Raw genomic sequence first — 56,555 nt, forward strand, 5'->3', positions numbered from 1 at the left:
GAGCGCGGCGAGCCCGATCGAGACCGTCCCCGCGAACCCGGCGTGCTCGCCGCTCGCGCCGTACGCGATCGCGGGCGCGACCAAGGCGGTGTCGTCAGCGGCGGCGAGCCGTGCGGCGATCTCGGACGCGATCCGTGTGTCGGTGTCGAGCGGCAGGTGCGGCCCGTGCTGTTCGACGGACCCGACCGGGACGATCACCGTGGCCGGCGTGACCTCGGGCGAGGTGAGTCGTCCGAGACCGCGGGCACCGGGAACGGTGGTCACCGGTCGTCAGTCGGCGACGGAGACGACTCCGGCCCCGGCACCCACCCCGAGGTCGCGGCGGAATCCGGGCGGGACGACGACGTCGTCGGCGGTCAGCGCGTGGACCGAGTTCTTCCCGAGGCCCATGACGGCGGAGTCGACGCCCGAACGCAGCACGTCGAGAACGTTCTCGACTCCGGCCTGACCGTTGGCCGCCAGGCCCCACAGATAGGCGCGGCCGATCATGACGGCGCGGGCGCCTAGCGCGAGTGCCTTGACGACGTCGCCGCCGCGGCGGATCCCGCCGTCGAGCAGGATCTCGACGCGATCGCCCACCGCATCCACGATCGCAGGCAGTGCTCGGATCGACGCGGGAGTCGAATCGAGGTTGTTGCCACCGTGGTTCGACACCGAGATCGCGTCGACCCCGACGGCGGCGGCGCGGCGAGCATCGTCGACGCGCACGACGCCCTTGAGCACCAGGGGCCCGTCCCACTGCGAACGCACCCAGGCGATGTCGTCCCAGGTCGGCAGTGCCGACGACATCCACTGACCGTAGGCACCGAAGAAGGTCGGCGCGGGCCCGTCCGGTGGCATCAGGTTGGGTGTGGTGAGATCGGGCAGCTCGCCGCGCTTCGCGTACTCGAGCAGCCACCGCGGCCGCATGATCCCCTCGGGACCGAACTTGATCATCGCGGCGCGATCCATCTGCTCCGGGATCGCGGGCGAACCCCAGTCGCGCCCCATCGAGAACGACCAGTCGAGCGTGAGGACGAGCCCCTTCGCTCCTGCCTCCTGCGCACGCCGCATGTGGCGGAGCATCTCGTCGCGCGTTCCCATCCAGTACAGCTGGAAGAGTGTCTGCGGGTTGACCGCCACGACCTCCTCGATCGGCTTCGACGCGAACGAACTGAGCCCCATGCCGATTCCCCGTGCCGCAGCGGCACGTGCGACGGCGACCTCGCCGTCGGGATGCACGGCCTGCACCCCGGTCGGCGAGATCAGAACGGGGAACGACAGGGGCATTCCCAGGACGGTCGTGGCGAGGTCGCGGTCGTCCGCGAGGCCGACGACGTGGGGCGCGAACCCGATCTCCGAGAAGGCCGCGACGTTGTCGGACACGGTGACGTCCTTCTCCGAGCCCGCGAGCAGCGCCGAGTACACCGACTTCGGCAGCCGCTTGCGGGCACGCCGCTGCGCCTCCGCGACGGTCTCGAACCACGGATTGCGCGCCCAGGGGTTGTGTGCGAGAGGATTCTTCACGACGACTCCGTTCGAGCCAGGCCGGCGGCGGGGAAAGGCAGATCGGCGAGCGGGTTCTCGTCGCACGCCGTGGTGGGCCGACGAGGTGGTGTGGCGAGCAGTGTCAGCCGGACCGGTGCACCGGTCCTGCGGCGTCCGGTCCGCGAATGATCCACTGCTGCAGCGGGAACCGTGCGATCGGCAGCCAGCGCGACCTCCCCGAAGCCCTGCACGCACTCGGGATCGGGCCCGTCCATCGGCAGGCCGGTGAAGAACTTCGCCGCCATGCAGCCGCCACGGCACGCGTCGAAGTGGCCGCACGACGCGCACGCGCCCGCGGACTGCGGCTCGCGCAGTTCCGTGAACAGTGTCGACTCACGCCAGATCGCGCCGAAGCCACCGTCGGTGAGGACGTTGCCGGCCAGGAAGTTCTCATGGATCGCGAACGGGCACGCGTAGACGTCGCCGACCGGATCGATCAGGCACACGACCCGTCCCGCCCCGCAGAGGTTGAGCCCGGGCAGGGCATCGCCGTAAGCCGAGAGGTGGAAGAAGCTGTCCCCGGTGAGGACGCCCTCGCCGTGCTCGACGAGCCAGTCGTAGAGCTGCCGCTGCTGCTGTGGCGTCGGGTGCAGGTCGTCCCACACGTCGGCTCCGCGACCCGACGGCCGCAGCCGTGTGATGCGCAGCGTCGCGTCGTACCGGTCGGCGAGTGCCGCGAAATCGTCGAGCTGGCTCACGTTCTCGCGGGTGACGACCACCGAGATCTTCGCGTCGCGGAAGCCCGCCGCCGAGAGATTCTCGAGTGCGCGGATCGCGGTCGCGAACGATCCCGGGCCGCGGACGGCGTCGTTGACCTCGGCGGTCGCGCCGTCGAGCGAGATCTGAACGTCCACGTAGTCGCTCGCCGCGAGCCGGGCCGCGGCCTTCTCGTCGATCCGGACACCGTTCGTCGAGAACTTCACGCCGACGTGGTGCTCCGTCGCGTAGTCGACGAGTTCCCAGAAGTCCGAGCGCACCGTCGGCTCCCCGCCGCCGATGTTCACGTAGAACACCTGCATGCGTTCGAGTTCGTCGATGACGGCCTTGCACTGCTCGGTGGTCAGTTCGCGGGGATCGCGTCGCCCCGACGACGAAAGACAGTGCACACACGCGAGATTGCAGGCGTAGGTGAGTTCCCAGGTCAGACAGATCGGGGCGTCGAGACCGCGCTCGAACTGGTCGATCAGCCGGCCGGGCGAAGCGGCTGTCGTCACGAATCCTCCTCGTTCGCTGGAGCACCCCCGCGGCGAACGATCATCGCGGAGTCCGCGAGCGCCCGGAGCGCGGCGAGATAGGGCTGTGCGGCGGCACCCGCGAGGCCGTGTCCCCGAAGCGCGGCCGACGCGCTCTCGTGGTGTTCGAGAGACCGCACGACGTCGACGACGGCGCGACTCTTGAGAAACGACAGCTTGCGGGTCCCGAAGTGATAGAGCAACGCGCCGAACGGTTCCGGACGCACCGCGACCTGCGCATGCAGCGCCCACGACGCGTCCGGGTCGAACGCGGCAGCCTGCTGCGGCATCTCAGTAGACGCCGCACATACCGTCGATCGAGACCTCTTCGACGAGCGTCTCCTCGACGAGAACCTCGCCCTCGTCGCCGTGCGTGACCTCACCGAGGCCGGGATCGTTGTGAAATGACATCGGAGCCCTCTCGTCGTGATGAGTTGCGATCGTGATGAGTTGCAGCAGTCACACCCGGTGATTCGAGTGTTCCATGTCACGATAGTAATGGCACCGAGTGCAGAATTCCAGACCGACAGCGAGAAAGGGCGACCGAAAGCCGTGGCCTCCAACCGATCCAGCACGACCGGCCCCGGCCGGCGACCCGCGACGTCGCGCGATCACATCAGCACGGTCGCCCTCGAGCTCTTCGTCGAGAACGGGTTCGACGACACGAGCGTCGACGACATCGCGGAAGCGTGCGGCATCGCACGCCGCACGCTCTTCCGCTACTTCCCCTCGAAGAACGCGATCCCCTGGGGAGACTTCGACGAGCAGTTGGCCCGGATGAGAGCGCGGCTCGCCGACACCTCACCGGGCTCGGCCATGTCCGCCACGCTCACCGCCGCGCTCCTCGACTTCAACTCGTTCCCCACGGAAGAAGCCGCGAACCACCGGAGACGAATGGAGCTCATCCTTCGTGTCCCTGCACTCCAGGCCCATTCGGCGATCATGTACGCCGGATGGCGGGACGTCATCGCCGACTTCGCCGCCGCCCGCCTGCGAGTCCCCTCGGATTCGCACGTGCCGCGCGCGATCGGGTATCTCCTGCTCGGCGTCGCACTCGCCGCCTACGAGAGCTGGCTCGGTGACACCGATCGCGACCTGGCGGACCTTCTCACCGAAGGAATGGCGATGGTGGCACACGGTATCGACGGCTGAGTCTCGATCGCCGCACGAACCGTCACCCGACGTACGGGTGACCGTCAGAACTCGATGCTCACCGCATCGCTCACGGGCCGCGCCTGGCAGCCGAGGACGTATCCGGCGGCGATGTCGTCGGCGTCCAGCATTCCCTGGTGCGCCATCTCGACCTCCCCGTCCGTGACGGTGCACGCGCACGATCCGCACTCGCCCTCGCGGCACGAGTACGGCGCGTCGAGCCCGTTCGCGAGCATGACGTCGACCAGCGTCGACGAGCGCGGCCACACGAGTTCGTGTGTCTCCCCGTCGAGTTCGACGACGGCGGTCGCGGCGTCCGCGGCGTCGTCACCCTCGGGGACGACGATCTCCTCGAACGGATCGCCCGACAGCGACGTGAAGACCTCCGCGTGCACGTGATCGGCGGGCATGCCCGCTTTGTCGAGCCCGGCGCGCACAGCGTCCATGAACGGCGTCGGCCCGCAGAGGAAGGCCCGGCGCGGCCGGTACGGGCGGGCCAGTGCCGCGAGCGACGCCGGCGTCGGCAGCCCCTGCACCGATTCGAGCTGGTGGATCACGGTCAGCCGATCGGCGTGCGCCGCGGTCAGCTCGCGCAGTTCCTCGGCGAAGATCACCGAGTTCTCGTCCCGGTTCGCGTACACGAGGGTCACCGCGGCACGCCCGCCCCCCAGTGCGCTCTTGAGGATCGACATGACGGGCGTGATCCCGCTGCCCGCGGCGAACAGCAGCAGGTCCTCGTCGAGATCCGGCGGCGTGAACAGGCCCGACGGCGGCAGCACCTCGATGGTGTCGCCGACCGCGACGTGATCGCACACCCAGTTCGAGCCGTACCCGCCGGCCGTGCGCTTGACGGTGACCTTCGGTGCCTCACCCGTGTGCGGGGAACTCGCGAGCGAGTAGCAGCGCGCGACCGATCCGGTGCGGTCGCTCGGAATCCGCAGGGTCAGAAACTGCCCCGGCCGGTAGGCGAAGCGGTCGCGGCACTCGGGCGGTACCTCGAAGACCAGCGAGCGCGCATCCGCGGTCTCCTCCACGACGGCCGCGACCGTCACCACGATCGAGCGAGTACCGGGGCGTGTTTCGACGGAGCTCATGCATCCCGTCCTTCCATGCGTCGAGCGAACCTACGCACGGGACCCAACCATGTTGCGTGCGTCACGACGGCCTGGCGTCCCGATGGTCGGGAATCAGCCCCACCGCGACTGGCCGCCGTCGAGCGGGATCGTCGCGCCGGTGAGGTAACCGGCGTCGGGGCCGCAGAGGAACGCCACGGCGCGGCCGATGTCGGCCTCGGGATCGCCGATCCGTCCGAGCGGAATCCCCGCGACGAACGCGGCCGCTTCCTCGGGGTTCGTTTCGGCCCAGCGTTCGAGGGCGGGGCTGGCCGCATGGGGTGCGACCGCGAGCACCCGGATGCCGTCGCTCCCCCATTCGCAGGCCGCGGCGCGGGTGAGCGAGCGCATCGATTCCTTGATCGACGCGTACACGCCGTAGTTCGACGCGTCCCAGCGCACGGCCGCCGAACTCACGAGGTTGATCACGGTGCCGCCGCCCCGCGCGCTCATGTGCGGGTGCGCCGCGCGCATCGTGCGCAGCGTCGCGAGCGGCCCTGTCGCGAACGATCTCTCGTAGTCCTCGTCCACGACGGAGAGCAGCGGTCCGGGACGGCAGTCGTTCGCGTTGTTGACGAGGATGTCGATGCCGCCGAACGCGGCGACCGTCTCCTCGACGATGCGTGCGGCGTCGTCGCGCTCGCTGACGTCGCCGACGATCGCCGCCGTCCGGACGCCCAGGTCGTCGAGTTCGGCGCACGTGCGCCGGACGCTGGATTCCGTGCGGCCCGCGACGGCGATGTTCGCGCCCTGCTTCGCGAGGGCGAGCGCGATTCCGCGTCCGACTCCCTGTCCTGCCCCGGTGACGAGCGCTGCCCGGTCCGACAGCACACCCGCCGTCGTCACGAGGCTCCCGTGAACGACGCGGACCCGCCTGCGATCGCGGTGGCGCCGTCGGCGGCGACGTCGAACACGTGGCCGTCGCCCTCGTGCCAGGCACGCACCTGCAGGTCCTGGCCTGGGAACACCGGTGCAGCGAACCGTCCTTCGAGCGCCGTCAGGTCGGCGGGATGGGCGCCGACGGCGCGCGCGAGACCGAGGGCGCTCGCCGCGAGACTGCACAGCCCGTGCATGATCGGGCGCGGCTGACCGATGTGGGCGGCGGCCTCGGGATCGATGTGGATGAGGTGGCGGTCGCCCGTGAGCCGGTACAGCGCGGCCTGATCGGGGGAGGTCGCCGTCGTCGCCTCGACGTCGGGCTCGCGCTCGATCGGCTTCGGCTTCGCCGGTCCCCGCTCGCCGCCGAATCCGCCCGCGCCGGGAGCGAAGATCGACCACGTCGCCTCGAAGCACCGGGACTCGACGCGGACGTCGAACACCGCCGCGCCCCCCTTGTCCCAGACGTTCGCGACGCGCGCATGCAGGTCGAGTTCGCCGCGCGGCGGGAGCGGAGCGAGGACGTCGAGCCGCTGCGAGCCGTGCAGTGCCGTCGCGGTGTCGAACGCACCGCGCGAGCCGAGCTGATCGGGCGCCCACTGCGCGAGGGTGAGCGCGAACGTCGGCAGCACCCGCAGCCGGTTCTCGAGGACGAGGTCGAGCTCGGTGGCGCGGGCACCGACCGCGAGCGCATACAGGATCGCGGCGGATTCGTCGTAGGCGACGGTGCGCCGGCCGAGCTCGACGCCCTCCCAGTCGCCCGCGCACCGCACCGGGTTCTCCGTCGTCGCTCTCGTCATCGTGTCTCCTGACTCTCGAGGATCAATCCACTCGTGGGGACGGCCGTTCCCGCCGTGACGACGACGCGCTCGACGCCCCGGGGCGGCTGGTTCACCGACTCGCCGCGCACGAGCCGCACCGCTTCGGCGATGCCGTTGACGCCGTGCAGATAGGCCTCGCCGATCTGTCCGCCGTGCGTGTTGGCGGGAAGTGCTCCGTCGCGTTCGAGGTTCCCGTCGGCGACGAAGTCCTTCGCCTCGCCCACGCCGCAGAACCCGAGCTCCTCGAGTTGCGGGAGCACGAGCGGGGTGAAGTGGTCGTAGAGGATCGCGGCGTCGATGTCACCGGGCCCGAGCCCGCTCTGCGCGTAGAGCTGCCGTCCGACGACGCCCATCTCGGGGATTCCGGTGATCGAGGGCCGGTAGTAGCTCGTCATCATGTGCTGGTCCCTGCCCGAGCCCTGCGCGGCGGCGGCGACGACGGCCGCCGGTTTCGGGAGGTCGCGCGCACGATCGGCGGACACGAGCACGAGTGCCTGTCCCCCGTCCGTCTCCTGGCAGCAGTCGAGTAGATGCAGCGGTTCGGCGATCCAGCGCGACCGCTGATGATCGTCGAGCGTGATGGGCCGCCCGTGGAACCACGCCGCGGGATTCGTGGCGGCGTGGCGCCGCGCGAGTACGGCGATCCGTCCGAAGTCCTCACTCGTCGCACCGTATTCGTGCATGTACCGGCGTGCGAACATCGCGACCCATTGAGCGGGAGTGCTCAGTCCCTGCGGCGTCAGCCAGGCGTAGGCCGCGCGGTCGGCCGTCGTGTCCATCGGCCGATCGTGCTGGCCGAGCCCGAACCGTACGCCGGACCGTTCGTTGAACGCCCGGTAGCAGACGACGACCTCGGCGACGCCCGTCGCGATCGCCATCGCCGCCTGCTGCACCGTCGCGCAGGCGGCACCACCGCCGTAGCCGACGCGCGAGAAGAACGACAGCTCGCCGAGCCCGCAGTTGCGCGCGACGATCACCTCGCCGTTGGTCTCCATCGTGTACGTGCTCAGCCCGTCGACCTCGCCGGGCTCGATGCCGGCGTCCGCGAGCGCCGTCGTGATCGCCTCGCATGCGAGTTGCAGTTCGCTGCGGCCGGAGTTCTTGGAGAATTCCGTCGCGCCGATGCCGACGATCGCCGCGGTCCGCGACAGGGTGCTCATCGGCCGTCTCCCTGCAGGGCCGGCAGGTCCACCTCGACGGTGCCGGTGACGTGATCGCCCAGCGAGTTCGCGCCGCGCACGTCGACGACGACACGGGTGCCGTCCACCGCCGCAACCGCGCCCGTGAGGCGCATCGTGTCGCCGGGGTAGTTGGGGGCGCCGAGCCTGACGCGGATGCGCCGCAGCCGAGCGGACGGTCCCGCCCAGTCGGTGACGAACCGGCCGACGAGCCCGTTGGTGGTGAGGATGTTCATGAAGATGTCCTTCGAGCCGCGCTGGACCGCGAGTGCGGGATCGTGGTGGACGTCCTGGAAGTCGCGGGTCGCGAGTGCCGTCGCCACGATGAGCGTGCGCGTGAGCGGGATGTCGAGCGGCGGGAGTTCGTCGCCGGTCCGCACGGCGGCCTCGCGCGTGAGGTGCGACGTCATACCGCCACCACCCGTCCCTCGGCGACGAGCCTGCCGAGGTGTGCGAGTTCGGCCGAGGCGCCGCCGAGCGTCACGGCGAGTTGCTTGCCCCACAACAGGTATCGGTGCTGCGGGTAACCGATGTCGACACCGATGCCGCCGTGCAGGTGCTGGGTCCGGTGCACGACGCGCTGGCCCGCGTCCGCCGCCCACCACTTCGCGATCGCGATCGCCGACGCCGCGTCGGGCTCGCCGTCAGCGGCACGGCCCACGGCCTGCCACAGCGTCACCCGCATCGCTTCGAGGTCGATGTGGCTGTCGGCGAGCTGATGGGCGACCGCCTGGAACGTCGCGAGCGGACGGCCGAACTGAGTGCGCGCGTTGAGATGCTCGACGGTGCGGCGCACGCTCGCCTCGCCCACGCCGAGCGCGAGCGCGGACACCGCGAGCGCGCACCAGCCGGCGAGGGCCTCGGCGCCGCCGGAACCCGGTGCAGCGAGGGCACGCGCGGGCGTTCCGTCGAACACCAGTGTCGCGCAGCGCTCGTGCGTCGTGGACTCGCCGTCCTGGTGCACTGTGTCGCCGTCCTGGTGCACCGACTCGCCGTCCTGGTGCACCGACTCGGCCGGATCGACGACGACGAGCACGGGCCCGTCGTCGGTGTGCGCCGACACCACGACGGCGGTGGCGAGATGAACGGACGGCACCGCGAGCTTGGTGCCGTGCAGCGACCACCCGTCGCCGGTGCGATCGGCGCGCAGCCGCGGCGCCGTGCGCTCGGCCCCGCCGCCCTCTTCGAGCGCGACCGTGAGGATCGTCGTGCCGTCGGCCGCGCCGGGCAGCAGTTCGCCGCGCAGCGCCTCGTCGCCGAACTCGCCGATCGCCCACGCCGCGAAGACGTGCGGCCACAGCGGCACGAGTGCGGTGTGCTCGCCCTGTTCCTCGAACAGCGGAATCGTCGCGGCCGGGCCGAGCCCGCCGCCGCCGTGGGCTTCCGGGATCGCGAGACCCGTCAGGCCGGTCTCGGCGAGTGCGGTCCACGTCGTGCGGTCGATGCGGTCGGTGCTCGCTTCCGTGGCGGCGAGTCGGTCCGCCGCACCGGCGAACACGGTGCGCGCCAGATCACGCACCGTGCGCTGCTCCTCGTCGTAGGAGAAATCCATCAGAGTCCTTCCTCCACTGCGCGGAACCCGGGCAGCGTCAGTTCCGGGTCGGCGTCGATCCAGTCCAGCGTCACCGGCATTCCGATGCGCACGTCCTCGGGCGCGATACCGATCGTGTCGGCGACGAGCCGCGTTCCCTCGGCGAGTTCGATCACGGCGACCACGAGCGGGTACTCGAACGCGTCAAGGACCGGATGATGATTGACGACGAAGCTGTAGACGGTGCCGTCACCGCTCGCGTCGACGGTGTCCCAGTCCAGCGACCGGCACTCCCCGCACATCGGGCCCGGCGGATGACGCAGCGCCCCGCACGCCGTGCACCGCTGGATCACGAGCCGGTGCTCGCGCGCCGCCTCGAACCAGAAAGCGTTGTCGGCGTTGATCGCCGGCCGCGGCCGCCGGGCACGCGGCGGCTCGGTGGGGGCCGGTGCGAAGCGCAGCGTGCGCCACCGCTGCGTGCCGACGACCTCACCGCCGCTGCGATAGGTCTTCAGCGTCGTGACGAAGTGCCCTCGCCCGAGCGCGGTCCGCTTCTCGGGCGAGATCGACTCGACGACCTCCTCGACGGTGACGACGTCGCCCGGCTCCAGTTCGCGCTCGAACTCCTGATCCGAGTCGGTCGCGACGACCGACGTGAAGCCCGCGCCGTCGAGCAGCGCGATCAGTTCCGTCCAGACCGGTGACGCCGCGCCGGGATTCGCGACATCGGCGTACGTGCGCATCGTCCACACCTGGAGCATCTGCGGCGGCGCGATCACCGACGTCCGGCCGCTCGCGCGTGCTGCGTCGTCGTCGCGGTAGACGGCCGAGGTGTCGCCCATCGCGTCGGTCCAGTGCCGGATCATCGGCGTGTTCACCGGGTCGGGGCCCGCCGTCTCGGGGACGAGGGTGCAGCCCTCGAACGTGCGGAGCCGCTCGTGGAAGTCGCTCACGCACGCCTCGCTCGCGCCGCACCGAGTTCGCCGACCGCGACCATGTCGCGCAGCACCTCGTTGACGCCGCCGCCGAACGTGTTGACCACGCCCTGACGGGACAGCTGTTCGAGCTGCCCGGCGAGGACGGCACCCTCCGATCCCGGGCGCAGTCGTCCTGCGGCACCGACGATTCCGAGCAGCGTGCGGTACACGTCGAGGTGCGTCTCGGTGCCGTAGACCTTCGTGGCTCCTGCCGATCCGCCCGTGAGCCGGTCCTGCGCGACCTCGGTCGCCATCTTCCAGTTGAGCAGCCGCATCGCTTCGAAACGGGCGTGAGTACGGGCGAAATCCTGCTGCACCCAGCCGATGTCGAGCAGCCCTTCACTCCGTGCCCAGTCGAGCACCTGCGCCCAGAGCCCGTAGGTGCGACCGCCGAGTGCCGCGAGGCCGATGCGTTCGTGATTGAGCTGCGCCGTGATCAGCGACCAGCCGCCGTTCTCGTCGCCGACGAGATCGCCGGTGCCTGCGCGCACGCCGTCGTAGTACGTCGCGGTGACGGTGAGTCCGCCCACCGTGTCGATCGGCGCCCACGAGAAGCCCGGATCGCTCGTCGGCACCGTGAAGATGGAGATGCCGCGATGCTTCGGTGCGTCGGCGTCGGTGCGCGCGGCGAGCCACACGTGGTCCGCGGTGTTCGCGCCCGACGTGAAGATCTTGTTGCCGTCGATCGACCAGCCGTCGTCGTCGCGCGTCGCCCGGGTGCGCAGCGAGGCGAGGTCCGTACCGGCCTCGGGCTCGGTGTAGCCGATCGCGAAGACGATCTCGCCCGCGAGAATGCCGGGCAGGAAGCGCTGCTTCTGCTCCTCGGTGCCGTACTTCATGAGCGTCGGCCCGACGGTGTTCACCGTGACGAACGGGAACGGCAGACCCGCGCGCTGCACCTCGTCGAAGAAGACGAACTGCTCGTCGGCCGGGCGGCCCTGCCCGCCGTACTCGGTGGGCCAGCCGATGCCGAGCCAGCCGTCCTTGCCGAGCAGCGAGACGATGTCGCGGAAGTGTTCGCCGCCGACGCCCTGTTCGCCGGCGACGCGGCGGACGTCGGCGGGCACCAGCCCGGTGAAGTACTCGCGCAGCTCGCGGCGCAGTTCCCGATGCGCCGCGCTCTCCCTCAATTCCATGATCCGGACGCTAACGAGACGCGAAGTCGGGTGCCGTCGACGTCCCGGCCATCGGGACCATCACTGCCACCCGCCCGCGTCACCGCCTGCAATGGCATCGTGCCCACACCGGTGTTTCGTCTCGACGACCTCACGACCGAGTACGCGCGTGCCGTCGATCGCCGCGACCGCGACGCGCTCGTCGCGCTGTTCGCGCCCGATGCGCGCCTGATCCGTCCCGCAGCCCTGCGCGGCGACGGCCCCGATCCGGTGGGCGCGCAGCAGATCACGGACACGATCCTGGGTTCACTCGCCCATCTCGTCTCGACGCGGCACGACGTCGGGCAGCAGCGGATCGAGCAGGACGGCCCCGAGACCGCCACCGGTGAGACGTGGTGCGCGGCCCACCACTTCTACGAGCGTCGAGGGACCGTGCACGACGACTGCGTGCACATCCGCTACGCCGATCGGTACATACGTATCGACGGGCGGTGGGTCTTCGCCGAACGCCACCTCGATATAGGCGGCGGAGCCGCTCGTGCGTGACTTTCCGGTCCAGAGACCGGAAAGTCACGCACGAGCGCGAAGCGCCTGCATCGTCGCACGACGTTCGTCGGGGTTGCCACCGAGCGCCGCGAACGGTACGACGAGATCGGTCGCTCCCGCGGCGACGAGGGTGCGGGAGTGCTCGACCGTCGCGTCGAGGTCGATCTCGCCATCTCCGCCCCGCACCACGGACAGCCGGCCGCGGACCTGCAGCGACTCCGGGTCACGTCCGGCGTCGGCGAACGCCTTCCGGAACACTCTCACCTGCTCGGCGAGCGTGTCGTCGTCGATACCCATGATCGGGATCCAGCCGTCGCCGTAGCGCACGGTCCGCGCGATCACCGCCTTCGACGCCGAGCCCGACACCCACACCGGGATCGGACGCCGCGGCGAGCAGTACACGTCGCCGACCTCGCCCGCCGAGGTCCGGATCGTCGCCGGGGCCGACGACCACAGCGCCCGGCACGTGTCGAGCGTGTCGTCGAGCAGCCTGCCGCGCTCCCCGAAATCGAGACCCACCGCCTCGTATTCACGCTTCTGCCAGCCCGTGCCGACCCCGAGTTCGAGACGCCCGCCCGACAGACGATCGACGGTCGCAGCCGTCTTCGCGAGCAACGCACCGCCGCGCAGCGCCGCGATGACGATGCCGGTCGCCAGCCGGATCCGCGACGTGCGTGCCGCCACCGCCGCGAGCACCGAGAGCGGTTCGAGCCACTCGTCGTCCGGAACGGAGGGGAAGGCGGACCACGTGTAATCGTCGGTGTCCGAACCCATCACGACGTGATCGGTCACGAGGACACGATCGAAGCCCGCATCCTCGGCGGCGACGCACGCGTCGAGCAGCGCCGACCAGTCGCCCCCGGCGAGAGTGGATCCGAAATTCGGGACGTTGACGCTCAGCTGAACCACGAGACTCCTGTTCGTTCGTTCGGTGGGGTGTCACGCATGTCGCGGCCGGTTCGTCCAGCCGCCCTCGGCGCGCGCGAACCACCCACCCGCGGCCTTGGAACCGCCGCCGACGTGGATCGTCGTCCCCGTGACGTAGCGCGAGAGCTCCGAGCCGAGGAACAGGGCCGCACCCGCGACGTCCTCGGGTGTTCCGGGACCGCCGAGCGGTGCCCACCGGGGCCACGTCCCGCGGTCCTCCTCGGCGACGATGTCGTCGTACGGCACCTGCACGGAGTCGATGAGGTCGGGCGCGATCGCGTTCACACGAATCCCCCGCGGCCCCTCCTCGACGGCGAGGCTGCGCGTGAACTGGTGCACCGCAGCCTTGTACGCCGAGTAGACGGTGTGCCCGGGTATCGCGCGGTGCGCCTCGACCGTCGTGAGATTGACGATCGACGCACCGGGCGCCAGCACCGGCAGCGCCGCGTGGGTGAGCCGCAGGACGTGCCCCAGGTTGATCTCGGCGAGCTCGTCCCACCAGGCAGGCTCGGTCTCCGCGAACCGGCGCGGCGGGCGCAGGAAGTGGCCGACGTTGTTGACGAGGACGTCGGGTCGCGCCGCGACGACGAGGTCTGCGGTCGTAGCGTCGCGCGCGTCCGCGAGCACCGACTCGATGGTCCCGCCTGCCGCGGGATCGAACACCGGGTCGTCTGCGGCGACGACGTCGAGCGAGGTGACGTGGGCTCCGTGCGTCGCGAAGGCGACGACGATCGCCGCTCCGATCCCGCGCGCGCCGCCCGTCACGACAGCGCGGCGTCCGGCGAGCAGCGGCCCGACCGTCGTCATGGGGTTCATGGAGTTCGCTGGGTTCATGGGGTCCGCCGGGCTCATCGGGTCACCGCGATCCGGTCGACGCATGCGGTGAGGTGATCGGCGGCTTCCTGGACGGAGCCGATGTCCGGTGGCAGCGACAGCACCATGCGGCTCGCACCGCGCGCCCGGGCGCGATCGAGAGAGCGCTCGTCGAGCCGCGTCACGAGACCACCGAGCACGATCTCGACGTCGGCCGGATCGCGGCCGGACTCGCGTGCCGTGGTGCGCACCGTGTCGAGTGCGCCGTCGAGCGCCTCACCGGAGAGCCCCAGCGGCTGGAAGCCGTCGCCGAGCCGGCCGGCCCGCCGCGCCGCTGCGGCGCTGTGTCCGCCGATGTGAATCGGAACCCCCTCGGTGCGAGCAGGTTTCGGGTAGCTGTACGCACGGTGGACGCTGTAGTACTCGCCGTCGACATCGACGCCGCCCTCACCCGACCACAAGGCTCGCATGAGCGTGATCGCCTCGTCGGCGCGCCGGCCACGCGAGGCGAAGTCGCCGCCGCACGCCTCGATCTCCTCGCGCATCCAGCCCATTCCGACGCAGATTCGCACGCGCCCGCGCGACAGCCGGTCGAGCGTCGCGAGCCGCTTCGCGAGCACGACGGGATGATGGTCCGGCAGCACCAGCACGCCCGTCGCGAGCCCCAGCCGCTCGGTCGCACCCGCGACGAACGACAGGAGTTCGAGCGGGTCGGGGATGTCGCAGTCGTCGGGCAGATGCGAACGCCCCGACGACGCGTAGGGGTACCGGCTCTCGGTGCTGCCGACGACGACGGCGTGCTCGACGGCGGAGATCTCGTCGAAGCCGAGCGATTCGGCGGCACGCGCGAACGGCACGATCCAGTCCGGGTCGGCCGTCTCGCCGGTCTCGACGGGCACCACGACGCTGAGCCTCATACGCCTCCTTCGCGTGTCACGACGCCCGACCGGCTGCTACGTCCCGAGCAGCCGCGTCCTGCCGAACCGCGCGAACTCGGCGTCGAGCGCGTCCCTGTCACCCTCGGACATGAGGGCGTACTGCGGGCTGCCACGTCCCACCCATCGGAACACCGCGTCCTCGGTCCGCCAACGCTGCTGCTGCAGAGTGCGTTTGAGGACCTTGTTGGACCCGGTCACGGGCAGCGACGCCGACACCCGTAGCAAGCGCGGCGCGGACTTCGTCCCGAGGTCGGGCTGGACCGCCAGGAAGTCGGCGAACGCGACCGGGTCGAACGCGTCGACGTCCGCGACCTCGATCGCCGCCATCACCTGATCGCCCGAGCGCGGGTCGGGCACGCCGAACACGCCCGTCGCGACGACGCCGGGGTGGCGCCGCAGGATGTGCTCGATGTCGAGTGCGGACGTGTTCTCGCCGTCGACCCGAATCCAGTCGCCCTTGCGTCCCGCGAAGTACAGAAAACCCTGCTGGTCGACGTAGCCGAGATCGCCCGTCCAGTACCAGCCGTGACGGATGCGGTCGGCGACGGCGGACTCGTTCTTGTAGTAGCCCTCGAACCGGGACGCGCCGGCCTTGTCGACCATCTCGCCGATCGCGTCGTCGGGGTTGAGGACGCGGCCGTGCTCGTCGAGCCGTGCCGGAGCCTTGTCGGTGAGAGTCTCCGGATCGACGATGGCGATGTTCTCGTTCGCGGGCCGCCCCAGCGCCCCCGGCGGCGCGGCCGGGTCGCGCACCACCGAGCCGGCACCTTCGCTCGACCCGTATCCCTCGAACAGCTCGGCGCCGAATCGCCTGACGAATTCGGCCTTGTCCTCGGGCGATGCCTCGGTCCCGAAACCGCGCACGAGGGTGGTGTCGCGGTCGCCGGGACGCTCGGGCGTCGCCATGAGATACCCGAGCGCCTTGCCGACGTACGTGAAGAACGTCGCGCCGTAGAAGCGGACGTCGGGCAGGAATCCTGATGCCGTGAACTTCGGCGTCAGACACACCGTCGCGCCGTTCGCGAGCGCGGGCGCCCACAGTGCCATGAGGGCGTTGCCGTGGAAGAGCGGCATGCAGCAGTAGTCGACGTCCTCGCGCACGTGCCCGTACTTCGCACTGTTCGCGTAGGCGAGCCGGGCGAGCCGGCCCTGGCTGCACCGCACCGCCTTCGACGCACCCGTCGTCCCCGACGTGAACAGCAGCAGGAACAGACTCTCGGCCTCGACCTCTGCTGCCACGACCCCCGCATCCTCGAGTCCCGTGTCCGCCGTGTCGGGGCGGCGGTCCGCCACGGCGTTGCGATAGGCGTCGGAGTCGATCGAGAGGATCCGGTGTTCGGGCAGCACGTCGAGAGCGACGAGTTGCTCGCGTCCGGCGTCGTCGGTCACGATCAGCTGCAGATCGACGTGCCGGATCTCGGCTGCGAGGTCGTCGCCGCGCCGCGTCGGGTTGATGCCGACGATCGTCGCGCCGGCGAGCGCCGCTCCCCCGAGCCAGAACACGAAGTCGGGCACGTTCTCGAGGAGGACGCCGATGTGGAACGGCCCGGGCTCGCGGAGGTCGGTGGCGAGTCGCGCACGCGCGGCGCTCTCGCGCACGACCCCGTCCCAGCTCCACGTGTGCTCGCGGGTGCGCAGACCCGGATGCTCGTCGCCCAGGCGATCCAGCAGCATCGCCGCGATCGTGGCGTGCTGCGTCGCGGTGGAGCCCGCCTCGAGATCAGCTCGTGCGGAGCACACAGTGTGTCCCTCCGTAGATCGCGGTCATGCACTTGTTGCAGTGGATGCACAGGCCGGAGCGATGATCGCCCCGGCGGATCTGCTCGACGAGATCGGGCTCGCGCAGCAGTGCCCGCGCGATCGCGACGTACTCGAACCCTTCGTCGACGGCGAGCTGGATTCCGGCACGATCGGTGATGCCGCCGAGGAGCACGAGCGGCAGCGTCACCGCGGCGCGGATCTGGCGCGCGTCCTCGAGCAGGTACGCGTCGCGGTACGGGTACTCGCGCAGGAAGTGCTTGCCGAAGAGCTGGACACCGAGCTTCGTCGGCTGCGGCATGACGGCCGCGAACTCGCGCAGCGGAGCGTCGCCCTTGAACAGATACATCGGATTGAGCAGCGAGCTGCCCGCGGTGAGTTCGAGGGCGTCGACGGTGCCGTCGGCCTCGAGCCACTGCGCGACCTGGATCGCCTCGTCGACCCAGAAGCCGCCGCGGACGCCGTCGTCCATACCGAGTTTGGCGAGGATCGCGATACGGTCACCGACCGAGTCGCGCACCGCGCGGCCGACGCGGCGAGCCAGCCGCGCCCGGTTCTCGAGCGAGCCGCCGTACTCGTCGCGACGGCGGTTCGTGCGCGGGCTCAGGAAGGAGCTCACGAAGTAGTTGTGACCGAAGTGCAGCTCGATCGCGTCGAAGCCCGCCTCGATCGCGCGATTCGCGGCGCGGACGTGCCGCTCGACGATGCGGTCGAGGTCCGCCGACGACGCGCGGCGCGCGAACGACTGTGTCGTGAGCCGGAACTGACGGCTCGGCGCGAGCGCGGGCGCGTGGTTGTACTTCGCGCTCGCGACGGGGCCGGCATGACCGATCTGCGCCGAGATCGCGGCGCCCTCGTCGTGGATCGCGTCGGTGAGCGTCCGCAGGCCGGGCATCGCCTCGTCGTCCCACGTGATCTGTCCCGGGGACGTGCGCCCGTCCTTGTCGACGGCGCAGTAGGCGACGGTCGTCATCCCGACGCCGCCGCGCGCGGGCCTGCGATGGAACTCGATCAGCTCGTCGCTCACCCGGCCCTTGGGGGTGAGCCCTTCGAAGGTTGCGGCCTTGATGACGCGGTTGCGCAAGGTGATCGGCCCCAGCTTCACGGGGCCGAGGAGGTCGTCGGTCGGTGTGCCGGGCACGTCCGGCGGCGCCGCGGCGCGAGGCGAGGTCGTCATGGGTGCTCCTGCTCGAATGGGTGCGACAGGTTCGCAACGCTAACCACGGGCCCACAAGGACATTCGGGTTGTCTCGGTGAGTGGTAACGCCGGCCGGACGGGTGCGCACGCGTGAGAGCTTGGCCCCGACACAGCACGGTCGAGCCACAGACCGCAGGAAAGGAAGCCCCATGAGTGCACCTCCCGATCCACAGGCGTATCTGGACCAGGTGATCACCGAACTGACCGGCCCCGGCGGGGTGTTCGAGGTCGCCGAGGAGGACGTCCTCGGCGCCCGCATGCCCGTCATGCTCGGCCGCCGCGCGTCCGTCGGCGAACTCGTGCGCGACAGCGACGCGTGGGGTGACCGCGACTACCTCGTCACGCGGGACGCACGGGTCTCGTTCGCGCAGCATCGCGCCGAGGTCGCCGCCCTTGCCGCGGCGCTGCGCGAGCGTCACGGCGTCGGGCGCGGCGATCGTGTCGCGATCCTCGCCGCGAACTCGCCCTCGTGGGTGACGGCGTTCTTCGCGACACAGGTGCTCGGCGCGATCGGCGTCGGGATGAACGCGTGGTGGGCTGCGCCCGAGGTCCGTTACGGCCTCGAGCACTCCACGCCCGTCGTCGTGTTCGCCGACGCCAAGCGCGCGGCGGTCCTGGAGAGTCTCGCCGGCGACGGCGTTCTCGACGGCGTCACCGTGCTCACGCTCGAGAACGATCTGCCCGACCTCGTCGCGCAGTACCTGGGCGCTCCGCTCGACCTCGCGACCGTCGACGAGGACGATCCGTCCACCATCCTCTACACGAGTGGCACCAGCGGACGGCCCAAGGGCGCGCTGCACTCGCACCGGAACCTGCTCGCCGTCGTCGACTACCACCGGTACAACGACGGACTGGCCGCCGCGTTCACCGGCCGCCGCTACGAGCCCACCGAACCCAGCGAGCTGCGGTACCTGCTGACGTCACCGCTGCTCCACATCGCGTCGCTGCACAATCTCGTCGTCCCGCGGCTCGCGACCGGCAGCGCCGTCGTCATGCCCGAGGGTGGTTTCGACGTCGACGCCGTCCTCTCGCTCGTCGAGCGGGAGCGCGTCACCAACTGGGGCGCCGTCCCGACGATGGCCGCGAGACTGCTCGCCCACCCCGACGTCGAGAAGTACGATCTGTCGTCGCTGCGGGCATTCGCACTCGCCTCGGCGCCGTCGTCCGTGGCCTTCAAGGAACGGCTCAAGGAGCGGTTCGCATTCGCGCGCGACGCCCTCGTCGACAGCTACGGGCTCACCGAGTGCAGCACCGCGATCGCGGCCGCCACCGGCCCCGAACTCGAGTACTTCCCGGGAACCCTGGGCCGGCCGATCATCACGGTGAGCCTCGAGATTCGCGATCCGCTCGGCGACTGGCTGCCGGACGGCGAGGAAGGCGAGATCTGTGTGCGCAGCCCGTTCGTGATGCTCGGCTACTGGAACGACGAGTCGGCGACACGCGCCGCGATCGACGACGGCCGCTGGCTGCGCACCGGCGATTTCGGTGTCGTGGAGAACGGCCGGCTGCGGTTGACGGGCCGCCGCTCGGACCTGATTCTGCGTGGCGGCGAGAACGTGTATCCGACCGAGATCGAACAGTGCCTCGACGAGCATCCCGACGTCGACGAGGCGGCGGTGGTCGGCGTCGCGCATCCCGAACTCGGCAACGAGGTGGCCGCCGTCGTCGTCGTCCGTGACGGCGCGAGCCCGAACGAGGCCGACCTGCGCTCGTTCGTGGAGTCGCGACTCGCGTACTACAAGGTGCCGACGCGGTGGCGGATCACCTCGGAGCCGTTGCCGCGCAACGCCACCGGAAAGATCGTCCGTACCCGGATCGAAGCCTGATGCGACGCCGTGTCGGGTGAGCCCGTGAGCGGACGGTTCGCGGGCCGCAGGGCGATCGTCACCGGTGCCAGTCGTGGCATCGGTGCGGCGATCGCCCAGCGGCTCGCCGCGGAAGGTGCTGCCGTCGCGATCGTCGCTCGAACCGTGGACGACGCCGGCAGCGGAGCCACCGGCTCGTTGCGCCGTGTCGCCGCCCTGATCGAGGGCGGCGGCGGCACGGCCGCGTCGATCGGTGCGTCGCTGGAGGATCCGGAGTCGCGTGGACGGATCGTCCCGGCCGCCGAAGCCGCGTTGGACGGACCGATCGACATCCTCGTCAACAATGCTGCCGCGGCGATGTTCCAGCCGTTGCGGGACTACCCCGCGAAACGCGCGCACCTGACCTTCGAGGTGAACGTGCATGCGCCGCTCACTCTTTCACAGCAGGTGATTCCGGGGATGCGCGAGCAGGGCGAAGGGTGGATCGTCAACATCGGCAGTGGAACCTCGCGGCTGCGTCCTGTGGAGTTGCCGCGCGACGGCACCACCGACCTCGATGCCCCGATTCACGGGACGGCGCTGTACGGGATGAGCAAGGCGGCACAGGACCGCATGACGGCGGGACTGGCTGCCGAGCTGGCCGGCACCGGCATCCGCGTCAACTCGGTGCGACCCCGGTCCGCCGTCGCGACGGCGGGTGCACTGTCGATCGCGTCGGACATGGTCGGTTCGCAGTGGTTCGTGCCGGAGTCACTCGAGGAGATGACCGAAGCCGTCGTGTTCGTGTGCGACTGCGCCCCCACCTACACCGGACGCATCGAGGCGAGCCTCGACATCCTCGAACGCGAGGGAATCACCGCCCTCGGCCTGGACGGCACCTCGCTCTCGACGTGACGCGGCACCGCCGTCGCCGTCGCCGCGGTGGTCCACCACCCCGCCACCGGCCCCCAGTCGCGCTGGCGCAATGTCACATGGTGCGCTCTCGGTGCACACGATGTGACATTGCGCCACAACGGATCAGGACTCGGCGACGGTCGCGCGTGCCCATCGGTAGTCCGCTTTGCCGCTCGGCGAGCGCACGATCTCCGGCACGACGACGAAGCTGCGCGGCACCTTGTAGCCGGCGAGGCCGCCGCGGCAGTGCTCGGTCAACTCGGCCTCGTCGATCACCGCCGCCGGATCGCGTAGCGCGATCACCGCGCACACGCGTTCGCCGTAGCGGTCGTCGGGCGCACCCGCGACGACGGCGTCGAACACCGCGGGATGGCCCTTGAGGGCGGCCTCGACCTCCTCGACGAACACCTTCTCACCGCCGGTGTCGATGCACACCGACCCGCGCCCGAGCACGACGAAACGATCCTCGCCGTCCCAGTGCGCCATGTCGCCGAGCACCGCCGAACGCCGGCCGTCGATCGTCGGAAAGGTCTCGGCCGACCGCACGGGATCGTTGTGATAGCCGAGCGGGACGTGCCCCGTCCGCGCGAGCAGACCCACCTCCGACGATCCGGGCGGGATCGGCCGGTGCTCCTCGTCGACGAGCAACATCGCTTCGCTCGCCTCGATCCGCGGGCGCCCGTCCTCACCGGTCTCGAGCACGCCGTCGACACCCGACTCCGACGCGCCGAACCCGTCCCGCAGATACAACTGCGGCAGATGCCGCCGCAACCGCGTCCGCACTGCGTCCGACCACAACGCACCGCCCGAGCCGACCATGAACAACGACGACAGGTCGAAGTGGTCGTGATGTTCGTCGATGGCGTCGGCGAGCGGGCCCGCGATGGCGTCGCCGACGACCATCACGCACCCGATCCGCTCTGCCTCGACGAGCCGCAACGCCTCGACCGGCTCGAACGTCGGCATGAGCACTTGCAGTGAGCCACTGAAGAACCCGGCGAACAGCGAGTACAGCGCGGCGCCGTGCATGAGCGGTGCCGTCACGAGATACGACATCGCGAACGTGCTCCCCGCGACGGCATCGGCGAGCGCACCTTCGTCGCGCAACGGCGGGCCCGTGAAGCTGCCCCCGCCGAGCGCCGCGAAGTAGAAGTCCTCGTGCCGCCACACCACTCCCTTCGGCAGGCCCGTGGTGCCACCGGTGTAGACGACGAAGTGATCGTCCTCGGAGCGCTGCCCGAACTCGCGCTCACCGGCGCAGTGCGCCACCTGCGTCTCGAACGGATGCACCGATGCCGCGGCATCGGAACCCTCGGCACCCACCGTCAGGACACTGCGCACCCCGGGCGCCCGGTCGCGCGCCTCCAGCGCGGCGGGCAGGAAGTCCGCACCCACCACGACGACGACGCTCTCGGAGTTGTCGTAGAGATAGGCGAGCTCGTCGCTCGTGTACCGGTAGTTGATGTTGATCGGCACGGCGCGCGCCTTGAGCGCACCCAGCACGCACTGCACGTATTCGATGCCGTTGCGCAGATGGATCGCGACGTGCTCGCCGGGCCGCACACCGGCCTCCACGAGCCAGTGGCCGAATCGGTTCGCCGCCCTGTCGAGTTCGGCGAACGTCACCCGCTCGTCGCCGCACACGATCGCGTCCCGATCGGGAACGACGTCGACGACGGCCTCGAACAGATCCGCGAGATTGAGTGCCATCGGCCGCCCGTCAGCGATTCAGGTTGCCGAAGTCGACGGGCACGGCCGCGCCCGTCGTGTAGCGGGCGTCGTCGGAGCACAGCCAGGCGACGACGGCCGCGACGTCCTCGGGTTGCAGGATCGTGTAGGGCAGCGTGTTCATGTAGATGGGCGAGAGCGTGTGCTGGAACCGGTCGAGCAGCGGCCCCATGTCGCTCATGTCCATCCCGCTCTCGACGCCCGCGGGGTGCACGGTGTTGACGCGAATCCGGTGCTCGCCCAATTCGTTCGCCATCGTCTTGGCGAGGCCCGTCACGGCGTGCTTCGACGCGACGTAGTGGCCGGTGAAGGGCGTCCCCTTGAGTCCGGACAGCGAGGACGTGAACACGATCGACCCGCCGCGGCCGTGCTCGATCATGCGCGGAATCGCCGCCTTCGCGGTGTGGAAGACACCGGTGAGGTTGACGTCGATCGTCTCCTTCCACTGGTCGAGCCCGATCTCCCACGAGAGCGCCGAGCTGCAGATCCCGGCGTTCGCGACGACGAAGTCGGGCCCGCCGAATCGCTCCGCTCCTTCCGCGAGCACCGCGTCGACGGCGTCGAAGTCGCGGACGTCCGCCGTGCCGGCGTGGATGCGGCCACCCACCTTCTCGACGAGCCGGACGGTCTCGGCCAGATCGTCCTCGGTCGCACCGGGGTAGGACGTCGATGCGAAGTCGGTACACGCGTCGAGCACGATGAGGTCGGCGCCCTCCTCGGCGAAACGTACTGCCTCACTGCGTCCCTGGCCGCGGGCCGCGCCCGTCACGAATGCCACTTTGCCGGCGAACCGCCGGCCGGTCGAATCGTCGATCACATGAACTCCTCTGGTGGGGGGTGTGCATCGAGTACGAGCGACCGTGCCCGGTTCACCGCGGCCGCGGGAGCATCGCGGTGACGAACAAGGCATCGACCGTGACGCAGGCGTCTCCGTTCGCGGTCGTGATCTCGCCTGTCGTGCGAATCTTGCGGCCGTCGACCTCTTCGACCCGAGCCCGGACGGTGAGCGATTCGAACAGCGGTGTCGGGCGGCGGTATCGAACCGAGAGCTGCGCCGTCATGCCGCTGTGCCCGGCCCACGCGTTCGCGACACCGAGCACGTGATCGAGCAGCAGCGCCGAGACGCCGCCGTGGACGTGACCCGGCGGCCCCTGATAGGGCAGCCCGAGCGTCACCGTCGCGTCGACGGAGCCGTCGGCGCGGCCGTGGATGACGAGCGGCGGCGCGAGCACGTTCTCGGGACCGGTGACGGGATCATGCCGCGTGACGCCCTCGCCCTGCCACATGTCGATCAGCCGGTCGCTCACATCGGGCGCGTGGGCTTCGAGCTGGTCGGCGATCCGGCCGAGCTCGTCCGCGACGGCGGCGAGATCGCCCCGGGTACGGTCGGTGCGCAGCAGTGCTTCGACGAGTCGCCGCGCCTGGGCCGTCGCACGATCGATCGGGGCGTCGGCGGGTGGCGATGTGAGGACGGTGCCGTCGCGGCTGCCGTTCGCCGTCGGGTGCGCGGTCACGAGAGCTCCATCCGGCAGCGATCGAGCACGATGCGGTCGGGGTCGCCGGCGATGCTCGTGCGCAACGTCAGGCCGTCGCCGTCCCGCCACACCGCGGTGCGCAGCGTCTCCCCCGGGATCACCGGCCCCGCGAAGCGCACCGACCACGAGCGCACGCGCGCCGCCTTGCCCTCCGCGATGTCCTCGACGACGCCGCGGCACACGATGCCGTAGGTCGCGAGTCCGTGCAGGATCGGGCGATCGAAGCCCACCGCAGCGGCGAAGGCGGGGTCGATGTGCAGCGGATTGAGATCGCCGCTGAGCCTGTAGAGCGCGGCTTGCCCTGGCGCCGTGGGTGTCTCGACGACGGCGTCCGGCTCACGCTCGGGGATCTCGTCCGTGGACCCGGGCCCGGCGGGCCCTCCGAAGCCGCCTTCACCCCGCATCCAGATCTGCGACCGCGACGTCCACAACGGACCGTCCTCACCGTGTGCGTGATCCTCGAGGACGACGACGGCGGCCTTCGCCTTGTCCCAGACCTCGGCGACGCGCGACTCGATCCGCGCCGTACCCGACGCCGGGATCGGCGCGTGCACGTCGAGACGCTGACCCGCGTGGAGCAGACTCGCGAGTGGAACGTCGATGCCGGGCAACGCCATCGACGGTGCACCACGTGCACCGGACGACACTCCTTGCCCCGCGACGACGGCGAAGGTCGGCAGCACGGCGAGCTGCTTCTCGTAACACCACGCGAGATCCTGCGGATCGAGTGGATGCGTGCCCGCCCCGACTCCGAGGTGGTACAGGATCACATCACGCTCGGTCCAGGAGATCTCGCGCGTGCGCGGGGTTGCGCCGAGGGCGGCGTCGCGGTCGATGGTCATCGAATCTCCTCCGAATCGCAGTGGAGTGGCGTTGCGGGCCGGCTCATCGCGCCGGCTCCGGATCTCGGGGCAGCCCCAGAAGCCGCTCGCCGATGATGTTGAGCTGCACGTTGGTCGTGCCGCCGGCGATCGACATGCACTGCGAACTCAGCGACATCATCGTGGGGCTGCGGCGCTCGGTCGCGACCATCGCGTCCTCTCCGGTCCACTCCATCGCGACGTCCCACACCTGCTGCATGTGCTCGACGCCCAGCAGCTTGGCGACGGAGGACTCCGCCCCCGGCTGCGACCCCGCGAGAGTGCGCAGCGTCGCCCGCAGCCCGAGCAGTGCGCCCGCCTGCGCGTCGCACAACACCTGCCCGAGCACGGTGCTCCTGTGCGCGTCGAGGTCGACGCCGTCCGCGAGGTGCAGCAGCGCTTCGCCGCCCGATCCCAGCGACGATCCGCTCGACAGCGACACCCGCTCGTTGGCGAGGGTCGTACGGGCGAGGGTCCAGCCCGCGCCGGGCTCCCCGACGAGCCGGCCGTCCGGCACGAAGACCTCGTCGAAGAACACCTCGTTGAAGAGAGATTCGCCGGTGATCTCGCGCAGCGGCCGAATGTCCAGCCCTTCGCTGTTCTTCATGTCGATCAGGAAGTACGACAGGCCCTTGTGTTTCGGCGCGGCGGGATCGGTTCGCGCGAGGCAGATTCCCCAGTCGGCCTCGCGGGCCATGGACGTCCACACCTTCTGCCCGGTGAGCGACCAACCGCCGTCGACCTTCACCGCGCGAGTCGTGAGCGACGCGAGGTCGGAGCCGGCGCCCGGCTCGGAGTACAACTGGCACCACACGATGTCGCCGCGCAGCGACGGCGGAACGAACCGCTGCTGCTGTTCGCCGGTGCCGTGGGCGATCAGCGTCGGGACGACCCAGTTGCCGATGATCATGTCGTGCGGGGTGAGGTCGGCGCGCCGCAGTTCCTCCGCGACGACGAGTTGCTCGACGGCATCGGCGCCCCGGCCCCACGGCGCGGGGAGATGAGGTGCGGTGAAACCGCGTTCGGCGAGCGCGGCCGTGCGGCCGGACTCGTCGAGCTCCACGACGGCGTCGAGATCCGCGCGCACGCGGGCCCGGATCTCGTCGGCGTGGGGCGGCAGGTCGACGCCGAGCTCGCGGCGCACGCCGTCCCGCGTCAGGTCGGCGACGCGCCGATGCCACTGCGCCGTGGACCCGGTCAGCAGCCGAAGGCTCTGCGCCCTGCGGAGATACAGGTGGGCGTCGTGCTCCCAGGTATAGCCGATGCCGCCGAGGACCTGGATGCAGTCGGTCGTGACCCGGGCCGCCGCGTCGAGCGCGGTGGCGCCCGCGACCGCAGCGGCGAATGTGGCCTCGCGGTCCCCGGCCGGGGCCGCGCCGATCGCGCGCGCGGCGTCCCACACCGTCGCGCGCGCCACCTCGACACGGGTGAGCATCCGGGCGACGGTGTGCTTGACACCCTGGAACTGGCCGATGACGCGGCCGAACTGCTCACGGACCGCGGCGTATTCGGCCGCGGTCGCGAGCGCGCGTTCGGCGACCCCCGCGGCCTCGGCACCCGCGAGCACGACGACGACGTCGCGGATCCGCTCGGCGTCCAGGTCGACGAGTTCGGCACGAGCGCCGTCGGCGGTGAGCCGGGCGGCGCGGCGCACGACGTCGTGGCTGTCGAGATCGGTGACCTCGACGCCGTCACGTGGGACCGTCACGAAGACCGTGTCCTCGCCGTCGACGGCGGCGACGAGCAGCACGTCGGCGCACTGCCCACCGACGATCAGGCCGGAGTCACCGGTGATGAGCACATGCCCGTCCTCGCGCGTGACGCGGAGCGTCCCGGGCGACAGTGCGATCCCGCCCGTGGTCTCCCCCGCCGCGATCGCGGCGGCGAGGTCGTCGTCACCGGCCGCACCTGCGACGACGGCGAGGGCGATGCTCGGGAGCGTCGGGCCCGGAACGAGCGAGCGGCCGAGCTCCTCGACGACGACAGCGGCCTCGACGAGACCGAGCCCCGCGCCGCCGAGCCGTTCGTCCGTCGCGATACCGAGGGCACCGAGTTCGGCGAGGGACGGCCAGAAGAGCGGTCGCCGCTCGCTTTTCGCGTCCACGGCCTCACGGACGACCTCGGGTGTGACGGTGCGCTGCGCCCACGTCCGGACGGCGTCGCCGAGGTCGCGCTCGTCGGCCGTCATCGCGAGTGTCCGTGTGGTGCTCACGGCGCTCACCCGATCCGTTCGATGACGGTCGCGGTGGACATGGCCCCGCCCGCGCACATCGTGACGAGTGCGGTCTCACGATCGCTCCGCTCGAGTTCGTGCAGTGCCGTCGTGATGAGCCGCGCACCCGTCGACCCGACCGGATGCCCGAGCGCGATGGCGCCGCCGTTCACGTTGACCCGATCGAGGTCGGCCTCCAGCACCTGCGCCAAGGGCGGCCGACGGACGCGAACGCCTCGTTGATCTCCACGATGTCGATGTCCGCCAACGTCATCGACGCGGCGTCGAGCACGGCCCGGGTCGCGTCGATCGGCCCGTCGAGATGATACCAGGGCTCCGAGCCGACCATCGTCGCCGCCCTGATCCGTGCCCGCGGGACGAGCCCCTGCGCGCGGGCCCAGTCCTCGTCCGCGAGCAGGACGGCTGCGGCGCCGTCGCTGATCTGGGAGCTGTTTCCCGCCGTGTGGATGTGGCCGTCGACGACCGGCTTCAGACCGGCGAGGGCCTGCGCCGAGGTCTCGCGCAGTCCCTCGTCTCGCGAGACGGTGCCGTCCGGCGTGGTCACGGGCGCGATCTCGCGATCGAAGCGGCCCTCGTCCCACGCCTGCCGCGCGCGTTGCTGTGAGCGGAGACCGAAGGCGTCGACGTCGCCGCGCTTGATCCCGCGGCGTTCGGCGATGCGCTGGGCGGCGGTGAACTGGTCGCCCATGTCGATGCTCCAGTCGTCCGGGTAGGGGCTCCCGGTCTCGGGAGTTCTCGCCTGTCCCAGGAACACTCGGCTCATCGACTCGACACCGCACGCGATGCCCGCGCGGATCTGGCCGGACGCGACGAGACCCGAGACGATGTGTGCGGCCTGCTGCGAGGAGCCGCACGCGCAGTCGATCGTCGTCGCCGCGACGCTGTGGTCGTGCCCGGCGTGCAACCATGCGAGCCGCGCGACGTTGTTGGACTGCTCCCCCGCCTGTGTCACGCACCCGGCGACGATCTGACCGATCCCGGTGTCCGCGACTCCGGCGCGCTCCAGCAGCGCGGTCTGTGCCCTGCCCAGCAGGTCGGCGGCGTGGAGGCCGGACAGGCCCCCGCCGCGCTTGCCGATCGGGGTGCGGACGGCGTCGACGACGACCACGTCTCCCATGGTCACTCCTCACGTTCGAGAATAGAATGAATTTCAGTTTTGTCGGTGTGCGGGGTCGCCCGCGTCGAACACCGCGCTGTCAGCGATCGGGGAACCCGACGAGCAGCAGCTCGCAGCCGCGCCGGATGTCCTCCTGTGCCTCGGCGGCCGACACCCGGCCGTTGAGGCACGACTGCACGATGCCGAACCACAGATGCACGAGCAGTCGCAGCGACGTCGCCTCGCCCGCGGTCGGATTCTCGACGCCCGCGACGTCGAGCAGGATCTGCCGGAACCGCTCGTCGACGCGCGTCGCGTCGGGCACCAGCAGCGCGTTCGCGGTACTCGTCGACCCGATCATCGCGGTCGAGAGGGCGTGATTCGACAGCAGCGCGCGCGTCGCCTTGACCAGCACGGTGTACACGGCCTCCGACGGCGAGGTGCGGCGCCCCGGGTTGCGGGTGAGCGCGGCGTGCAGCGATTCCACCTGATCGAGGGTGACCGCGACGAACAGGTGCGTCTTCGACGGGAAGTAGCGGTAGAGCGTGCCGATCGCGACCCCCGACATCCGCGCGACGTCGTGCATCTGCACGCGGGCGAACTCCTTCTGCCCCGCGAGCGTCGCCGCGGCGACGAGCATGCGCTGATGCCGCGCGTGCTGCTCGTCCGAGCTCGGCTCGGCCGCGTCGCGTGCGGCTGCGATCCTCGGCATCGGTCGTCCTCCCCGTCGTGGTCGCTTTCGATTGTGACATCCGTCGCACGGCCCGGGGGCATGCGTTCCGATCACCGAGACCGTCCGCCACCGCGATCACACCAGATTGTCTTCGACCGGCAGCCCGAACACACCCCGGCCGTAGAGCGCGAGCGCCCGTGGGACCTCGTTCGCGACGTGAACACCGCCGGCGTGCGCATCGCGCCACGCACGCTCGATCGGATTCCCACGCCCGAGCGAGGACCCGCCCGCCGTCGTGAACAGCGTGTCGATCGCCTCGAGCGCCCGTTCCGTCGCAAGGACCTGGTCACGTCGCAGCCGCAGCCGCATTTCCATCGGGATGGGTCGATCGGCGGTCGCGCACTCCCACATCGCCGTGATGTTGTGCTCGAGTTGCAGGCGAGCGGCGTCGATGGACGACGACGCGCGCGCGAGCGCCACCTGAGCGAACGGGTCCTCCGCGAATCGGCCGCCGCCGAGGCTGAGTCTCGTCCGGTCGCGCATCGCCGCGACGTAGCGCTCGTAGCAGCCGGCGACAGTGCCGACGATCGGCATCGCGACGGCCGTCGTGAACATCGCGGCGAACGGAATCCGGTACAGCGGGCCGGGATTGAGCCGGTGGCCCGGCACCGACAGCCGCGCCACGTCGTAGTTGCGCAGCATCCGGTGCGCCGGCACGTGCGCTCCCGCGACGACGATCTCGTTGCTCGCCGTCCCACGCATGCCCACGGTGTCCCACACGTCGTTGACGGTGTAGTCGGCCGCGGGAACGAGCACCGTCACGAAGTCGACCGCACGTCCGTCGTCCGCGACCAGTTTGGCGCCGAGCAGCGCCCATCCCGCGTAGTCGCAGCCGGAGGCGAACATCCAGCGCCCGTCGAGGACGTATCCGTCGGCGGTGGGCGTCAGCGTGCCGACGGGCGAGTACGACGAGCAGATCCGCGCCGCGGGCTCGGCCCACACCTCGTGCTGCGCCTCGGGCGCGAACAGGGCGACGTGCCACGGGTGCACGCCGAGGATCGACGCGACCCAGCCTGTCGACGCGCACGCCGCCGACAGTTCGCGCACCACCTCGTAGAACTGCATCGGCGTCGTCTCGAGCCCGCCGAACCGCGCGGGCTGCAGCATCCGGAACACGTAGGCGCGGTCGAGCGCGTCGATCGTCGCCGTGGAGATCCGCCTGGTCTCGTCGACGCTCTGGGCGCGTTCCGCGACGTCCGGGACCATCTCGCGCACCGCATCCCGCACCGATGCGGCGTCGCGACTGCTCGCCGCCGAGCGCCGACGCGCGCGTCTCGGCGTGGAGGTGGCCTCGGCCGGACGGACGGAGGACATCGGCGTCTCCCTTCGCTCGCGGGCGGTTCGACCACGACGATCGCCGACGACGCGCGCACACGCATCCGGCTGTCTCGGACACCGGGAACGCGGCAGCCCGCCGGAGCCCGCCTGCCTACGTTCGACCGTATCCGGTGAGAGACCCCGGTGAGAGAGGAGACCCCCGTGACCGCACCACAGCAGCCCGGCGACGCCGTGCGCGAGATCGAGTCGGGCACCCCGCCGACGAGGTTCGCGCGAGGATGGCACTGCATCGGCCTGGCGAAGGACTTCGCCGACGGCGAGCCGCACGCACTCGAGGCGTTCGGGACCAAGCTGGTCGTGTTCGCCGATTCGCAGGGCGAACTGCACGTGCTCGACGCGTTCTGCCGTCACATGGGCGGCGACCTCAGCAAGGGCACGATCAAGGGCGACGCGGTCGCGTGCCCGTTCCACGACTGGCGCTGGTCCGGCAACGGCCGGTGCACGGACATCCCCTACGCACGGCGGGTTCCGCCGCTGGCCCGTACCCGGACCTGGCACACGCTGCAGCAGGACGGCATGGTGTTCGTGTGGCACGACCCCGAGGGCAATCCGCCGAACGTGGACGTGCCGCGGATCGCAGGCGCGACCGACCCCGAGTGGACCGACTGGGTCTGGTACCAGACGACCGTCGACACGAACTGCCGTGAGGTCGTCGACAACGTCGTGGACATGGCGCACTTCTTCTACGTGCACTACTCGTTCCCGACGTACTTCAAGAACGTCTTCGAGGGTCACGTCGCGACGCAGTTCATGAACGGCCAGGCCCGTCAGGACACCCGGCCGCAGGCGTCGGGACAGCCGGTGATGCTCGGGAGCCGTTCCGAAGCATCGTATTTCGGCCCGTCGTTCATGGTCGACGACCTGAAGTACGAATACGAGCACTACACGATCGACTCGGTTCTCATCAACTGCCACTATCCCGTCGACGCGAATCGCTTCGTGCTGCAGTACGGCATCATCGTGCGCAAGTCCGAGCAGCTGCCGGCCGACGCCGCGGACGTGACGGCGAAGAAGTTCGGCGACTTCATCGCGAAGGGCTTCGAGCAGGACATCGAGATCTGGAAGAACAAGACGCGCATCGAGAATCCGCTGCTGTGCGAGGAGGACGGCCCCGTCTATCAGCTGCGCCGCTGGTACGAGCAGTTCTACGTCGACGTCGCCGATGTCACCGCGGAGATGACCGACCGCTTCGAGTTCGAACTCGACACGACCCGCGCCGTCGCGTCGTGGCAGGACGAGGTGGCCGCGAATCTCGCCGCCCGCGAGTCCGATACGCGGGAGCCCGGCGATGCAGCCGCTGCAGTGCGCTGACTGCGGCGCGTGCGTGAGCGTCGGCAAGAACAGCTGGGAGCACACCGCCGTGCAGTGGACGGAGCAGGCGCGGCGCGTGTGCCCCGAGCTCGCCGAGCGCACCGCGCGCCGTCCCGACGCACCACATCCCGGCTGCCGGACCCTCTCCGAGGCCATCACGCGCGCGGCGCAGGAGGGGGCGATCCCGATCAGCGACACCGATCCGGTGCCGCGGCCGATGGTCGTGTGAACAGACCTGCCACCCAGCACCACTACGTGTACATGCCGAGGAGACAGACATGATCGATACCGACCGATACGGGCCGTGGGCAGTCGTCGCCGGTGGTTCGGAGGGCGTGGGCGCCGCCTTCGCGACCGAACTCGCCGCCGCCGGAACGAACCTCGTTCTCATCGCACGCAAACCGGAACCACTGCAGGAGACGGCGCGGCAGGCGCGGGAACTGGGCGCCGAGGTGCGTACGCTCGCGCTCGACCTGCTCGCCGCCGACGCGGTCGATCGCATCGCGCGCGAGACCGCCGACATCGAGGTCGGGCTGCTCGTCTACAACGCCGGCGCCAACAGTTACGGCAGCGAGTTCGCGACCGGCGAGCTCGACCGGCTGCGCGCCGTCGTCGATCTCAACATCACGCGGCAACTCGATCTCGTTCACCTGTTCGCACCCGCGATGCGGGAACGTGGCCGCGGCGGAATCGTTCTCGTCGGCTCGATGTCCGGGTACATGGGCGCCCCGAACCAGAGCGTGTACTCGGCGTCGAAGGCGTTCACCAACGTCTTCGCCGAAAGCCTGTGGGTCGAACTCGAACCGCACGGTGTCGACGTCCTCGACCTCGTCCTCGGCGTGACGCGGACCCCCGCGATGCAGCGGGCGGGCCTCGACTTCGACATCCCGGGGATGCTCGTCGCCGAACCCGTCGACGTCGCGCGCGAGGGGCTAGCGCACCTGACCGACGGGCCCGTGTGGATCGCGGGCGGAAACTACGCGGCCGTCCGCAAGCGGGCCGAGTTCCCCCGCACCGACCGCGTCCGCGCCGCCGCCGAGGGAATGCGCGCGCTCATGCGCCGCTGACCCCACGAGTCGCGACAGCGACGCCACGCACGACAGCGGCCCTGCACGATGTGTGCAGGGCCGCTGCCGCGATGCGCTACGGCGCGAAGGCCGCCAGCGGCTCCGATGCGGACCAGTCGTGGCCCCAGTAGCTGTCGGCGGTGATCTCCTCGGCGCTGTAACTGTTCTCGTCGACGAGCATTCCCTCGGTGCCGAACTCGAGGTCCCAGCCGCCGGGCGCACGCACGTAGAACGACACCATCTTGTCGTTCGTGTGCCGGCCGAGGGTCGACGAGATCGTGAAGCCGAGCTTCCCGAGACGATCGAGCGCCTGCCCGACAGCGTCGAGGGTGTCGACCTCGGTCATGAGGTGAACGAGCCCCGGCTTGTCGGTCGGCGGTGCGGGACACAGCGCGAGGCTGTGATGACGCTGGTTGACGCCGAGGAAACGCACGCGCGCTGCGGGTCCCGGCGCCGACGGATCCCCGACGCGGATCGCGCCGCGCGGAAGGAAGCCGAGGGTGTCGGTGTAGAACGTGTAGGCCTCGTCGAACGCCGTCGCCGGCAACACGACGTGGCCGAGTCCCTGCCCGCCCGTGACCCATCGGCCACCGAACGGCGTGACGACGGGCGAGTGGTCGAGCACCGGCCCGAAGAACACCTCGAGGCGCGTTCCCGCGGGATCGTCGAACGCGATCACGGCCTCGGCGTCACGTTCCCGCGACTGCGCATCCGTGAGCACCTCGACGGCCGTGCCCGCCTTCTCGACGGCCTCCTGGACGCGCGCGAGTGCGTAGTGATCGCGCACCTCCCAGCCCACGGCGAGCGCACGATCCTCCGCGCCCGGCAGCACCTGGAGGCGCGAACGGCGTTCGTCCACACGCAGATACAGCCCGTCGGGCGCGGAGCCGGTGCCCTCCGCCATGCCGAGACCGTCGACGACGAGTTCTCGCCATCGCGGCACATCGGTGGACTGCACGCGCAGATACCCGAGACTGTGGATGTCGGTCATGCTGTCCTCTCTCGTTTCGTGGCCGGATCGTCCGGGGCTCAGATCATGGCGCGGTGAACACCCTGCGGTTCGCCGCCCATCTGAGTCAGGGCCGAGGCGTGGAAGATCGATCCGGGGACGTGGATCGCATGCTGGAGCCCGGCGTGCGCGTCGCGCCAGAACCGCTGCAACGGCGTCGCCAACTGCAGTGCGCCGCCGCCCGATCGCGCGAAGATCTCGTCGACGGCACGCACCGCTCGCCACGCCGCGGCGGTCTGCGTCCGGCGGCCGACCGCACGCTGCTCGAACGTGACCTCCTGCCCCTTCTCCGTCATGTCCCAGAACCTGTCGACGGTGTCGAGGATCGCCGCCCGCGACGCCGCGATCTCCGCGGCCGCGTCACCGATCGCGAACATCACGTACGGGTCGTCCTTGATCGGCAGGCCGTAGACCGTGACCCGTTCGCGCTGCGCGGCGATGTTGCAGGCGAGCGCACCTTCTGCGATGCCGATGAGCGACGACGTGATGCCGAGCGGGAAGATGCACGAGAACGGGAAGTGGTAGAGCGTCTCGTCGCGGCCGGCCTCCTTCGGAGCGCGTCCGTCCTGCACCTTGTCGGCGGCGATCGTCCGGTAGTCGGGGATGAACGCGTCGCGGACGATCAGGTCCTTCGACCCGGTCCCCCGCAGCCCCACCACGTTCCAGCTCTCGGCGTCGATCTCGTAGTCCGAGCGCGGCAGCACGACGTGCAGCGCCTGCGGCGGGCTGAGCGGCTTTCCGTCGCTGTCGCCGATCGCGGCACCGATCATCACCCAGCCGCAGTGGTCGGTTCCGGACGAGAACGACCAGCGCCCGTTGAGGATGTAGCCACCGTCGACGGGACGCGCCACACCCATCGGTGCGTACGGCGACGCCATCCACATCTCGGGGTCCTCGCCCCAGACCTCTTCCTGCGCACGCGGATCGAAGAACGCCAGCTCCCACGGGTGCACGCCGACGATGCCCGAGACCCAGCCCGTCGCGCCGTCGAGCGCACCGATCGCCATGACGGTCTCGGCGAACTCACGCGGGTGCGCCTCCTGGCCGCCGTACTCCTTCGGCTGGAACATCCGCATGACGCCGGCCTCGCGCAGCCGCTTCGCGGACGTGTCGCTCAGCCGCATCAGACGGTCGCCCTCGACGCCTTCCGCCCGCAGCTCGTCGGCGTACTGTTCGATCCGATTCAGTACCTCGCCGGGCTTCGCTACCTCACTCATGGTGCAGTCCTCACTTCTGTTGTACGCGAATGTCGTCGGACCACGCCCCGCCGGCGTGGCGGGGTCATCGCGCGCCGGTGTCCTTGCGGCGCAGGAAGGCGAGGACGGCGCTATCGAACGCGGTCTTCTGCTCGATCATCGCCCAGTGCCCGCACTGCGGAAACACGTGCAGTTCGGCACGCGGGATCGTGCGCATCGGCAGCAACGACATGTCCAGCGGGCTGACGCGGTCGTCGCGTCCCCACGTGAGCAGCACCGGCGCGCTGATCTTGTGCATCCGCGCCCAGTAGGGCGTCGCGTCGGATTCCGCCTGCGCACGCATCCCCGCCTCGAACGCCGCGCGGCTGTACATCCGACGGGCCGACTCGAGCGTTCCCGGCTCGGTCGCCTGCGTCCAGCGCTCCTCGATCAGTTCGTCGGTGACGAGCGCGGGGTCGTAGACCATCGAGTGCAGCCACGCGATCAGCCGCTCACGGGTCGGATCGTCGGTGAAGTCCATCAGCAGGTTGATGCCCTCGCCCGGGCCGGGGCTGAAGATGTTCTTGCCGATGCCGCCGATCGTGACGAGCTTGTTCACACGCTCGGGATGATCGATCGCCATGTTGATGCCGACCATGCCGCCCATCGAGTTGCCGACGACCGCGACGTCCTGCAGGTCGAGTGCGTCGAGGAAGTCGACGGCCGCGCTCAGCGCATCGACCATCGGGTGCCCGCCGAAGTCGTCGCTCACGCCGAAGCCGGGGAACTCGAGCACGAGCGTGCGGAAGTGCTCGGCGAAGACACCGAGGTTGCCGCGGAAGTTGCGCCAGCCCGTCACGCCGGGGCCCGAGCCGTGCAGCAACAACAGTGGTGGTCCGTCGCCGGCCTCGTGGTAGCGCAGCACCCCGCGCTCCGTCCGGACTTCCTTCAGCGTCGCCTCGTACGTCACGTCGATCGTCATGGGTGCCACGCTGCCAACGGATCACGCCGCCCGGCAGCGTCGCTCCCGCCCAATGAGACGACCCGGTCCGCGGCGACCGATCCGGCTCCTACGTTCGGGGGGCACGTTCGGCCTGCACTTCGACGAGCGGCCTGCACTTCGACGAGGATGGGGAAGATTCCCGTGGTCACCACCGAGAGCACACACGCACCGACGCCCGAGGAGATGCGGCGGCTGATGGGCCGATTCGCGAGCGGCGTCACCATCGTGACGGCACTCGACGACGACGAGCCCGTCGGATTCGCGTGTCAGTCCTTCGCGTCGGTCTCGCTCGATCCCCCGCTCGTCCTGTTCTGCGCCGCGCATTCGAGCAGGTCCTGGCCCCGCATCCGGTCCGTCGGACGGTTCGCGATCAACGTGCTCGCGGAACCGCAGTCCGACGTGTGCGGCGCCTTCGGCACCCGCGACGGACGCAAGTTCGACGGCCTCGACTGGAACGTCTCACCGTGGGGCACGCCGTCGCTGGACGGAGTGCTCATGCGCGTGCACGCCGAACTCCACGACGTCCACGTCGCGGGTGATCACGACGTCGTCGTGGGCCGCGTCCTCGGCCTCGAGTCCGGCGCCGCCGAGCGTCCGATGCTGTTCTACTGCGGCCGATTCGGGATCGAGACCCCCGAGGTCTGATCGCCTGCCGGGCGCGCGAGTCAGAGCCAGCCCGTCGGTGGCATCGAGAGCATCCGGTCGAGCGCCGGCGGCGTCCAGCTCGGGGGAACGGCGTCGGGCACCGCGCGCGTCCGCCGCCGCCCGGTCTCGGGGAACAGCGCCCCGGTGACGTCGCGCGCCGCTTCGGCGACGATCGGCGCGACGCGTTCGAGGTGGACCTCCTGCGTCCGCCCGGCCAGCGAGATCGACGCGACGGGGCCGTCGTGGCCGCGCACCGCGACCCCGACGCAGGACACGCCCCGCACGGCCTCGTCGCGTTCGAACGCGACGCCGTGGCGGCGGCGGATACGCCCGAGTTCCTGGTGGAGCAGGGACACGTCGCCGATGGTGCGTTCGGTGGCCCGGCGCGGGTACTCGTGCCGATAGAGATCGTCGACGGATTCCGGGTCGAGCCACGCGAGCAGCGCTTTGCCGCATGCCGTCGCGTGCGCGGGCACCCGGCCGCCGACGCGCGACGGCAGCGCCGCGGCCAGCTTGCCTCCGATCTTGTCGAGATACACCCCGTCGCCGCCGTCGAGCACCGAGAGATGGACGACGAGCCCGGTGCGCATGTGCAGTGTGTGGAGCACCGGTGCCGCGGCTTCGCGGATCCGCGCGTGGCCGTCCGGGTCCGCACCGAAGCCGAGCGAGCGACGGCCGAGGCAGTAGCCGAACGACGCGTGCTCGATCCAGTCGAGCTTCACGAGCTGATCGAGGATCCGGTGCACCGTCGAGCGCGGCAGTCCCGCTCTGCAGGACACCTCCTCCAGAGTGAGGCGCGTCGTCGGAGCATCGAAGGAATCGAGAATCAGCGTCACTCGTTCGACCATCGACACGGGCGCGTCGCGGGGAGGCTGCGGGGCGGCGTCATCGGCTGTCGCACCGCGACTCTCGGGAACGGTTTGATCGACGTCGAGGACGGTCATCGGGAACCTCCTGCTCCGAAAATGAAATTGATTCTTTTCGTGACACTAGCCTCACCGTGCCGGATTTGTGAAGTAGATAACAGGAACGAATTCCGGCCATCGGGATCGCGGCGTCACAGATCGCCGGTACCGGGTTAGACACGAGCGGAACGCACACACCGACAGAAGGGCACGGACGCGAACGTGAGAATCGGAGTCGCGACACCGATCGTGACGGCACACCCCGCGACCAGCCGGCCCTGGGAGACCACAGCAGGGCCCGACGACCTGCGTCGCATCGCACGTGCCGCCGACGACCTCGGCTACGACCATCTCGGCTGCAGCGAGCACGTCGCCGTGCCGGTCGCCGCGGGAACCGAGCGCGGCACCGTGTACTTCGATCCGGTCGCGACGCTCTCCCACCTCGCGGCCACGACGACGCGAATCCGCCTCGCGACGCTCGTCGTCGTCCTCGGCTACCACCACCCGCTCGAGATCGCGAAGCGCTACGGCACGCTCGACGTCCTGAGCGGAGGCCGCGTCGTCCTCGGCGTCGGCGTCGGCAGTCTGCGCGAGGAGTTCGATCTGCTCGGCGCGGAGTTCGCGGGTCGCGGCGACCGCGCCGACGACGCCCTGCGCGCCCTGCACGCGTCGTTCGGGACACCCCGTCCCCGCTACGACGGCACGCACTACAGCTTCGCGGACATGGAGGTCCGGCCGCACTCCGCCGGCGCCGTCCCGATCTGGGTCGGTGGCCGCACCCTCCGATCCCTGCGTCGTGCAGTCGATCTCGGCAACGGCTGGGTCCCTTTCGCGCTGTCCGCCGACGAGACGTCGACGCTCCTCGCGAAGGTCGAGACTCCCCCTGACTTCGAGGTCGTCCTGTCGTGCACCGTCGACCCCGTCCGCGAACCGGACCGCACGCGCACCGCACTCGACCGCCTGCGCGACACCGGCGCGACCGTCGCCAAGACCTCCGTGATCGCCGACGACCCCGCTGGATTCGTCGACGCCCTCGTCGCGCTGCGCGAGCTGGCCGAACCGATGGGCATCGCCTTCGCCCCCGCCGGCGGCGAGGTGCCCCCGGCCTCACGAACGACGGCCTCACGAGCATCGGACCCACGAACAGAGGGAGCACCCGCATGACGGCTTCATCGGCCTCGCCCGCCGCATCGCAAACCGACCCCACCGAGCGACTGAACGACCTCGAGCGACGCCTCGCCGACGTCGAACGACAGCTGGGCACCGTCGAGGACACGCTCGCGATCACCCGCCTGATGACGGCCTACGGACCCGCCGTCGATGCGGGCTGCGAGGAGGCCGTCGCCGATCTGTGGACCGAGGACGGGGTGTACGACATCGACACCGGTATCCTTCGCGGGCACGACGAGATCGCCGCGATGGTCCGGTCCCAGGGGCACCGGAACTGGATCGACGGTGGCTGCGGTCACGTTCTCGAACCCGGGCACATCCGGATCGACGGCGACACCGCCGTCGCGACCTGCAAGTCTCAGCTGATCGCGTACGACGGTGAGGCGTTCCGCGTGCAGCGAGTCACCGCGAGCCGGTGGGAGATGGTCAAACGCGACGGGCAGTGGAAGGTGACGAGGCGTGTCGGACGGATCCTCGACGGACGGGCGGACGCACGCGAGCTCCTCGCGACCGGCGTCGGCTGACATGAGCGCCGCGCGCCCCGAGCGACGCATCGTGCCGATCCTCGCGTTCGCGGGCATCGTCGCGGCGCTCATGCAGACCCTCATCGTTCCGCTCGTCCCGGCACTTCCGACACTGCTGGACACCTCGCCGTCGACGGCGTCGTGGGCGGTCACCGCGACGCTGCTCGCGGGGGCGGTGACGACGCCGATCGCGGGCCGCGTCGGCGACATGATCGGCAAGAAACCCGTCGTGATCGCATGTCTGACGTCGCTCACGATCGGCTCGGTGGTGTGCGCGCTCGCGACGAGTGCGGCTCCGTTCGTGGTCGGCAGGGCCCTGCAGGGAGCCGGGATCGGCACCATCGCGCTCGGCATCAGCATCATGCGCGACCGCCTGCCCGCCGAACGCGTCGGTTCGGCGATCGCCGTCATGAGCGCGACACTCGGCGTCGGCGGCGCGGTGGGCACGCCCGTCGCCGCCCTCGTCGCCGAACGCGCGCACTGGCACGTCGTCTTCTGGGGTGCCGCGGCATTCGGCGTGGTCGCGATCGTCGCCACGACGTTCGGCATCGCCGCCGACACCGTGCGCGCCCCTGCCCGGTTCGACGTCGTCGGCGCCGTCGGGCTCGCGGTCGGCCTGGTCTCGGTGCTGCTCGTCATCACGAAGATCGGCGAGTGGGGCGCCACGTCGCCGACGATCGTCGGCGCCGCTGTCACCGCCGCCGTCGTCTTCGCGCTGTGGGGGCGCCATCAGTGGCGCCGGCGCGACCCCGTCGTCGATCTCCGGCTGTGCGCGAGCCGTCCGGTGCTGTTCACCAACCTCGCGTCGATCGCGGTCGGGTTCACGCTGTTCGGGATGTCGCTCATCCCGATGCAGGTCCTCATGGCCCCGCGCACCACCGGCTACGGGCTCGAGCTCACGATGCTCGAGGCCGGCCTCGTGATGGGCCCGGCGGGCCTCGTGATGTTCGCGTTCTCCCCCGTCTCCGCCGCGTGCACACGGCGCTTCGGGCCGCGCGCGACGCTCGGCCTCGGCGCGGTCGTCCTCGGCATCGGGTACGCCGTGATGTTCGCGATGAACCTGGGCGTCGCTGCGATCCTCGTCTCGACGATGGTGATCGGTGCGGGGATCGGGATCGCCTTCGGTGCCATGCCCGCGCTCATCATGGCGGCGGTTCCCGTCTCCGAGACCGCGGCCGCGATGGGGCTCAACTCGCTCATGCGCTCGATCGGGACGTCGACGTCGGCGGCCGTGATCTCGGCGATCCTCGCCGGCATGACGATGGACGCGGCGGGCGGACAGCTTCCGTCGTCCGCGGCGTTCGCGGTCGCGATCGGTGTGTCGATCGCTGCGGCCGTCGTGACCCTCCTGCTGGTCGCGTGCATTCCGAAGCGAGCGGTCGTCGCGACACCGTCTCTCCCCCCGCTACCGGTCAGTGAGACCGCGAATCGCGGCTGATCGGCCGTCGGCGTTCACTGGCGATACGTCATTCGGCGGCAGCACTTCTCGCGCCGCCGTTCGTATCACGGAGGAGGAGCCACGGTGGGTTCGCACGACAGCGAGAAGACCGCGACGCTCGACGGCAGAGCCGCGGTGGTGACCGGGGCGGGCGCCGGACTCGGCAGGGCGGAAGCCCTCGCACTCGCCGAGGCCGGGGCGGCGGTCGTCGTCAACGACATGGGCAGCGCGGCACACGATGTCGTGGACGAGATCGTCGGCGCCGGGGGCCGTGCCGTCGCCGTCACCGGCGACGTGTCCGACTGGGAACTGGCGGCGAGCCTCGTCGACACCGCCGTCCGGGAGTTCGGGAGCCTCGACGTCCTCGTCAACAACGCCGGCATCCTCCGGGACCGGATGCTGTTCAACCTCAGCGAATCCGACTGGGACGATGTGATCCGCGTGCACCTCAAGGGACACGCCGCGACGTCGCGCGCGGCGGCCGTGCACTGGCGGGCTGCCAGCAAGAGTGCGGGCGGGCCGATCTTCGGCAGGGTCGTCAACACCTCGTCCGAGGCGTTCCTCTTCGGGTCGGCGGGACAGCCGAACTACTCCGCGGCGAAGGCCGGGATCACGGCGCTCACGCTCTCGACGGCACAGGGACTCGCGCGCTACGGCGTGCGCGCCAACGCGATCTGCCCGCGTGCGCGGACGGCGATGACCACCGAGGCCTTCGGAACGGACGCCCCGGGCGAGGGTCTCGATCCGCTCGCACCGGAACGCGTCGCGAGCCTCGTCCGGCACCTCGCGTCGCCCGCCTCGGACGAGATCACGGGACAGGTGTTCGTCGTCTACGGCACGATGATCGCCCTGATGCAGGCTCCACAGGTCGAAAAACGCTGGGATGCCGCGGGTTCCGAGTTCACCGCGAGCGAGATCGACAGCGCGCTCAGCGGATACTTCGCGGGCCGGGGACCGTACGAGACGTACTCGGCGTACTCGGTCGCCGAACTCGAGAAGGGCGCACTCGACATCGAGTGACGACCGGCCCCGCCGGGCCGGGCCCCAGCTACACCATGACCTATCGTCGGGGCATGACGCAGACCACAGCAGCCGATCCGCAGATCCCCGCGACGCACTCGGCCTGGGTCGCGCGGCAGCACGACGACGCCGTCGACCTCGCGATCGAGTCCGTGACCACCCCCACCGCCGGTGACGGCGACCTGCTCGTGCGCGTCGAGTGGTCGGGCGTGAACTACAAGGACGCTCTCGCCGTGACGCCTCGCGGCGGAGTGGTGCGGGAGTACCCGATCGTTCCCGGTATCGATCTCGCGGGCGTCGTCGTGGCCAGCGGCGACCCCTCGATTCCGCCGGGCACCTCCGTGCTCGCGCACGGCTACGACATCGGGACGGGCCGCGACGGCGGGTACGCCGAGTACGCCCTCGTGTCCGCGGCGCACGCCGTCGTGCTGGACGGGCTCTCGACGCACGACGCCGCGGCGATCGGCACAGCCGGCTTCACCGCCGCCGAGAGCGTCGACGCGCTCGTGCGCCACGGGGTGGCGACCTCCGACGGCCCGGTGCTGGTCACCGGCGCCAGCGGCGGCGTGGGATCGGTCGCGGTGAACCTGCTCGCCACGCTCGGCTACGAGGTCGTCGCGTCGACCGGGAAGACCGGCGCCCATGCACTGCTCCGCGACCTGGGCGCAGCCGAGATCGTCGGCCGGTTCGACGACGACGCACCCAAGCCGCTCGGCAAGGCGCGCTGGGCGGGAGTCGTCGACGGCGTCGGCGGCGCGACGCTCGCGGAGGCACTGAGCACCGTCCGTTACGGCGGCGCCGTCGCGGCGAGCGGTCTCACCGGTGGAGTGAAGATCCCGACGACGGTGATGCCCTTCATCCTTCGGGGTGTCGCGCTGCTCGGCATCGACTCCGTGCAACTTCCCATCGCACCGCGACGCGAGCTGTGGCGGCGGCTCGACGCGGAACTGCGGCCCAGCGGGCTCATGGCGCTCGTCACCGACGTCGATGCCACGGAGATCGCCGCCGTGCTCGACGAGATCCGCGGCGGTGGGCGCACCGGCCGCACCGCGGTGCGGATCGCGGGGGGCTTCGGCTGAGCACGCCGAATCGGCGCGAACCGGCCCCGGACGCCGGGCGGGGGCGGTTGACTGGGGAGATGACCGAACCGCAGGGAATCGATCCGACGGCGCCGCCGTCGGGAACCGGGTGCGCCGAGTGTCTCGCCGCGGACGGATGGTGGCTGCACCTGCGCCGATGCGCGCAGTGCGGCCACGTCGGCTGCTGCGACAATTCGCCGCAGCAGCACGGCACCAAGCACGCGCGTGCCACCGGGCATCCGTTCATCGCGAGCTTCGAGCCGGGCGAGGAGTGGTTCTACAGCTACGACGACGGCAACTTCTACGAAGGCCCGGCGCTCGCGCCGCCGACGTCCCATCCCGAGGACCAACCGGTGCCCGGGCCTGCCGGGTCGGTACCACAGAACTGGCAGCAGCTTCTCAACTGACGCGGAGGTCACTTCGCCCCACACGCCGGAAGCGTCCGGGTACGGTCGATGGTGACAGCGGCGGAGGCCGTCGGCGCGGCCTCCCCGGCCAACGTCGATGCTCAGGAGGCCCCTGCAATGGCGCACAACGACGTCCCCGGAACTCGCGAGATCCTCTCTCTCGCAGAAATAGTCGGCCCGACCTGCGTGTCGATCTACGTCCCGACGGAGTACGGGATCGCGAACGACTCGGAGATCAACCACACCGCATTCGGCACTCACGTCAAGGCTGCGCTGGAGCAGATCACCGACGACACCGAGCGCGAGCTGTTCGCCGAGCAGTTCGACGCGCTTCTCGAGGACGAGGAGTTCTGGCGCTACCAGTCGCGCACGCTCGCGGTCTTCGCCACCGCCGAACGCCTGCGCGTGTTCCGGCTCCCGAATCGCCTGCCGGAGCACACCTTCGTGGGCGACCGCTACTACATCAAGCCCGTGCTGCGCGCCATCACCTTCCCGCAGTCGGCGTACGTTCTCGCGCTCGCCGAGGGTTCGGTGCGCGTCGTCGAGGTCTCGGCGGACAGCCCCGCGGAGACGATCCACGTACCCGGAATGCCCAAGGACGTCGACTCGTACGTCGCCGTCGATTCGCCGAACGACCGCTCGCCGCGGCGACGGCTCCAGGGCGAGGAGGGGCGCAAGGTCCGCATCCGCCAGTTCGCGCGTGCGGTGGACCGTTCGCTGCGTTCGGTTCTCGGCTACCGCGGCACTCCGCTGATCCTCGCGGCGACCGAACCGACTGCAGGCATCTACCGTTCGGTCACGGGCTACGAGGGGCTGCTCTCGGAGGGCATCGACGGTAGCCCCGAAGGCCTTTCGGACGAAGACCTCGCGGCCCGGTCGCGCACGATCCTCGACGGCCACTACCGCACTCTCGTCGCCGAGTACGCCGAACTGTTCGACACGCGTACCTCGCAGGGCCGTACCCAGGTCGAGATGTCCGATCTCGGCCGGTCCGCGACGTGGGGCCAGATCGACACGCTGTTCGTCGACATCGACTCCGTCGTCGCCGGCACCGTCGACGACGAGGACGGCACCGTCACCCTCTCCGACGAGAACGATCCCGTGGCGTACGGCGTCGTCGACGAGATCGCCCGACGCACGCTGCTGTCGAGCGGCCGCGTCGTCGCACTGCGTCAGCCCGAGATCCCGGGTGGCGGCCCCGCGTCGGCGATCCTGCGCTACGCCCCGTGGCCCACGGATCGTGACCCGGGGTCAGGCCCGCGTTCGTTGCCCGATTCCGGCGACGAACGCGGCCTGACCGGCGTGCTGGAGATCGTCGCTCACGACACTCACGAGTCGCACCCCGAGCGTGACCGGCGGATCCCACGAGGTGTCGACGACGCGATCGAGATCGTCCCCGCTCAGCGTCCGCAGGTACGCGACGGTGCGCGAATGCACCGCGTCGTGATAGCCCAGCAGCAGATCCGGCGCGACGTCCACCTGCCCCACGTCGTACGACGAGTGCCCGAATCCGATGTCGGACAACGGGAACGGCAGCGAGAATCGATCGGCCCAGCCGTCCGTGACCCAGATCTGGTCGTCGCCCGCGGCGTCGGCGACGTGATCGTCCTGCACGCGGGTGAGATGCCAGGTCAGCCACGCGATCGTGTTCGCGTCCGGATCGACGTGATACGTCAGGGCGTCGCGGGGCAGCCCGTCGAGGGTCGCGTGCACCGTCTGCGCGACGCGGTCGAAAGCATCTTCCAGCAGCTGGAGCTGATCCACAGCCGTCCTCCGTTCGTCGGGGCAGTTCCCCTCACTGTGCCCCGGAGGGCTCCCCCGGCGTGCTCGTTCCGATGAGATCTGCGCCCGATGCACTCAGGTCGGCGACGACGCGGCGGATCGGCTCCGGGATCGACACGGGCTTGCGGTTCTCGCGATCGACGTAGACGTGGACGAAACGGCCCGTCGCCGCGAGAACACGCTCGCCGTCGTCACCGACACGGAAGATGGCCGGGCTGTAGACGATCGAGCGCGTCCCGAGCCGCTCGACGCCGATCCCCACCTCGAGCGCATCGGGAAAGCTCAGCTCACGGCGGAACACGCACGCCGTCTCGGCGACGATGCCGATCGCGTCGAGTTCGCGGATGTCGACGCCGCTCGCGGCCATGAGCCAGGCGTTGATCGCCGTGTCGAAGTACGAGTAGTACGCGACGTTGTTGACGTGGCCGTAGTGGTCGTTGTCCGACCAGCGCGTCGGCACCGGCCACAGCACGGCGAAGTCGTCGGGCACGGGCAGCGGAGGCGTAACGGATTCAGCGGGCACGACACTCGACACTAGGACACCCGACCAGCCGTGGGTAGAGTCGGCGCAGCGCCACCGACAAGGGAGCAGTCACCGATGAAGATCACCGGAGCGATCCTCGAAGACGTCGGTCGCGAGCGCCCGTTCGCGCAGACGCGGCCCATCACCGTCGCCGAACTCGACCTCGGCGAACCCGGCCCCACCGAACTGCGCGTGCGCATCGAGGCGGCCGGAGTGTGCCACTCCGACCTCAGCGTCGTCGACGGCAACCGCGTGCGCCCCACGCCGATGCTGCTCGGTCACGAGGCCGCGGGAATCGTCGAGGCAGTGGGCAGCGATGTGACCGACGTTGCCGTGGGCACGCGCGTCGTGATGTCGTTCCTGCCGCGCTGCGAGGACTGCGCGGCGTGTGCAGAAGACGGCCGGCTGCCCTGTACGCCGGGGACAGCGGCGAACAACTCGGGTGAGTTGCTCCACGGCTCGCACCACCTGTCTCGCGACGGCGAACCCGTGCATCACCACCTCGGCGTGTCCGGCTTCGCGACGCACGCAGTCGTCGATCGCGCGTCCGCCGTCCCCGTCGGCGACGACGTCCCGGCCGAGGTCGCGGCCGTCCTCGGGTGTGCCGTACTCACCGGCGGCGGCGCCGTGCTCAACGTCGCGAAGCCCGCTCCGTCCGACACCGTGATGGTCGTCGGGCTCGGCGGTGTCGGGATGGCGGCGATCCTCACCGCTGTCGCCGTCGGCGTCGAGCGGGTGATCGCCGTCGACACGATTCCCGACAAGCTCGACCTCGCACGCGAACTCGGCGCCACCGAGACGCACACGCCGGAGGAGGTCGCCGAGCGAGGAATCAAGGCGCGCTACGTGATCGAGTGCGCCGGCCACGCGCGCGCCTTCGAATCCGCCTTCGCCGCAACCGCTCCCGGCGGAACGACGATCACGGTCGGACTTCCCGCTCCGGACGCTCGCGCGTCGATCTCGCCGCTGACCGTCACCGCCGAGGCCCGCACCGTCGTCGGCAGCTACCTCGGCTCCGCCGTCCCGGCGCGCGACATCCCGCGCTACGCGCAGATGTGGCGGGACGGACGGCTCCCCGTCGACAAGCTGATCTCGTCACGCATCCGGCTGTCGGAGATCAACGAGGCGATGGACCGACTCGCCGACGGACTGGCCGTGCGTCAGGTGATCGTCTTCGACTGATACCTCCCGGGTTGCGCGGCGAGCAGGCCGCGCACACGCTGGACCGGTGCATCTCACCGTCGCCGCCCTGCAGACTCCCGGTACGCCCGGGGACGTCACCGCGAACCTCGCCGAACTCGACGAGGCTGCCGCACGTGCCGTTGCCGGTGGTGCAGGACTGCTCGTGACGCCCGAGCTCTTCGTCACCGGCTACGACATCGGTGACGCCGTCCGCGAGCTGGCGTCACCGTCGACGATCGACGCGGCCGCGGTCATCGCGCAACGCCACGGCATCGCGATCGTGCTCGGCGCACCCGAGCAGTCCGGCGATCTGCTGTACAACACGGCGTTCTTCATCGACGACACCGGCGATATCATTGCGCGACACCGCAAGTCCCACCTGTTCGGCGAACTCGACCAGCGCTACTTCACCGCCGGCGATCGAGCGGCGACTCTCGTCGATCACCGCGGTGTCCGCATCGCCCTGATGATCTGTTACGACGTCGAGTTCCCCGAGAACGTCCGCGCCGCCGCAGCGGCGGGCGCGCACCTCGTCGCCGTCCCCACCGCGCAGATGACGCCCTTCGAGTACGTCGCCGAACACGTCGTCCGCACCAGGGCGTGGGAGAACCAGGTCTACCTCGCCTACGTGAATCACGATGGGCACGAGGGCGATACCGAGTACGTCGGCCGCAGTAGCATCGTCGGACCCGACGCCGGCGTGCTCGATTCCGCCGTCCACGGCCGGGCGCTGCTGACCGCCGTCGTCGACACCGAGGTGGTCGCCGAGGCGCAGCAGCGCAATCCCTATCTGCTCGACCGGCGGCCGGACCTTCCCGTCGCCTGAGTCGGGTTCACGCCTGTTCTGCAGCGAGCCTCACTCCTGTCGTCCGGGTCAGACGGCGGAGCACTGCGGCGACGACAAGGCTTGCAGCAGCGGCAATCGCGACGGCAAGGAATCCGGCGCCGACTCCGTCGAGTGTTGCGGCGGGCCTCGCACCGGAGTGGTGGGTGCGGACGACCGCGGCCATCGCGGTGCCCACGACGGCGATACCGAGAGCACCACCGGTCTGGTTGAAGGTGTTCAACAGCCCGGAACCGACGCCGGCGTCGGCGAATGCGACGTGGCTGGAGCCGATGCCGTAGAGGGGCACGAACGCGCTGGGCAGGCCCGCCCCGATCAACGCCAGCAGGACGATCACCATGGCAGGGTTCTCGGGCCCGGTGGCCAGCGCGGCAGCGCCGACGACCTGAGCAGCGGCACCGGCCGAATAGACACGTACAGGTCCGCGAACGGCGATTGCCTTGGGGATGATCAGGGCGACGGCCAGTGATGCGAGACCCATCGGCAGCAGACTCAGGCCCGCCGGCAGCGGACCGAAGGAGTGCACGTCCTGGAAGTAGATGCTGCCGAGGTAGCTGCTGCTGATCATCACGGCGGAGGCGAACAACAGACCGATGCTGGACGCGAGGTAGGCCGGGATACACAGCAGACGTAGCGGAAGAAGTGGATCGGTGGAGCGGGATTCGAGCGTCCCGACCGCACCCAGGACGACGATCGCGACAGCGAGGAAGATCCACACCTGAGGTCGGCCGGGCCCATCTCGAAGCTCGATCACCGCGTATGTCAGCGCAGCGAGACCGGCGCTGACCGAGATCGCCGTCGGGAACCGCAACGACCGCCGGGGTCCGGTGCGCATGGGGTCGACGGCGCGGTACGCAGCGAGGAGCGCGACAGCGGCGAAGGCCACGTTGATCAGAAACACCCACCGCCAGCCGAGCAGCTCGACCAGCACGCCGCCGACGACGACGCCCAGCGTGGCGCCGAGAACACCGAGTCCACTCCACGCGGTCAGTGCGATCCGTCGCTGGTCTGCGGCGACATAGGTCGTGACGACGATCGACAGAGCGGCTGCGGACAGGACCGCCGCGCCGGCTCCCTGCGCGATGCGGCCCGCAACGAGCACGCCCGCGTCGGTAGCCAGCCCACACCACATACTGCCGGCGGCGAAAAGCACAAGACCTACGGCGAACGCACGGCGCCGACCGATCACGTCTGCGAAGCGGCCACCCAACAACAGCAGGCTGCCGTACATCAAGACGTAGCCGCTGATGATCCACTGCAGCGCAGCTTCACTCGCCGAGAGATCTCGACCGATGCTCGGTATGGCGACGTTGACGACGGTCGCATCGAGCATGACTATCAGTTGCGCCATCCCGACGACTACCATCGCCGTCCAGTCAGGAGCGACCACCGCGTCGTCTTCGCCTCCGAGCTCCCCCCCCCCCCCCCCCCCCGCGAAGAAGGGACGGCACCACTGGCGTTGGCTTTTTCAGTCATTCGAGGCTCCTTTCCCGAGCAAGTTCACTGCATGTGCATGAATTATAAGTATCGAGTCGGTGTACCCTCAGGGCTGTGGAAGAGAACATGTCGTCGGCGGACCGCTGGCTCGCGCTGGTGCGTGCGTACGAATCCTCGACAGCGCGGATCGAAAGAGTTCTCACACGCGACCATCACCTCTGCGTCAGCGCCTACGAGATAATGGATCGCATTGCGGAAGCCGGCACATGGGTGCGGGTGGCGGACCTGACACACACCGTTTCGCGGAGCCAATCACAGATTTCGCGACTGGTCGTGCAGTTGATCGACGCCGGCTACATCGACCGAGAGCGCGACCCCAGCGATGCCCGTGGATCTCGCGTTCGACTCAACGCATTGGGCAAGAAGGCATTCCGAGCAGCAACCGCCGACGTGAACACCGAACTGCGGCACCTGGTGGACAACGACCACCTCCTCGCCCCTTGGCTCGGCGCCAACGCTCCCACCTCCACTCCGTAGCATCGTCTGTGGCGGATCGGGCTTCGTCGACCCCTTCGCGTGCGGGTGCCACCGACCGCTCGGCCGCCACCGCCCGCCCGAGCGCGGCGAGGCTACGTGAGCGACAGCTGTCCACAGGTCTATGGTTATCCCCAGCTGCGAAAATGGGTCTTGTGTCGAACGGGTGTGCGATATAGGTTTGTCGCATGGGGTCGGGGGATTCACACACAGCAAACGGGGCACCGTGGCAACTCGGTGACGACGAGCTGCGTGCCGAGGTGCTCGATGTCTATGCGGAGATCGCTCGGTTGCAGGCGCGGGGTATCGAGCTCATGGGTGAGGTCGTAGAGCGCGGCATCTCCGGTGAGGACGGGTTTCGGGATGCGGGGTCGTGGCTGGCGTCGCGGACGATGCTCGAAGCCGGTGAGGCGCGGCGGGTCGTCAATCTCGCGGTGAGTCTGCGCTCGCAGCCGGAGATCGCTGCTGCTGTTGCGGAGCAGCGGGTGTCGCCGACCCACGCGCAGATGATCTGCGATTTCTTCGAGGCGCCGCCGTCGCTTCTCGCAGCGCTCGCGGAGGCCGACCCGGACGAGTACGCGACGGTGGCGGCGTTCTGCCGTGACGCGTTGTTGGCGGCGGCGCTGCCCGGTCCGGGAACGACGACGGCGTCGGTGCGGCGAGCGAAGGAGCGGCTCGAGATCCGCCTGGATGCCGAGTCCGATGGTCCGCCGACGCGCGAACGCGAGGACCTCAACCACCTGTCCGTCTCTCACACGCTGCACGGGCGGGTGGTGGTACACGGCAACCTCGATGCGTTGTCGGGTGAGATGCTGCTGACGGCGTTGTCGAAACTGTCTGCACCCCAGCCCGCCGAGGACGGAACACCCGATCGCCGCTCACCACAGAAACGCCGCGCGGATGCGTTGGTCGAGGTGTGCCGCCGGTTCCTCGACTCCGGTGACGCCGGCGTCGAGGCGGGTGAGAGCCGCACGTGACGGTGTTGGTGAACCAGCGAGATCTCGAGCGCCGTGCAGACACTGCCGCGGAGAGAACGAACGTGTCGATCACAGCACTGCTCGACGGCATCGGTCTGCCGTGGGCGCCGTGGGGCGCGACCATTACTCCGGAGACTGCGCGGGCGGTCGCGTGCGATGCGCAGGTGACCCCGATCGTCGTCGACGGCAACGGGGTTCCGCTGAGCATGGGCCGCACGACGCGACTGGTCACTCCGGCGCAGCGCCGGGCACTGGTGGTCCGGGACCGCGGATGCGCGTTCCCGAACTGCACCGCACCCGCGAGCTGGTGCGAAGCGCACCACATCACGCATTGGGCCGACGGCGGCCCGACCGACCTCGAGAACATGGTGCTGCTCTGCGGCAGCCACCACCGCCATGTTCACCACAGCGAGTGGACGATCACCTCGACACCGCGAGGTCGGCCGACCTTCACACCACCGGGCGCCGAACCACCGGTATCCGACCCACCGGACCGGCCACCGGGTGCTTCGCGGACGGCCGCGGCGTGATCACCAGGTCCGGGGATTCGTGCTGCGCCTCAACGCCGTTGGTCGTAGGCAATCACCGCGACGTGCAGCGAGAGAACCGAATCGGGGTCCGAGAGCGAGACGCCGAGAATCCGCTCGATCCTGTCGAGCCGCGCGTAGAGCGCCGGGCGGCTCAGGTGCGAGCGACGGGAGAGCTCGGTCTTGTTTCCTCCGCTACGGAGGAATGCCCGCAACAGATCGAGCAGGCCGCCACCCCGGCTGGCCTCGTGCGTGAGCAGCGGCTGCAGCTCGGATTCGACGAACGACTGGACGCGCTGATCGTCGCCGAGCAGATAGAGCAGGCCGTGGATGCGCAGCTCCGACGTCCGGTGGAACGGCCGCGATCGCTCCGCGGGCAGCGACGACGCGACATCGGCGGCGTGCGCGGCCTCCGGAATCGAGCGGCCCGCGATGCTCAGCGCGGCGTCACGCCGCCCCACTCCCACGACGGCCGTGTCGCCACGTGCCCGCGCGAGTGCCGCCGCGACGTCGCCGAGCACGGCATCTTCGTCCTCGCTGTCGGTGGCGAGGATCGCCGCGACGTCGTCGTCCGCCCACATGCCGGTGAGGACCGAGCAACCCGCGGAACGTGCTGCGGCAGCTACCTGTTCGGCGAGACGGCGCCGCTCCGCCTGAGCGGCGGTACGCGAGCCCTCACCTCGATCCCGCGCACGAACGACGACGGGCACGTACCACCGCTTCGGCACGAGACCGAGCGCCTTCGCAGCGGCGATCGCTTCGGCCTCCGAGGACGTGGCCCCCTCGGCGAGGTCACCGAGGAATCCACCCTGCGCGAGGAACTCGAGCCCGAAACGTTCGCGCTCGATCATGCGCGCGAGCTGCAACGCCTGCGCCGCACGCTCGATCGCCGTCCGCGCCGCGACGGGATCGTCGGCGGACAACGGCAGCACCAGCCGCGCCCACGGAGCCTCCGCACCGCCGACGGGTGTCGTGACCCACTCCGCGTCGTCGAGCCGCGACCGCCGCTCCCAGTCCTGCAGCAGCGCAGCCGTCGTCTCCCCCACTGCCGTGTAGGCGAGGACGCGGTGGTGCAGGTCCTCGAGGACGACGGACCCGCCACACAGCGCCGCGGTCCGCTCGACGATCGCGGGAGCCTGCTCGTTCTCGAGACTCGCATGCGTGAACGCCTCGTGCACCGTCTGCGAGAACCGGATGTGCCGGTACTGCTCGTCGATTATCATCTGGTGCACGAGTTGAGTCACCGCGACGAAGCGCACCTCGGCGTGCAGAGCGACGAGCGGCAGACCACGCTCGCGCGCAGCGGCCACCATGTCGTCCGGAAGCGCCCGCAGGTGCGCACCGAGTTCCACGACGAGCCCCGAGGCACCTGCGTCGGCGAGCGAGACCACGAGGCGTGGCGCGGCAGCGGCGTCGTGCACGAAGGCGAGGCCGGTGGTGAGGACGAGTTCGCCGCCCTCGAGGAGCCTGCCGATCTCGCCCACCTCGGCGACGTGCACCCAGCGCACGGACGCCGACAGCGACTCGCTGCCCGCGAGCACGTCGGGCGTGGCCGCTGCGACGACGGACAGCGCCAGAACGTCGGCCACCGTCACGGTCACGGTTGCGCTCCTCACCTCGCCGTCATGGACGAACCCGCATTGACAGATCGTAAACCAATCGCTCCGATTCGATACGAATCGCAGGGTGCGGACGGCGGCGCGACCAGGCACGCTGAAACCCGGACCGGCACGCAGCCGGACTCGACCCCGCAGCGTTCAGGAGAACTCACGTGACCCCTACCGTCAGCCACTGGTCCGATGGCAAGCCGTTCGCCGGTACGGGCGACCGCACGGCGCCGATCACCAATCCCGCGACGGGAACGGTGACGGGCGAGGTCGCACTCGCCGGCGTCGAGGACGTGCGCGTCGTCGTCGAGGCCGCAGCGGCGGCGTTCCCCGCGTGGCGCGACACCTCGCTCGCGCAGCGCACGGCCGTGATGTTCCGGTTCCGCGAACTGCTCAACGCCCGCAAGGGTGAGCTGGCGGAGATCATCACGCGCGAGCACGGCAAGGTGCTCTCCGATGCGCTCGGCGAGGTCAACCGCGGCCAGGAGGTAGTCGAATTCGCCTGCGGTGCAGCGCACCTCCTCGAGGGCCGCTTCACCGAGAACGCCTCGACGAAGGTCGACGTGTACTCGATCCGCCAGCCGCTCGGCCCGGTCGGCATCATCTCGCCGTTCAACTTCCCCGCGATGGTGCCGATGTGGTTCTTCCCCATCGCGATCGCGGCCGGCAACACCGTCGTCGTCAAGCCCAGCGAGAAGGATCCGTCGGCGTCGCTGTGGCTCGCCGAACTCTGGGCGGAGGCAGGACTTCCCGCAGGCGTGTTCAACGTCGTGCAGGGAGACAAGGTCGCCGTCGACGAACTCCTCGAGAACCCCGCGATCAAGGCGATCAGCTTCGTCGGGTCCACCCCGATCGCGCAGTACGTGTACGCGAACGGGACGGCCAAGGGCAAGCGGGTGCAGGCGCTCGGCGGTGCCAAGAACCATGCCGTGATCCTGCCCGACGCCGATCTCGATCTCGCCGCGGACGCGATGGTCAACGCGGGCTTCGGCTCGGCGGGCGAGCGCTGCATGGCGATCTCGGTGGCGGTCGCCGTCGGCGACATCGCGGACACCCTGGTCGAGAAGATCGCCGAGCGGGCGCGGTCGGTGAAGACCGGCGACGGTACCGGCGACGCCGACATGGGTCCGCTCGTCACGCGCGAGCACCGCGACCGGGTCGCGTCCTACGTCGGTGCGGGTGAGGAGTCCGGCGCCACCATCGTTCTCGACGGCCGCACCGTCGAGGCGGACGGCGGCACCGACGGCTTCTGGCTCGGCCCGACGATCATCGATCATGTCACGCCCGACATGAGCGTCTACACCGACGAGATCTTCGGCCCCGTCCTCTCGGTCGTCCGCGCGGCGAGCTACGAGGAAGCGCTCGACCTCATCAACGCGAATCCGTACGGCAACGGCACCGCGATCTTCACCAACGACGGCGGCGCCGCTCGGCGCTTCCAGAACGAGGTCGAGGTGGGCATGGTCGGCATCAACGTGCCGATCCCGGTTCCCATGGCGTACTACAGCTTCGGCGGCTGGAAGAACTCGCTGTTCGGTGACACCCATGCGTACGGGGCCGAGGGCGTGCACTTCTTCACGCGGGGCAAGGCGATCACGAGCCGCTGGCTCGATCCGAGCCACGGCGGAGTCGATCTCGGCTTCCCGCAGAACGTCTGAGCAGGAAGGACTTCGGCACATGAGCACCTCCATCTCCTCCGATGCGCTCCCCAACGGCCTCTCCGTCGCCGACGCGAGGGCCGAAGCGGCACGCGCGTACGAACTGGACCGCGCACACGTCTTCCATTCCTGGTCCGCGCAGGCGAAACTCACGCCGATGACGATCACGGCGTCGTCCGGCTCGTACGTCTGGGACGGTGACGGCAACCGCCTCCTCGACTTCTCGTCGCAGCTCGTGAACACGAACATCGGTCACCAGCACCCGAAGGTCGTCGCCGCCATCGCCGACCAGGCCGCGAAGCTGTGCACGGTCGCACCGCAGCACGCGAACGCCGCGCGCTCGGAGGCGGCGCGGCTCATCGCGTCGCACACGCCGGGCGAGCTGAACCGCATCTTCTTCACCAACGGCGGCGCGGATGCCAACGAGCACGCCGTGCGCATGGCGCGGCTGCACACCGGCAAGTACAAGGTCCTCTCGCGGTACCGCTCGTACCACGGCGGCACCGAGACCGCGATCAACCTCACGGGCGACCCGCGGCGCTGGCCGAACGATCACGGCAACGCCGGGATCGTCCACTTCTTCGGGCCGTTCCTCTACCGCTCGCAGTTCCACGCCGAGACGCAGGAGCAGGAGTGCGAGCGCGCACTCGAGCATCTCGAACAGACCATCGCGTTCGAGGGGCCGTCGACGATCGCCGCGATCCTGCTCGAGACGATCCCCGGGACCGCGGGCATCATGGTGCCGCCGCCTGGATACCTCGAAGGCGTTCGGGCACTGTGCGACAAGTACGGCATCATGCTCATCGCCGACGAGGTGATGGCCGGATTCGGCCGTGCCGGAACGTGGTTCGCGATCGATCCGTCCGGCGTCGTACCGGATCTGCTGACCTTCGCCAAGGGCGTGAACTCCGGCTACGTCCCGCTCGGTGGCGTTGCCATCGCGCCACACGTCGCGGCGAGCTTCGACGACGTCGCCTATCCCGGTGGGCTCACCTATTCGGGCCACCCGCTCGCGACGGCAGCGGCGGTCGCGACGATCCGCGCGATGGAGGACGAGGGCATCGTCGAGAACGCCGAGCGCGTCGGCCGCGAGATCCTCGGTCCCGGGCTGCACGAGCTCGCGGGCAAGCACGACGTGATCGGCGAGGTCCGCGGGACCGGCGTCTTCTGGGCCGTCGAACTGGTGACGGATCGCGTGACGAAGGAGCCGCTCGCGCCCTACGGCGGCACGAGCGAGGCGAAGGGCCGCTTCGTCGCCGAGTCCAAGAAGCTCGGACTGCTCTCGTTCGTGAACTACAACCGCACCCACGTCGTCCCGCCGTGCACGGTCTCCGACGACGAGGCGCGCGAGGGGCTCGCGATTCTGGACGAAGCGCTCTCCCGCATCTGAATCGCCCGCATCCGAGCCGACCCCCCCGGCATCTCCGGTCGGCGAGAGAGAAAACCGATACCCCTGGGGGTACCTGTACGATGGACGTCGACAGGTACCCCCAGGGGTATGACTCGTTGCGAGGAGGACTCTCATGTGCCGTGCCGTTGCGTGCAGGTCATGCGGTAAGACGACGTGGGACGGCTGCGGTCAGCACGTCGACGAGGTGATGGCGGGCGTGCCACGCGCACAGCGGTGCACGTGCGAACACCCCGATCGTTCGGGCGGCGGATTCTTCTCGTCGCTGCTGCGGAGGTGACGACGATGCGCACGGTGATCATCGGCGGCGTCGCGGCGGGAATGTCGGCCGCCACCCGGCTGCGCAGGGCCGACGAGACGATGGACATCGTCGTGCTCGAGCGCGGTGAGCACGTCTCGTTCGCCAATTGCGGACTCCCCTATCACCTGGGCGGCGCGATCGCAGACCGCGAGGACCTGCTGCTGCAGACGCCGCAGAGCCTGTACGACCGCTTCCGGCTCGACGTCCGTGTCCGGCACACCGTCGAGCGGATCGACCGCGCCGAACAGGTCGTCCACGTGCGCGACTCCGCAGGCGAGACCTACACGCTCGGATACGACGCACTCGTCGTCGCCACAGGCGCGCATCCCGTGACGCCGCCGCTGCCCGGGATCGAGCGCGCCCACCGGTTGCGCGACATCGCCGACCTCGACCGGATCGTCGCTGCGCTGGACTCCGGCGACACCCCGCCTCGCACCGCCGCGGTGCTCGGTGGCGGGTTCATCGGCCTCGAGCTGGCCGAGAACCTCACTCGGCGCGGCGTCGCCGTGACCGTCGTCGAGCTCGCCGATCAGGTGCTCGCGCCGCTCGATCCCGAAATGGCCGCGCCCGTCCGCGACCGGCTCGAGGCCAACGGCGTCACCGTCCGGCTCGGCGCAGGTGCACGCGAGATCGGTTCCGACACGGTCGTTCTCGACACCAGCGAGAGCATCGATGCCGACCTCGTCGTCTCGGCCGTCGGGGTTCGGCCCGAGTCGACGCTCGCCCGCGAGGCGGGCCTCGAGATCGGCGAGCGCGGCGGCATCGTCGTCGACGAGCAGTTGCGCACCAGCGATCCGGCCATCCACGCGGTGGGCGACGTCGCCGAGAAGCGCGACGCCGTCTCGGGCGAGCAGACCCTCGTTCCCCTCGTTCAGACGGCGAACCGGCACGGGCGTCTCGTCGCCGACGTCGTCACCGGGCGGCACACCTCGACGGCCCCCGTCCTCGGGACCGCGATCGTGGGAGTCTTCGGGCTCGCCGCGGCAACCGTCGGCTGGAGCGCGAAGCGCCTCCGGGCGGCGGGCAGGCCCTACCGAGCCATCCACACGCATCCCGCCGACCACGCCACCTACTACCCCGGTGCGGCGACGCTGTCGCT

At 70.1% G+C, this 56,555-nt stretch carries 54 protein-coding genes and 3 pseudogenes (2 of these 57 cut by a window edge); 23 read left to right on the forward strand and 34 right to left on the reverse strand.

Going from position 1 to position 56,555, the window contains the following annotated elements:
- The 5 genes in view from mftE to mftA are tightly spaced (at most 6 nt apart) and all read right to left on the reverse strand, a layout consistent with a single transcriptional unit that may run on beyond the window.
- Positions 1-264: the start of a mycofactocin biosynthesis peptidyl-dipeptidase MftE gene (mftE, locus tag RR1_RS12645; protein ID WP_010837253.1), read on the reverse strand. It extends 441 nt beyond the left edge of the window; 264 of the gene's 705 nt are visible here — the first part of the coding sequence; the start codon lies at positions 262-264; its stop codon lies off the left edge, out of view.
- A gap of 6 nt (positions 265-270) precedes the next feature.
- Positions 271-1,506 carry a pre-mycofactocin synthase MftD gene (mftD, locus tag RR1_RS12650; protein ID WP_010837252.1) on the reverse strand — a complete coding sequence of 412 codons (1,236 nt, stop codon included), beginning with the start codon at positions 1,504-1,506 and terminating at the stop codon, positions 271-273.
- Positions 1,503-2,741, reverse strand: a complete 1,239-nt coding sequence (mftC, locus tag RR1_RS12655) for a mycofactocin radical SAM maturase (RefSeq protein ID WP_010837251.1) — start codon at positions 2,739-2,741, stop codon at positions 1,503-1,505. The genes mftD and mftC overlap by 4 nt, the downstream gene beginning before the upstream one ends.
- Positions 2,738-3,049 (reverse strand): mycofactocin biosynthesis chaperone MftB, encoded by a 312-nt coding sequence (gene mftB / locus RR1_RS12660; RefSeq protein WP_010837250.1) that lies wholly within the window; start codon positions 3,047-3,049, stop codon positions 2,738-2,740. Before mftB ends, mftC begins: the two co-directional genes overlap by 4 nt.
- A 1-nt stretch (position 3,050) precedes the next feature.
- Positions 3,051-3,170: a mycofactocin precursor MftA gene (gene mftA, locus RR1_RS12665; RefSeq protein WP_010837249.1), complete on the reverse strand. Its 120-nt coding sequence runs from the start codon at positions 3,168-3,170 to the stop codon at positions 3,051-3,053.
- A 141-nt stretch (positions 3,171-3,311) separates the two neighbouring features.
- Here mftA and mftR point away from each other — a divergent pair, with 141 nt between their 5' ends.
- Positions 3,312-3,911 (forward strand): mycofactocin system transcriptional regulator MftR, encoded by a 600-nt coding sequence (mftR, locus tag RR1_RS12670; RefSeq protein ID WP_040772427.1) that lies wholly within the window; start codon positions 3,312-3,314, stop codon positions 3,909-3,911.
- A 44-nt stretch (positions 3,912-3,955) separates the two neighbouring features.
- Here the strand turns inward: mftR and RR1_RS12675 are convergent, their stop codons facing one another.
- The 8 genes from RR1_RS12675 to RR1_RS12710 form a co-directional block, all read right to left on the reverse strand.
- Positions 3,956-5,005: a ferredoxin--NADP reductase gene (locus RR1_RS12675; protein ID WP_040772411.1), complete on the reverse strand. Its 1,050-nt coding sequence runs from the start codon at positions 5,003-5,005 to the stop codon at positions 3,956-3,958.
- 93 nt (positions 5,006-5,098) lie between these two features.
- Positions 5,099-5,869 (reverse strand): SDR family NAD(P)-dependent oxidoreductase, encoded by a 771-nt coding sequence (locus RR1_RS12680; RefSeq protein ID WP_010837246.1) that lies wholly within the window; start codon positions 5,867-5,869, stop codon positions 5,099-5,101.
- Positions 5,866-6,699, reverse strand: a complete 834-nt coding sequence (locus RR1_RS12685; protein WP_010837245.1) for a MaoC/PaaZ C-terminal domain-containing protein — start codon at positions 6,697-6,699, stop codon at positions 5,866-5,868. The genes RR1_RS12680 and RR1_RS12685 overlap by 4 nt, the downstream gene beginning before the upstream one ends.
- A complete protein-coding gene (locus RR1_RS12690; RefSeq protein ID WP_010837244.1) occupies positions 6,696-7,880 on the reverse strand; it encodes a lipid-transfer protein in 1,185 nt (394 codons plus the stop codon). The genes RR1_RS12685 and RR1_RS12690 overlap by 4 nt, the downstream gene beginning before the upstream one ends.
- Positions 7,877-8,308, reverse strand: a complete 432-nt coding sequence (locus RR1_RS12695) for a MaoC family dehydratase (RefSeq protein ID WP_010837243.1) — start codon at positions 8,306-8,308, stop codon at positions 7,877-7,879. The genes RR1_RS12690 and RR1_RS12695 overlap by 4 nt, the downstream gene beginning before the upstream one ends.
- Entirely contained in the window at positions 8,305-9,450 is a 1,146-nt protein-coding gene (locus RR1_RS12700; RefSeq protein ID WP_010837242.1) for an acyl-CoA dehydrogenase family protein, read from the reverse strand. The genes RR1_RS12695 and RR1_RS12700 overlap by 4 nt, the downstream gene beginning before the upstream one ends.
- Positions 9,450-10,382: a bifunctional MaoC family dehydratase N-terminal/OB-fold nucleic acid binding domain-containing protein gene (locus tag RR1_RS12705; protein ID WP_010837241.1), complete on the reverse strand. Its 933-nt coding sequence runs from the start codon at positions 10,380-10,382 to the stop codon at positions 9,450-9,452. Before RR1_RS12705 ends, RR1_RS12700 begins: the two co-directional genes overlap by 1 nt.
- On the reverse strand, positions 10,379-11,542 hold the full coding sequence (locus RR1_RS12710) for an acyl-CoA dehydrogenase family protein (RefSeq protein WP_010837240.1): 1,164 nt from the start codon (positions 11,540-11,542) through the stop codon (positions 10,379-10,381). Before RR1_RS12710 ends, RR1_RS12705 begins: the two co-directional genes overlap by 4 nt.
- A 99-nt stretch (positions 11,543-11,641) precedes the next feature.
- Between RR1_RS12710 and RR1_RS12715 the strand changes: the two genes are divergently transcribed.
- A complete protein-coding gene (locus RR1_RS12715; RefSeq protein WP_040772410.1) occupies positions 11,642-12,067 on the forward strand; it encodes a nuclear transport factor 2 family protein in 426 nt (141 codons plus the stop codon).
- Positions 12,068-12,091: 24 nt separating this feature from the next.
- Here RR1_RS12715 and RR1_RS12720 read toward each other — a convergent pair whose 3' ends face one another.
- Genes RR1_RS12720 through RR1_RS12740 form a run of 5 tightly spaced genes read right to left on the reverse strand, consistent with a single transcriptional unit; the run spans position 12,092 to position 17,680 of the window.
- A complete protein-coding gene (locus tag RR1_RS12720; protein ID WP_010837238.1) occupies positions 12,092-12,976 on the reverse strand; it encodes a TIGR03619 family F420-dependent LLM class oxidoreductase in 885 nt (294 codons plus the stop codon).
- 30 nt (positions 12,977-13,006) lie between these two features.
- Entirely contained in the window at positions 13,007-13,846 is an 840-nt protein-coding gene (locus RR1_RS12725; RefSeq protein ID WP_040772409.1) for an SDR family NAD(P)-dependent oxidoreductase, read from the reverse strand.
- On the reverse strand, positions 13,843-14,724 hold the full coding sequence (locus tag RR1_RS12730) for an LLM class F420-dependent oxidoreductase (protein ID WP_010837236.1): 882 nt from the start codon (positions 14,722-14,724) through the stop codon (positions 13,843-13,845). Before RR1_RS12730 ends, RR1_RS12725 begins: the two co-directional genes overlap by 4 nt.
- Before the next feature lie 36 nt (positions 14,725-14,760).
- Complete coding sequence (gene casI / locus RR1_RS12735) at positions 14,761-16,419, reverse strand: steroid-22-oyl-CoA synthetase (RefSeq protein WP_040772425.1); 1,659 nt, start codon at positions 16,417-16,419, stop codon at positions 14,761-14,763.
- Between the two features lie 46 nt (positions 16,420-16,465).
- Entirely contained in the window at positions 16,466-17,680 is a 1,215-nt protein-coding gene (locus tag RR1_RS12740; RefSeq protein ID WP_010837234.1) for an NADH:flavin oxidoreductase, read from the reverse strand.
- A gap of 170 nt (positions 17,681-17,850) precedes the next feature.
- Here RR1_RS12740 and casG point away from each other — a divergent pair, with 170 nt between their 5' ends.
- Both casG and RR1_RS12750 read left to right on the forward strand, forming a co-directional pair.
- On the forward strand, positions 17,851-19,527 hold the full coding sequence (gene casG / locus RR1_RS12745; RefSeq protein ID WP_010837233.1) for a steroid-24-oyl-CoA synthetase: 1,677 nt from the start codon (positions 17,851-17,853) through the stop codon (positions 19,525-19,527).
- A 24-nt stretch (positions 19,528-19,551) separates the two neighbouring features.
- On the forward strand, positions 19,552-20,400 hold the full coding sequence (locus RR1_RS12750; RefSeq protein WP_010837232.1) for an SDR family NAD(P)-dependent oxidoreductase: 849 nt from the start codon (positions 19,552-19,554) through the stop codon (positions 20,398-20,400).
- 123 nt (positions 20,401-20,523) lie between these two features.
- On the opposite strand, the gene RR1_RS12755 is transcribed toward RR1_RS12750, so the two are convergent.
- The 8 genes and pseudogenes from RR1_RS12755 to hsaA all read right to left on the reverse strand — a co-directional run bounded on the left by RR1_RS12755 (position 20,524) and on the right by hsaA (position 29,812).
- Complete coding sequence (locus RR1_RS12755; protein ID WP_010837231.1) at positions 20,524-22,110, reverse strand: acyl-CoA synthetase; 1,587 nt, start codon at positions 22,108-22,110, stop codon at positions 20,524-20,526.
- 10 nt (positions 22,111-22,120) lie between these two features.
- Entirely contained in the window at positions 22,121-22,945 is an 825-nt protein-coding gene (locus RR1_RS12760; protein WP_010837230.1) for a mycofactocin-coupled SDR family oxidoreductase, read from the reverse strand.
- Positions 22,946-22,997: 52 nt separating this feature from the next.
- Positions 22,998-23,642: a PaaI family thioesterase gene (locus RR1_RS12765; protein ID WP_010837229.1), complete on the reverse strand. Its 645-nt coding sequence runs from the start codon at positions 23,640-23,642 to the stop codon at positions 22,998-23,000.
- On the reverse strand, positions 23,639-24,505 hold the full coding sequence (locus RR1_RS12770) for a MaoC/PaaZ C-terminal domain-containing protein (RefSeq protein ID WP_010837228.1): 867 nt from the start codon (positions 24,503-24,505) through the stop codon (positions 23,639-23,641). Before RR1_RS12770 ends, RR1_RS12765 begins: the two co-directional genes overlap by 4 nt.
- 43 nt (positions 24,506-24,548) lie before the next feature.
- The gene (locus RR1_RS12775; RefSeq protein ID WP_040772423.1) at positions 24,549-26,711 is read right to left on the reverse strand and encodes an acyl-CoA dehydrogenase family protein; all 2,163 of its coding nucleotides are present in this window, start codon (positions 26,709-26,711) and stop codon (positions 24,549-24,551) included.
- Between the two features lie 29 nt (positions 26,712-26,740).
- Positions 26,741-27,873, reverse strand: a pseudogene (locus RR1_RS12780) (steroid 3-ketoacyl-CoA thiolase).
- A gap of 79 nt (positions 27,874-27,952) precedes the next feature.
- Positions 27,953-28,564: a TetR/AcrR family transcriptional regulator gene (locus tag RR1_RS12785; RefSeq protein ID WP_010837224.1), complete on the reverse strand. Its 612-nt coding sequence runs from the start codon at positions 28,562-28,564 to the stop codon at positions 27,953-27,955.
- A gap of 96 nt (positions 28,565-28,660) precedes the next feature.
- On the reverse strand, positions 28,661-29,812 hold the full coding sequence (gene hsaA / locus RR1_RS12790) for a 3-hydroxy-9,10-secoandrosta-1,3,5(10)-triene-9,17-dione monooxygenase oxygenase subunit (protein ID WP_010837223.1): 1,152 nt from the start codon (positions 29,810-29,812) through the stop codon (positions 28,661-28,663).
- 252 nt (positions 29,813-30,064) lie between these two features.
- Between hsaA and RR1_RS12795 the strand changes: the two genes are divergently transcribed.
- Genes RR1_RS12795 through RR1_RS12805 form a run of 3 tightly spaced genes read left to right on the forward strand, consistent with a single transcriptional unit; the run spans position 30,065 to position 32,301 of the window.
- Entirely contained in the window at positions 30,065-31,234 is a 1,170-nt protein-coding gene (locus RR1_RS12795; RefSeq protein ID WP_010837222.1) for a 3-ketosteroid-9-alpha-monooxygenase, oxygenase component, read from the forward strand.
- Between the two features lie 13 nt (positions 31,235-31,247).
- Positions 31,248-31,463, forward strand: a complete 216-nt coding sequence (locus tag RR1_RS12800) for a hypothetical protein (RefSeq protein ID WP_010837221.1) — start codon at positions 31,248-31,250, stop codon at positions 31,461-31,463.
- A 49-nt stretch (positions 31,464-31,512) separates the two neighbouring features.
- Positions 31,513-32,301 carry an SDR family NAD(P)-dependent oxidoreductase gene (locus tag RR1_RS12805; protein ID WP_010837220.1) on the forward strand — a complete coding sequence of 263 codons (789 nt, stop codon included), beginning with the start codon at positions 31,513-31,515 and terminating at the stop codon, positions 32,299-32,301.
- A gap of 76 nt (positions 32,302-32,377) precedes the next feature.
- Here the strand turns inward: RR1_RS12805 and RR1_RS12810 are convergent, their stop codons facing one another.
- The 3 genes from RR1_RS12810 to RR1_RS12820 form a co-directional block, all read right to left on the reverse strand.
- Positions 32,378-33,292: a VOC family protein gene (locus RR1_RS12810; RefSeq protein WP_010837219.1), complete on the reverse strand. Its 915-nt coding sequence runs from the start codon at positions 33,290-33,292 to the stop codon at positions 32,378-32,380.
- Between the two features lie 38 nt (positions 33,293-33,330).
- A complete protein-coding gene (locus RR1_RS12815; RefSeq protein ID WP_010837218.1) occupies positions 33,331-34,527 on the reverse strand; it encodes an acyl-CoA dehydrogenase family protein in 1,197 nt (398 codons plus the stop codon).
- Positions 34,528-34,591: 64 nt separating this feature from the next.
- On the reverse strand, positions 34,592-35,467 hold the full coding sequence (locus RR1_RS12820) for an alpha/beta fold hydrolase (RefSeq protein ID WP_010837217.1): 876 nt from the start codon (positions 35,465-35,467) through the stop codon (positions 34,592-34,594).
- A 147-nt stretch (positions 35,468-35,614) separates the two neighbouring features.
- Here RR1_RS12820 and RR1_RS12825 point away from each other — a divergent pair, with 147 nt between their 5' ends.
- Positions 35,615-36,133 carry a flavin reductase family protein gene (locus RR1_RS12825; RefSeq protein WP_010837216.1) on the forward strand — a complete coding sequence of 173 codons (519 nt, stop codon included), beginning with the start codon at positions 35,615-35,617 and terminating at the stop codon, positions 36,131-36,133.
- Between the two features lie 20 nt (positions 36,134-36,153).
- Here the strand turns inward: RR1_RS12825 and RR1_RS12830 are convergent, their stop codons facing one another.
- Positions 36,154-37,077 (reverse strand): IclR family transcriptional regulator, encoded by a 924-nt coding sequence (locus RR1_RS12830; protein WP_010837215.1) that lies wholly within the window; start codon positions 37,075-37,077, stop codon positions 36,154-36,156.
- 183 nt (positions 37,078-37,260) lie between these two features.
- On the opposite strand from RR1_RS12830, the gene RR1_RS12835 reads away from it, so the two are divergent.
- The 7 genes and pseudogenes from RR1_RS12835 to RR1_RS21635 form a co-directional block, all read left to right on the forward strand.
- Positions 37,261-38,202, forward strand: coding sequence for a TIGR03619 family F420-dependent LLM class oxidoreductase (locus tag RR1_RS12835; protein WP_010837214.1), 942 nt, complete (start codon positions 37,261-37,263; stop codon positions 38,200-38,202).
- Positions 38,199-38,732: a nuclear transport factor 2 family protein gene (locus tag RR1_RS12840; RefSeq protein WP_010837213.1), complete on the forward strand. Its 534-nt coding sequence runs from the start codon at positions 38,199-38,201 to the stop codon at positions 38,730-38,732. Before RR1_RS12835 ends, RR1_RS12840 begins: the two co-directional genes overlap by 4 nt.
- A gap of 1 nt (position 38,733) precedes the next feature.
- A complete protein-coding gene (locus tag RR1_RS12845) occupies positions 38,734-40,170 on the forward strand; it encodes an MFS transporter (protein WP_010837212.1) in 1,437 nt (478 codons plus the stop codon).
- 84 nt (positions 40,171-40,254) lie between these two features.
- Complete coding sequence (locus RR1_RS12850) at positions 40,255-41,190, forward strand: 3-oxoacyl-ACP reductase (protein ID WP_010837211.1); 936 nt, start codon at positions 40,255-40,257, stop codon at positions 41,188-41,190.
- A 53-nt stretch (positions 41,191-41,243) separates the two neighbouring features.
- Positions 41,244-42,269: an acrylyl-CoA reductase family protein gene (locus RR1_RS12855; RefSeq protein ID WP_010837210.1), complete on the forward strand. Its 1,026-nt coding sequence runs from the start codon at positions 41,244-41,246 to the stop codon at positions 42,267-42,269.
- Positions 42,270-42,328: 59 nt separating this feature from the next.
- Positions 42,329-42,676, forward strand: coding sequence for a UBP-type zinc finger domain-containing protein (locus RR1_RS12860; RefSeq protein ID WP_010837209.1), 348 nt, complete (start codon positions 42,329-42,331; stop codon positions 42,674-42,676).
- A 117-nt stretch (positions 42,677-42,793) separates the two neighbouring features.
- Positions 42,794-43,663 (forward strand): annotated as a pseudogene (locus RR1_RS21635) (baeRF11 domain-containing protein); the annotation flags it as partial.
- Positions 43,664-43,927: 264 nt separating this feature from the next.
- On the opposite strand, the gene RR1_RS12865 reads toward RR1_RS21635, so the two are convergent.
- Together RR1_RS12865 and RR1_RS12870 are read right to left on the reverse strand one after the other, a co-directional pair.
- On the reverse strand, positions 43,928-44,440 hold the full coding sequence (locus RR1_RS12865; protein ID WP_071990709.1) for a mycothiol transferase: 513 nt from the start codon (positions 44,438-44,440) through the stop codon (positions 43,928-43,930).
- Between the two features lie 31 nt (positions 44,441-44,471).
- Complete coding sequence (locus tag RR1_RS12870) at positions 44,472-44,981, reverse strand: acyl-CoA thioesterase (protein WP_051111079.1); 510 nt, start codon at positions 44,979-44,981, stop codon at positions 44,472-44,474.
- Between the two features lie 75 nt (positions 44,982-45,056).
- Between RR1_RS12870 and RR1_RS12875 the strand changes: the two genes are divergently transcribed.
- Complete coding sequence (locus RR1_RS12875; RefSeq protein ID WP_010837206.1) at positions 45,057-46,163, forward strand: zinc-binding dehydrogenase; 1,107 nt, start codon at positions 45,057-45,059, stop codon at positions 46,161-46,163.
- 46 nt (positions 46,164-46,209) lie between these two features.
- Positions 46,210-46,989, forward strand: a complete 780-nt coding sequence (locus RR1_RS12880) for a carbon-nitrogen hydrolase family protein (RefSeq protein ID WP_010837205.1) — start codon at positions 46,210-46,212, stop codon at positions 46,987-46,989.
- Positions 46,990-46,996: 7 nt separating this feature from the next.
- On the opposite strand, the gene RR1_RS12885 is transcribed toward RR1_RS12880, so the two are convergent.
- Complete coding sequence (locus RR1_RS12885) at positions 46,997-48,358, reverse strand: MFS transporter (protein WP_169847044.1); 1,362 nt, start codon at positions 48,356-48,358, stop codon at positions 46,997-46,999.
- A gap of 200 nt (positions 48,359-48,558) precedes the next feature.
- Here RR1_RS12885 and RR1_RS12890 point away from each other — a divergent pair, with 200 nt between their 5' ends.
- Complete coding sequence (locus RR1_RS12890; RefSeq protein WP_010837203.1) at positions 48,559-48,981, forward strand: MarR family winged helix-turn-helix transcriptional regulator; 423 nt, start codon at positions 48,559-48,561, stop codon at positions 48,979-48,981.
- 185 nt (positions 48,982-49,166) lie between these two features.
- Positions 49,167-50,485 (forward strand): annotated as a pseudogene (locus RR1_RS12895) (HNH endonuclease signature motif containing protein).
- 29 nt (positions 50,486-50,514) lie between these two features.
- On the opposite strand, the gene RR1_RS12900 reads toward RR1_RS12895, so the two are convergent.
- A complete protein-coding gene (locus RR1_RS12900; protein ID WP_010837200.1) occupies positions 50,515-52,083 on the reverse strand; it encodes a PucR family transcriptional regulator in 1,569 nt (522 codons plus the stop codon).
- A 170-nt stretch (positions 52,084-52,253) separates the two neighbouring features.
- On the opposite strand from RR1_RS12900, the gene RR1_RS12905 reads away from it, so the two are divergent.
- The 4 genes from RR1_RS12905 to RR1_RS12915 form a co-directional block, all read left to right on the forward strand.
- Complete coding sequence (locus RR1_RS12905; RefSeq protein ID WP_010837198.1) at positions 52,254-53,747, forward strand: CoA-acylating methylmalonate-semialdehyde dehydrogenase; 1,494 nt, start codon at positions 52,254-52,256, stop codon at positions 53,745-53,747.
- A 19-nt stretch (positions 53,748-53,766) separates the two neighbouring features.
- Positions 53,767-55,137 carry an aspartate aminotransferase family protein gene (locus RR1_RS12910; RefSeq protein ID WP_010837197.1) on the forward strand — a complete coding sequence of 457 codons (1,371 nt, stop codon included), beginning with the start codon at positions 53,767-53,769 and terminating at the stop codon, positions 55,135-55,137.
- Between the two features lie 133 nt (positions 55,138-55,270).
- A complete protein-coding gene (locus RR1_RS23200) occupies positions 55,271-55,435 on the forward strand; it encodes a DUF8730 family Cys-rich protein (RefSeq protein ID WP_503826419.1) in 165 nt (54 codons plus the stop codon).
- A 5-nt stretch (positions 55,436-55,440) separates the two neighbouring features.
- A protein-coding gene (locus tag RR1_RS12915; RefSeq protein ID WP_040772416.1) for an FAD-dependent oxidoreductase crosses the window boundary here: on the forward strand, positions 55,441-56,555 show its 5' portion. It continues 514 nt past the right edge of the window; only the first 1,115 of its 1,629 coding nucleotides appear in the window; it begins with the start codon at positions 55,441-55,443; its stop codon lies beyond the right edge, outside the window.

The organism is Rhodococcus rhodnii NBRC 100604 (assembly GCF_001894925.1).
GTDB classification, from domain to species: domain Bacteria; phylum Actinomycetota; class Actinomycetes; order Mycobacteriales; family Mycobacteriaceae; genus Rhodococcus_F; species Rhodococcus_F rhodnii.

What these genes read in the sequence shown, in the direction of transcription:
- mftB (WP_010837250.1), bottom strand. Translation starts at nt 3,049, where the DNA reads ATGCCGCAGCAGGCTGCCGCGTTCGACCCGGACGCGTCGTGGGCGCTG.
- mftA (WP_010837249.1), bottom strand. Translation starts at nt 3,170, where the DNA reads ATGTCATTTCACAACGATCCCGGCCTCGGTGAGGTCACGCACGGCGAC.
- RR1_RS12675 (WP_040772411.1), bottom strand. Translation starts at nt 5,005, where the DNA reads ATGAGCTCCGTCGAAACACGCCCCGGTACTCGCTCGATCGTGGTGACG.
- RR1_RS12685 (WP_010837245.1), bottom strand. Translation starts at nt 6,699, where the DNA reads ATGACGAGAGCGACGACGGAGAACCCGGTGCGGTGCGCGGGCGACTGG.
- RR1_RS12690 (WP_010837244.1), bottom strand. Translation starts at nt 7,880, where the DNA reads ATGAGCACCCTGTCGCGGACCGCGGCGATCGTCGGCATCGGCGCGACG.
- RR1_RS12695 (WP_010837243.1), bottom strand. Translation starts at nt 8,308, where the DNA reads ATGACGTCGCACCTCACGCGCGAGGCCGCCGTGCGGACCGGCGACGAA.
- RR1_RS12700 (WP_010837242.1), bottom strand. Translation starts at nt 9,450, where the DNA reads ATGGATTTCTCCTACGACGAGGAGCAGCGCACGGTGCGTGATCTGGCG.
- RR1_RS12710 (WP_010837240.1), bottom strand. Translation starts at nt 11,542, where the DNA reads ATGGAATTGAGGGAGAGCGCGGCGCATCGGGAACTGCGCCGCGAGCTG.
- RR1_RS12725 (WP_040772409.1), bottom strand. Translation starts at nt 13,846, where the DNA reads ATGAGCCCGGCGGACCCCATGAACCCAGCGAACTCCATGAACCCCATG.
- RR1_RS12730 (WP_010837236.1), bottom strand. Translation starts at nt 14,724, where the DNA reads ATGAGGCTCAGCGTCGTGGTGCCCGTCGAGACCGGCGAGACGGCCGAC.
- casI (WP_040772425.1), bottom strand. Translation starts at nt 16,419, where the DNA reads ATGCTGCTGGATCGCCTGGGCGACGAGCATCCGGGTCTGCGCACCCGC.
- RR1_RS12740 (WP_010837234.1), bottom strand. Translation starts at nt 17,680, where the DNA reads ATGACGACCTCGCCTCGCGCCGCGGCGCCGCCGGACGTGCCCGGCACA.
- casG (WP_010837233.1), top strand. Translation starts at nt 17,851, where the DNA reads ATGAGTGCACCTCCCGATCCACAGGCGTATCTGGACCAGGTGATCACC.
- RR1_RS12755 (WP_010837231.1), bottom strand. Translation starts at nt 22,110, where the DNA reads ATGGCACTCAATCTCGCGGATCTGTTCGAGGCCGTCGTCGACGTCGTT.
- RR1_RS12770 (WP_010837228.1), bottom strand. Translation starts at nt 24,505, where the DNA reads ATGACCATCGACCGCGACGCCGCCCTCGGCGCAACCCCGCGCACGCGC.
- RR1_RS12775 (WP_040772423.1), bottom strand. Translation starts at nt 26,711, where the DNA reads ATGACGGCCGACGAGCGCGACCTCGGCGACGCCGTCCGGACGTGGGCG.
- RR1_RS12785 (WP_010837224.1), bottom strand. Translation starts at nt 28,564, where the DNA reads ATGCCGAGGATCGCAGCCGCACGCGACGCGGCCGAGCCGAGCTCGGAC.
- RR1_RS12805 (WP_010837220.1), top strand. Translation starts at nt 31,513, where the DNA reads ATGATCGATACCGACCGATACGGGCCGTGGGCAGTCGTCGCCGGTGGT.
- RR1_RS12810 (WP_010837219.1), bottom strand. Translation starts at nt 33,292, where the DNA reads ATGACCGACATCCACAGTCTCGGGTATCTGCGCGTGCAGTCCACCGAT.
- RR1_RS12815 (WP_010837218.1), bottom strand. Translation starts at nt 34,527, where the DNA reads ATGAGTGAGGTAGCGAAGCCCGGCGAGGTACTGAATCGGATCGAACAG.
- RR1_RS12820 (WP_010837217.1), bottom strand. Translation starts at nt 35,467, where the DNA reads ATGACGATCGACGTGACGTACGAGGCGACGCTGAAGGAAGTCCGGACG.
- RR1_RS12825 (WP_010837216.1), top strand. Translation starts at nt 35,615, where the DNA reads ATGGGGAAGATTCCCGTGGTCACCACCGAGAGCACACACGCACCGACG.
- RR1_RS12830 (WP_010837215.1), bottom strand. Translation starts at nt 37,077, where the DNA reads ATGACCGTCCTCGACGTCGATCAAACCGTTCCCGAGAGTCGCGGTGCG.
- RR1_RS12840 (WP_010837213.1), top strand. Translation starts at nt 38,199, where the DNA reads ATGACGGCTTCATCGGCCTCGCCCGCCGCATCGCAAACCGACCCCACC.
- RR1_RS12845 (WP_010837212.1), top strand. Translation starts at nt 38,734, where the DNA reads ATGAGCGCCGCGCGCCCCGAGCGACGCATCGTGCCGATCCTCGCGTTC.
- RR1_RS12855 (WP_010837210.1), top strand. Translation starts at nt 41,244, where the DNA reads ATGACGCAGACCACAGCAGCCGATCCGCAGATCCCCGCGACGCACTCG.
- RR1_RS12860 (WP_010837209.1), top strand. Translation starts at nt 42,329, where the DNA reads ATGACCGAACCGCAGGGAATCGATCCGACGGCGCCGCCGTCGGGAACC.
- RR1_RS12875 (WP_010837206.1), top strand. Translation starts at nt 45,057, where the DNA reads ATGAAGATCACCGGAGCGATCCTCGAAGACGTCGGTCGCGAGCGCCCG.
- RR1_RS12885 (WP_169847044.1), bottom strand. Translation starts at nt 48,358, where the DNA reads ATGGCGCAACTGATAGTCATGCTCGATGCGACCGTCGTCAACGTCGCC.
- RR1_RS12910 (WP_010837197.1), top strand. Translation starts at nt 53,767, where the DNA reads ATGAGCACCTCCATCTCCTCCGATGCGCTCCCCAACGGCCTCTCCGTC.
- RR1_RS23200 (WP_503826419.1), top strand. Translation starts at nt 55,271, where the DNA reads ATGTGCCGTGCCGTTGCGTGCAGGTCATGCGGTAAGACGACGTGGGAC.